Raw genomic sequence first — 57,671 nt, forward strand, 5'->3', positions numbered from 1 at the left:
CCCAGCGGCCGCCGCCACGCGCGGCGCCCCGCCGTCGTCGGCCCGGTGCGCGCACGGGCCGAAGTACCGCCGGCCAGCACGGCCACCGCCAGCGCCACGAAGGCCAGCGCCAGCGCAGGGGCGATCAGCCCGGCCGGGTTGAGCCCCGCCCCTGGCAGGTTCTCGCGGATCATCAGCGCCCAGTCCGGGTCCGGCGGCTGGGCCCCGAAGCCCAGCAGGCCCAGGGCCGTCGCCAGTTGGAGAGCCGTGACGAAGCGGGCCCCGGCGTCCGCGGCGACCAGACCGGCGAGCGCGGGGAGCACCTCGCGGGACAGCAGCGCCGGCGCGCGCTCGCCCCGGCCCCTGGCCGCCTCCACATAGCCGGCGTCGAGGGCGCCGCGGGTGGCGTCCCCGACCACCCGCAGGGTCAGCGGCGCGCCGCCGCACACCGTGGCGGCCACGACGGCGGCGTCGCCCGGCAGGGAGACGGCGAGCACCAGCGCGACGAGCAGCGGCGGGGTGGCGAGCAGCGCGTCCGCCACCCCGGTCAGCAGCCACCCGGACCGGCGTGCCGCCCAGCCGGCGAGAAGACCGGCGGCGACACCGAGCAAGGTGGCGAACGCGGCGGCGAGCAGCGCGACGAGCGTCAGCTCGCGCCCGCCGGCCAGCAGGCGGGACAGCACGTCGCGGCCGAGGGCGTCCGCGCCGAGCGACAGGCCCGGGGCGGCCGGGGCGTAGGGCGTGGCGACCATCGCGGTCGGGTCGTGAGGCGCGGCGAGCGCGCCGAGCAGCACGGCGGCGGGCACGGCGAGCGCCAGACAGCCGCGCAGGACGGCAGGGCTCATGCGGTCGCGTCCCGCCTTCCCCGGTCGGCGAGTCCCGCGGCCACGTCGGCCAGCAGCAGCCCGGCCAGCACGACCCCGGCACCCAGCAGCGCCACGGCCTGCACCGCGGGCACGTCCCGGCCGGCCACCGAGCCGACCAGCAGCTCGCCGAGGCCCCGGTAGCCGAAGACGGTCTCCACCACCGTGGTGGCCGAGAGCAGTCCGCCGCCGACGACCGCCAGGATGCGGAGCGCCGGCGCGAACACGAGGGGCAGCACGTGGCGGACGGCCACCCGCCACCGCGGCACGCCGCGCAGCTCCGCGTCCTCGACGTGCGGCAGCCTGCGGGCGTCGGCGACGGCCCCGGCGAGCAGCGCGGCGGCGAAGGCGGCCGCCGGCAGGGCCAGTGAGAGGGCCGGCAGCACCAGCAGCTCGGGCTGTGCCCAGGCCGGCCGGCCGACGGGCAGGAGCGAGACCTGGGGCAGCCAGCCGAGCAGCCCGGAGAACAGGGCGACCAGCACGCCGGCCACCACCACCTGCGGCACGGCGGCCACCGCGGTGACCACGCCCGCCGCCCAGGGTGCCCCACCGGCCCACCAGGCGACCGTGAGCGCCAGCGGGACGGCGAGCGCCAGGGCGCAGCCGGTCAACACCAGGGTGGCCGGCAGCCGTTCGCCGATCAGCTCGGCCACCGGGCGCCCGCTGACCAGGGAATGGCCCGCGTCGCCACGCAACAGCCCGCCCAGCCACCGGGCATAGCGCGTCCAGAGCGGCTCGTCGAGGCCGAGCGCACGGCGCAGCTCGGCCAGTTGCTCGTCGCTCGCGCGGCCCCCCGTCCTGGTCTGCGCCGCGTCGCCCGGCAGCAGCGTGGTGGCGGCGAACACCAGCAGGGAGACCCCGAGCAGCAGCAGCGTGGCGCGCGTCGTGTGGCGGATGAGAAGCGGGAACATTCAGCCGTCGAATCGTGCCTGGTCGATGAAGAGCCGCTGGAAGCCGGGGCCGGTGGGCAGGCCCGCCACGCCGGGGCCCGCGAGGTCGAGTCCGTCTCCGACGCCCCAGACCAGGTAGCCGCCCTCGTCGCGCAGCGTTTCCTGGAGTGCGCCGAGCGCGGTGGCGCGGCTGGAGTCGTCGGCGGTGGCGAGCGCCTGGTCGAGGTCGCCTTCCCAGTCGGGCCGCTGCCAGGCGGTCTCGTTGGTGGGAGAGTCGGAGCGCAGCGCGACCCGGACGACGTCGAGGAACGGGATGCCGCCGAGGTAGCTGACGTAGCAGTCGGCCTGGGCGTACACCTCGGTCCAGAAGGTCTCCGGCGGCTCGACGGCGACCTGGACGCGGATGTCCACGGCCGCCAGCTGGTCGGCGAGCAGGGTGGCGGCGGTGTCCATGCCGGGGTAGGCGGTGGTGGTGCGCAGCGTGATGTCGAGGCCGTCGGCGTGCCCGGCGGCGCGCAGCAGCCGGCGTGCCTCGTCCAGGTCACGTTCGCGCTGGGGCACGTCGGGCGTGGTGGGGTCGGCGGGCGAGAGCAGGTCGTTGCCCAGGCGGCCCTGGCCGAGGAAGACGGTGTCGAGCAGCTGCTGGCGGTCCACGGCGAGCTTGACGGCCTGCGGGACGCGCGGATCGTCGAACGGCGCCCGGTCGAGGCGCATGACCAGCGGGTAGAGGGTCACCGCCGGGCGGCGGACCACGACGAGCCCGCCGCTCTCGGCCTGGGTGGCGGCGGCGGGGCTGACACTGCCGGCCACGTCGGCCTGGTCGGCGGCGACCGCGTCGGCCCGCGCCTGCGGGTCGGCGACGGCCCGGATCTCGATGCGGCGCAGCGGCGGGCGCGGGCCCCACCAGGCGTCGTTGCGTTCCATGGCGGCGTTGCCCGCGTCGCCGTCCGCCAGCAGGAAGGGTCCTGATCCGACGACGGGCCGGCTGAAGTCGGTGCTGCCCTCGGGGACGATGAAGGTGGCCGACTCCAGGGCGCGGCCGACCTCGGCGTAGGGGCGGTGGGTGACGAGTTCGACGGTGTGCTCGTCGATGACGGTGGCGGCGTCAAGGTCGAACATGCCCATCCGGCCGTAGTTCTCGGCGGCCTTCTCGCCCATCCGGCGCAGCGAGTACAGCACGTCGGCGGCCCGGACGGGGCTGCCGTCGGTGAAGGCGGCGTCGGTCCTGAGCGTGATCCGCCAGCGGGTGAGGTCGGCGTCGGGCTCCCAGGCGGTGGCGAGCCGGGGCTGGGTGGTGCCGTCGGCGCCTGGCACGGTGAGCACGTCGTAGAGCAGCGCGAAGCGCAGCGCGTCTGACTCGTTGCCGAGGCCGCCGTGCGGGTCGTGGCTGGCGGTCGCCGGGGCGCCGACGGCGGCGTAGCGGAGAGTGTCCGTGGCGCGGTCGTTCGCGCCCGAGTCGTCCCCGGTGGTGTCTCTGGCGCAGCCGGCGGCCACGAGCGTGGTGGCCGCGGCGAACAGGAAGCGTCGTCGGTGCATGGTGGTCCTTCGCGAGATGGTGAGCTGAGATGCGGCGGAGTCGGCCTCAGACGGGGCCGATCGCCCGGCGCAGGGCGTCGTTGAGTGCTTCGGCGACACGCGGCAGGGCCGGTGGCCGTAGCAGGGAGTAGTGGTGCGCCGGGACGCCCACCACGTCGAGCGGTCCCGCCAGGTGGCGGCCCCAGCCGAGGTCGGTGGCGCCGGGCGGGGTGTCGTCCACTCCCATGCCGATGCCGGCGTTGCGCGGCGCGGGCTGGTCGGCCCGGATCAGCAGCGTCCTGGTGTCGGGCGCTTCGAGCCGCGTGGGCCGGTGGCCGGCGAGGGCGCGCAGGTGTCTGGCGAAGACCGCGACCCGCCGCCTGGCGCTGTCGCGGCGCCCCAACAGCCCGGCGGCGCGGAGGCGTTCGTCGATCTCCCGCCAGCGTGCCGCGTCCGGCAGGCCGCGGACGGCCGTGATGGTCTCGGAGGCGGCCCGGTCCCGGCCGCCGCCGAGGGCGGCGCCGGTGAACGCCTCGAGCGCTCCGAGGAAGCGCCACGCCACCTCGAGTTCCGTCTCGTTCGCGTCCGGCCGGTCGATGGGGGTGATGTGGACCGGGTCGTTGGAATCGAGCAGCGCCAGCAGTGCGGTGGTCTCGCCCTCCTGGTGGAGCAGGCGGGCCATCTCGTGGGCGAGGTCGCCGCCCATGGACCAGCCGCCGAGCAGGTAGGGGCCGTGCGGCTGGCGGCGGCGCACCACGGCAAGGAAGCGGCGGACCATGCCGTCGATGTCCTCGGCGCCGGTGCCGCCGGCGAGTTCGGGATCGGTGAGTGCGACGACCTCGACGCGGGGGTCGAGCAGCCTGGCCAGCTCGGCGTAGCAGACGATGTCGCCGCCCGACGGATGCATGAGGAAGAGGGTGGGCCCTCCGTTGTGGCCGGGCCGGACGGGCACCGCGATGTCCTCGTCGGCGACATCGGCGGTGCCGGGAGTGTCGGCGGGCACGGCCTCGGGCTCCCAGGCGGCCGGGTCGGTCGCCAGCCGTTCCACCCGGCGTACGTAGTCGGCGAAGGCGCGGTCCACCTCCTCGGGCGGCAGCACCGGCTCCAGCGAGTCCCACTGGAGCAGCAGCCTGCCGCCCTGCTCCAGGGCCTGGTGGTCCAGCCAGGTCTGCGGCGTCTGGCTGAGCGCCGCGACCTGCTCGCCGGCCCACTCGGGGTCGTGGTCGGCACCGATGACGTCGGGCAGCCCGAGGGCGCTGGTGAACACGACGGGCACGGACACCCGTCGGCCCACGCGGGTCGACTTCTCCGCCAGCACTTCGAGCGCCGAGAACTCGCGGTGGTCGAGATCGGCGAAGAGGGTCGCCTGCGCGGCCCTGGCCCGTTCCACGAACGAGCCTGCCCGCGCCCGCTCCACGACGTGTGGGACCAGCGAGGTGAAGTCGCCGACCACGCCCGCCACGTCGGGGTGGATGTCGGGCCGGTCGAACAGGGTCAGGACCAGCGAGAACCGGTCGCCGCCCGACCAGGCGGCCAGCGTTTCCGCGTAGGCGGCGAGCAGCACGGCGGTGGGGGTGACGCGGTGCCGGGTCGCCTCGGCCCTGAGCGCCGCCCATGTCTCGGCTTCGAGCCGGGCGGCGCGGCGGACGAAGCGCGCGGGCCCGGCCGGCTCGGCCACCGGCAGCGGGGGCGGACCTGGCAGGGTGTCGAGCCGCTCCCGCCAATAGGCGGCGGCCCGCTGGCCGGCCGGGCCACGGCGCCGCTCCTCGACGGCCGCGACGCAGGTGGCGAAATCCGCTTTCAGCGGCGGCAGTTGATTGTCGGGCGCGGCGTAGAAGCCGCGGAGTTCGCGATCGATGATCCACCAGCTGGCCGCGTCGCACACCAGCACGTCCACGCCGATGAACAGCCGGACCCGGCCGCCGGGCAGCAGGGCTGCCTGGATCTGGGCCAGGGGCCAGCGGTCGGCGGGGCCTGGTTCCCGGCTGATCCGCTCGCGGAGCCGGGCCAGGCGCTGGCTCCTGCGCTCCTCCGGCAGTGCCGTCAGGTCGTGGACACGGATGCGGTAGGACGGCACGTCGTCGAGGACCCGGAGCCGGCCGGCCGGGGTGACGACGGCCCGCAGCATGGGGTGGCGGGCGAGTACCAGGTTCCAGGCCCGCTCGTAACGGCCGATGTCCAACTGCCGGCAGTCGTACTCCAGGTAGAAGTGGCAGGGCACGTCCCCCCACTCGTAGCCCCCGTCGCGCCCGACCCAGTAGGCGTGTTGCACGCGGGTGAGCGGGAACGTGCCGTCGGACGCGTCCGGTCGCGGGAGACCGGCGGGAAGCAGGGCGGGCGTTCGCGGACCGGCGGCGTCGACGCGGGCGGCGAGTGCCCCGATGGTCGGGGCGTCGAGCAGGTCGCGCAGCCGCAGGTCCGTGCCGAAGTGTTCGCGTACGGCGGCCAGCATGCGGGTGGCCAGCAGCGAGTGTCCGCCGAGCGCGAAGAAGTCGGCGTCGGCCGAGGTCACCTGGGCGCCGAACAGCTCGGCCCACAGGTCGGCGAGCCACCGCGCGGTCGGCTCACCGATGTCGGACCCGCCCGACCCGGCCGATGGCCGGCCGGCGGAGGCCGCCGCGCGGGCCATCCGGTCGGCGAGCGAGGTGGTGGCGACGGCCACCACGGGCGGCGTCGGGCCGGTCAGCAGCCGGTCGAGCGCGGCGAGACCCGTTCCGGTGTCCAGGGCGCCGGCGAGCGCGACGGTGCGCTCGCCGCCTGCCGGCCCCACCCGCCAGCCGTCCCAGACCGCGCTGATCCAGCGGGTCGGACCGGGCTCGGCCGCGTCGGCGAGGGAGTCGAGGAAGCCGTTGGCGGCGGCGTAGGCGCCCATGCCTATCCCCCCCACCAGGGTGGTCGCGGAGGACATCAACACGACGGTGTCCGGCCGGAGTCCGACGGGCAGCGCATCGACGGCGGCGCGCAGCGCCAGGGCGCCGTCGGCCTTGGCCGCGACATGGGCGCGCACCTGCTCCTCCGTGGTCTCGCGGAGGGTGGTGGCGCCGACCGTGGCGACCGCACCGGCCGCGTGCACCACGAGGCCGAGGCCGCCTTCGGCGGCGGCGAGTTCACGCACCAGCGCCGCCGTGCCGGCGGCGTCCGCCGCGTCCAGCGTCCGGACCTCGACGTTCCGGCCCGCCGTGGCGAGCCGCCTGACGTCCTCGGTCCGCCCGCCGGTGCGCGAGGTCAGCACGACGCGCCGGCCGGTCCGGCCGAGGTGGCCGGCGATGGCAAGGCCGACGTCGCCGAGGCCGCCGGTGATCAGCACCGCGCCCCTCGCGGACGGCGCCTCCTCGCTCCTGGCCGGCCGCCAGGGCACCATGTCGCGGGCCCAGCGGACGCCGCCCCGCACCGCGACCTCAAGACCCGGGGCCGCGTCGGGGCCGGTCAGTTCGCCCAGCTCGGCCAACACGGACCGCGCCGCCTCGGCGGCGTTGTCCGCCTTGCCCGCGGGCAGGTCGAGGGTGCGCCAGGCGAGGCCACGGAGCTCCTGGCCGAGGACGCGGGGCAGCGTACGCACCGCGCCCGCCACGGGGTCGGGGCGGTCGTCCCCTTCCACTCGGACGGCGCCCTCGGTGACCTGGAGCAACAGCCGGGGCGGCGTGGCCAGTCGGGCCAGCGCGGCGGCCAGCTCGCCGTGGCGCAGAGCCGCGGCGGCCAGGTCTCCGGTCCGGTCGGTGGCGAGCAGGACGACGCCGTCGAGCGCGTCGCCAGGCTCGGCCGCGGCCACGCACTCCGCGCCGCGCGCCGCCAGCTCCCGGCGTACCGCGTCGGCCAGCGGGTAGTCTTCGGCGCCGGTGACCAGCCAGCGCCACGCCGGGGAACCGGCGGCGTCGGCCGGGGGGAGCTGCCGCCAGCGCGGCAGGTGCAGCGGCTCGTCGCTGTCCGACTCAGGCTCGCCCGGCAGGTCGGTGCCGGCGGCCGGGGGATCGATCCACAACTGCCGCCGCTGGAAGGCGTATCCGGGCGCGGCGATGCGCCGCCTCGGCGTGGTGTCGCCCAGCGAGAGGTCGATGTCGACGCCGTGCGCCCACAGTTGAGCGACGGCCTCGCGGACCGTCGTGGCGGTGTCGGGCTCGTCCTCGACGCAGGTGGTCAGCGTGGCGCGGAGTGCGGGCGGCGCGGTGCGGCGGGCGAGCGAGGCCAGCGCGGCGCCGGGCCCGACCTGCACCAGCAGCGCCGGCCGCTCCGGCGGCAGCGCGGTGCGCAGGGCGTCCGAGTAGCGTACGGGGTCACGCAGTTGCCTGACCCAGTGCCCGGCCGTGCCGAGTTCGGCCCCTGCGTGGTCGCCCGTGACGGTGGTGACCAGGGGTACGGCGAGCGGGCGGGCCCGCAGGCCGGCGGCGGCCGCCCGGACGGCGGGCAGCGCGGGTTCGACCAGGCGCGAGTGCAGCGCCGCGTCCACCCGCAGTTCCGTGGGGCGCACCGATCGGCCGGCGAGCGCGCCGGCCACGGCGTCCACGGCGGCACGTGGCCCGGACACCACGCAGGCGTCCGGCGCGTTGACCGCTGCGAGGTCCACCTCGGGGTGCGCGGCGAGGAGCCGACGGGTCTCGGCCTCGCCCAGCGGGACGGCGAGCATGGCCCCGCCCCTGGCGGCGCGTGCCGCCTCGGTGCAGCGGACAGCCACCAGGCGGGCCGCCGCCGGCAGGGTGAGACCGCCCGCCACCACCGCCGCGGTGTACTCGCCCAGGCTGTGTCCGAGCACCACGTCGGGCCGCACGCCCCAGGACTCCAGCAGCCGCGCCATGCCGAGCGACGCCGCGAACAGGGCGGGCAGCCCATAGCCGGGGTCCTCGACCGGCGGCGCGCCCTCGCCCCGGATCGCCGCGCGCACATCCGCGCCGAGCAGCGGCCGCAGCAGTTCGGCGCACTCGTCCACGGTTTCCCGGAAGACGGGTTCCGCGCCGTAGAGGCCGGCACCCATGCCGGGGTACTGGCTGCCTGCGCCGGGGAAGGCGAACACCACGCGGGGCGGCTCGCCGTGGGCACGCACCGCGCGCCGTCCCGCGAGCGCCGCCCCGGCGTGGCCGGGGCTGGCGGCGACGGCGACGCGGTAGGGCAGTGCGGGCCGCCCGGCACGCAGCGTGTGGGCGAGGTCCTCGGTCTCGAAGGAGTCGGCGACCGTGCCGAGCCGGGCGGCGGTGTCCTCGGCCGCGGCCGCGTCATGGGCCGAGACGGCGAGGATCGCGGGGCGTCGCGGCGCGGGCTCGGGCGCCGGCCGCTCCGGTGCGGGGCCGAGCACCACATGGCAGTTGGTGCCGCCGATGCCGAACGCGCTGACACCGGCCAGCTCGGGTCCACGCCACGGGCGGCTGTCGGTCACCACCTCGAACGGCGAGCCGTCGAGCCCCAGCAGTTCGTTGAGCGGCTCGGCGTGCAGCGAGGCGGGCTGGACCCCGTGCCGCAGGGCGAGCGTGGTCTTGATGAACGAGGCGATGCCGGCGGCGGTGTTGGCGTGGCCGATGTTGCTCTTGACGGAACCGAGACCGCACCAGGCGGGTCCCTTCTCCCCGAAGACCCGCCGCAGCGCGGCGATTTCCACCGGATCGCCGAGCCGGGTGGCGGTGCCGTGTGCCTCCACGTATCCGACGCGGTCGGGCGTCACCCCGGCCACCGCCTGGGCCTCGGCGATCACCCGTGCCTGGCCGCGGAGCGAGGGCGCGGTGAACCCGGCCTTGTCGGCCCCGTCGTTGTTGACGGCGGAACCGTGCAGCACGGCGAGCACCGGATCGCCGTCCGCCAGCGCCTCGTCGAGCCGACGCAGCACCACGGCGCCCACACCCTGCGTGTAGACGATGCCGGAGCCGGTGGCCGAGAACGGGCGCACGCTGCCGTCCGCCGAGTAGATGCCGTCGGCCACGCGCAGGTAGCCGTGCCCCTGCGGCACGATCAGCGAGACGCCGCCCGCGATGGCCGTGTCGCACTCCTCGGCGAGCAGGGACTGCGCCGCGGCGTGCACGGCGACGAGCGAGGTCGAGCAGGTGGTGTTGAGCGCGATGGCCGGTCCTGTCAGGTCGAGCCGGTAGGCGACCTGGAGCGGCAGGTAGTCGGCGTGCGTGGCGATGGCGGTCTGGAGGCTGCCGACCGGGTCGGCGCCGCCGCCGGTCGGGCTCCAGCGGCCGGCGAGGTTGCTGGTCAGGTAGGCGCTGTGGGCGGCACCGGCGAAGACGCCGACCGAGCCGGCCCCGACACCACCGCCGTGGCCGGCCTGTTCGAGCGCCTGCCAGGCCACCTCAAGGAACAGCCGCTGCTGCGGGTCGAGCAGCGCGGCCTCGGCGTCGGTGAGGCCGAAGGGGACCGGGTCGAACTGGTCCTGTCCCTCGATCAGCCCGCCGACCGGCACGTGGTCGGGGTGTTCCCGCAGCCGGCGCGGCACCCCGCGTGCCGCCAGCTCGGCCTCGGTGAAGCGGGTCAGGCCCTCGCGCCCCGTCGTCAGCAGCTCCCAGAAGGCCGCCGCGTCGGGGGCGCCGGGGAACCGGCAGGCGAGGCCGGTGACGGCGATCATCGGGCGAGCTCCGCGGCTCGCGCCCTGGCGGCCCGCCGGCCGGCGACAGGCGGTGCGGGCGGCGTGGCGGCCGGCGGTGGTGACGACGGGGGCCCGGCCGTTCGCGCGGAGATCACCGCCGCGAGGCCACGCACCGTCGGGTGCGAGAGGAGATCGACGACGCTGAGCGCCGGATCGAGTTCCGCGCCGAGCCGACGCTGTGCCTGGACGAGGGTGAGCGAGGTCGCGCCCAGCTGGAAGAACGGTGTGTCGCCTGCCAGTTCGGTCGGGGCCGACTTCAGCAGTTCGCCGAACACCCGCCGGACCGCCGCCTCGACCTCCGGCTGTATCTCCTGCTCGGGCGACACGCGCACGTCGGGCGTGCCGGACGTGCCGCGTCCGGCGGCGGGGGCCGGCCCCCTGTCCGGCGCGCTGTCCTGGCTCGGCACGGCGGCCCCGGCGGAGGCGGCCCGCTCACCGAGCGCGAGCTCGATCAGTCCGCGCCCGGTCAGCCGTTCGGCCGCGCTGAGTCCGGCCGCGGTGGCCGCCGACCGCAGCAGCCGGCTGCACTCCCCCGCCGCGATCAGGGCATCCGCAGGCGGCAGCGAACCGGCGGAGAGCGTGAGGGTCAGGCCGAGGCCACGCTCGCCGACCGCGCGCAGCGCACGGTCCAGAGGGCCGGCACCCGCCTCCGCGCGCTCCTTGGCCACCACAGCCGCCGGCACCGGCACCGGCGGCACGGTCGCCGGCACGGCGCCCGGCCGGTCCGCGCGTCGCCGGTATGGGTTCGGCAGGGCGCGGTAGTCGATCTTGCCGTTGTCGGTGACCGGGAACTCGTCCATGTCCACCAGTCGGCTCGGCACCATGTAGGCGGGCACGTTCTCCCCCAGCCGGCGCCTGATCTCCTCATCCGTCACACGGGCGCCCTCGTGGCGCACCACATAGGCCACCAGACGCGGCCGGTCGTCGGGCCCCGGCACGGACAGCGCGACGGACTTCCGCACCCCGGGCAGCCGGTCGAGAACCGACTCGACCTCACCGAGTTCGATGCGGTGGCCCCTGATCTTCACCTGGCGGTCGAGGCGGCCGAGGAACTCGATGGTGCCGTCGGGGCGCCAGCGGCCGAGATCGCCCGTACGGTAGAGCCGTACGCCGAGCCGGGGGTGGATGACGAAGCGCTCGCGGGTCTGCTCCGGGTCACCGACGTACTCACGGGCCAGTCCCCGGCCGCCTATGTGGAGTTCGCCCGGTGCGCCGACCGGGCGCGGTCGGCCGTCCGCGTCGAGGATGCGGAACGACTGGTCGCGCAACGCCCGGCCGTAGGGGATGCTGCGCCATGTCGGCTCCACCCGGTCGATGGGGTGGCAGATGGACCAGATGGACCCCTCGGTGGCGCCACCCAGGCTGACGATCCGGGCGTCCGGCGCCAGCGCGCGGACGCGCTCGGGCAGGGTGACGGGTATCCAGTCGGCGGAGAGCAGCACCAGGCGGAGCGGGGCGAGGGCGGCCCGCGCCTGCTCCAGGTCCACCTCGGCGTACTCGACCAGCATCTCCATCAGGGCGGGCGCGGTGTTCCAGACGGTCACCCGGTGACGGGCCATCAGGTCGAGCCAGTGCGCCGGGTCGCGCTGCCGTTCCACCTCGGGCAGCACGAGCGCCCCGCCGACGCCGAGCACCGCGAAGATGTCGTAGACCGACAGGTCGAAGCTGAACGCCGACAGGGCGAGCACGCGGTCGTCGGGGCCGATCGGGAAGCGGTCGACGAGGTCGTCCACGGTGGTACGGGCGGCGCGGTGCTCGATGGCAACGCCCTTGGGCCGACCGGTCGATCCCGAGGTGAAGACGACATAGGCCAGCTCGTCCGGCTCGGGGCGACATCGCTCCCCCGCGTTCTCGGGCGCGCTGTCGGCGGCGGGCGTCCCGTCCGGCCGCAGCGGGTGCGCGGTCACGCCGTCCGGCCAGGTCACGGCGGTGCCGTCGCCTGCCAGGGCGTGCCGGACACCGGCCTGGGCGCAGACGGACGCCACGCGGTTGGCCGGCCAGGACGGCTCGACCGGCACGTAGCCTGCGCCGCTCGCGGTCACGCCGAGGATGGCGGCGACCTGCGCGGGGCCTTTCTCGGTCGCCACCGCCACCAGGTCGCCTGTGCCGACTCCGGCGGCGGCGAGCACCGCCGCCGTGCGCTCGGCGCGGGCCGCGAGTTCCTTGTGGCTGACCCGGCCGGCGGAGTCGAGCAGCGCCGGGGCATCGGGACGTGCCTCAGCCGCGGCGCGCGCCGGGTCGCCGAGCAGCGGTCCCGCGTCACCGAAGGGCGTCGCGTCGAGCGTCTCGGCCGGCAGGAAGGAGGGGTCCCAGCCGAGCTCGGGATCGCGCCACGCCTCGTCCTCCCGCGCCAGCCGGCGCAGCAGGCGGGCGTGGGCGTCGAGCATCCCGGAGACGAAGCCGGCCGGGTAGGCGCCGTCCACCGAGTCCCAGCACAGGACCAGCGCGCCGCCCTCGGCGTAGACGATGTGGTCCAGGAGGATCTGCGGGGTCTGGGATATGCCGAAGACCTCCGTGCCGAGCCAGTCGGCCGGATCGGCATCACTGTCCGTGAGGCCGAGGCCGCTGGTGAAGACGACGGGGTGCCTCGGCACGCCTGGTGGCTGCCCGGTCGCCGGCGGCGCCTCCATGCCGGAGACCGCCCGGTGCTCCATGTCCGTCCAGAACCGCTCGTTCACCTGGCTCGCGTAGGCGGCGAAGCCCTCCCAGCGCAGCGGGTCGAGCTCGGGCATCCCGACCAGCAGCGTGGAGGTGAAGTCACCGACCACGTGCTTGAGTTCCGGTACGTCCGGCCGGTCGAACAGGGTGGTGTTCAGGCTGAAGGGCTCGGTGGCGCCCCAGCGGGTCAGCGTGAGCCCGAAGGCGGCGAGCAGCATGCCGGTGGGGCTGAGGCCGTGGCGCGCCGCGCGGTCACGCAGCGCGGACCACTCGTCCGCCGTCAGGTGCGTCCGTACGCGAGTGAAGCGGTGACCGCGCAGTTCCGCGACGTCCGCGGTCAACGGCAGCGCCGGTCCTGGCGGAAGGTCCGGCGCCCGCTCGGCCCAGTACGCGAGGTCGGCCTCGCGGCGCCGCCGCTCGGCCGGATCGTGTCCCCTTCCTCGTACGTAGTCGGCGAACGTCGTGTGCTGTACCGGGAGTCGGGCATCGGGGTCGGCCACCAGAACGCCCCACTCGGCCAGCACCTGGAACCAGCCGGAGAGGTCGAGCGCGAGCACGTCGATGCCCATGCACAGGCGCGTCCTGCCGTCCGGCAGGAGAACGGCCCTGACGTCGAACAGCGGCCACCGGTCCGCGGGGCGCACCTGGTGCGACCACTCCTCCCGCAACCGCGCGGCGGTCCGTTCGGCCGACTCCGCGTCGGCGTCGCGGAGGTCGGTGACGTCGATCCGGTACTCGGGCACGGTGGCGAGCACGCGCTGCCGCGCGTCGGGTCCGACCACCATGCGCAACATCGGGTGACGGGCGACCAGTTGGTTCCAGGCGGTGGTCAGCCGCGCCAGATCGGCCCCGGGCCCCCCGGGGCCCGGCTCGCGGTCGTACTCCCGGTAGAAGAACGTGGCGACACCCCCGAGCGGGAACGCGGCGTCGCGCCCCACCCAGTAGGCCGACTGAATCGGCGTCAGCGGGAACGAGTCGTCTCCACCCGCCACGAGGGAGCGCACGGTCGCCGTGCCGAGGAACGCCGTGAGGGGAAGGTCGAGCCCGAGGTCCTCGCGGATGCGCCGGCGCAGCCGGACGGCCGTGAACGACTCGAGCCCCAGCTCGGTGAGTGGCGTGTCCACCGCGATCTCCGCCACCGGCACGTCCAACACGTCAGCCAGCGCCGCGGCCACCTCGTCGAGCCTCGGGGACCCGTTCATGTTCCTCCTCCGGGCATGCCTCAATCAGACCCATTGATCTGATAACCGTTTTCATTAAGGATCTTCATCCCCTCGCCTGTCAAGCCGCACGCTCGGACAAGTGGCGTGGACCACGCACGAAGGCGACGGAGAGTCACCCGAGCCTGGACAGCGGCCGCATCGCGGTCACCATGACGCGACCGCCGGTTCAGGAATGTCCCCGACTGGGCGGCCATGCCTCCAAGCTGTCGCGCCGGGATGCCGCCGGGGCCCGGCGCGGCTCGACCCGGCCGGCGCCTCCCAGCCGGCGCGCGCCACCGACGGGGAGCGGAGTCCACCGGCCCCAGGACTGCACCGAGCGTCGCCCGAGGTCAGGCATCTGCGACGGCGTGGACCTGACCGTCACTGCGCGGAGCGCCCGGGGGGCAACGGTGGACACCGGCCCGTCCGAGCCGGGAACGCCGGGGCCTTCGGCCCTCGGTGGTGCGTTCTCGCTGGACGGCGCGGCCGGCATCGTGGAGTCGGCGCCCGTCTCGCGGGCCGCCCCGCTGAAGCCCGGGGCCACCGAGGTGCCGATGCCGCGCACGCGTCGCGGACGGATCATCCGGCAGTCACCCGCTGGGTGTTGAGCCGGTCAGAGGTGGGGCAGTGCGTCGGCGGCTGCGAGGACGGAACCACGGAGACGCCCGGCGCGGACGTCTCCGTGGTTCCCGCGCGGCGGCGTCACTGGCGCGGGCAGAAGCCGAACTCGGCGAGGATGTCGAGGACGAGCCTGCGCCGTTCCTCGCGGCTGGGGGCGCCGCCCGGCTCGCCCTGCGGGCCGCGCTGCCCTTCCGGCCCCTGAGGGCCGGCGACTCCCTGGGGTTCCGGCGGCCCGTCCGCGCCCTCAGCCCCGGGCGGGCCCTGCGGGCCGCGCGCCCCGGGCGGCCCCGGAGGGCCGGGAGGACCGGCCGGACCCGGAATACCGCAGGGCGACTCCCGCACCACGACGGGCACGCTTTCCGTACGCGCTCCCGACTCCAGATGACCCGTCACATGCGGCATGATTTCGCCCGGCGGCACCTCGTCACGTACCACGAAATCGCCTGCCCAGAACCGGGAATCCGCCCGGTTCAGCGGATGGGCCTGGCACTCGCCTCCCGGGCAGACGGAGCAGCGGCATTCCATCCGCTGCCACTCACACGCGGTCGGCCGGCAGGCGAACAGCCGCGTCCTGATTCGCGGGACCAGCGGATCGCCGAAGAAAAAGTGGAGTGAGATGCAGGGATCGGTCGGTGTGGCCACAGTGCCTCCCGGAACAGCGCTCTCGTCGGATGAGGAGGTGACGGCCCCGCCACCAGGGGAGCCCGGTCTCCGCGGGACGAACCTGCCACGGGCCTCCCGCGCCGCGACCAGCGGGCCGGGAACGCACCGGAGAAGCCCTCGCGGCGAATTCCCGGGATTCCGCCGGGCGTTCACGCACCGGTGTCGGCCAGGCCGCGGGAACCGGCCAGGGACACGCCACGCACCTCGGTTATCCCCAGCCATCCGCCGCATAGCGGAGAACCACCGGATTTGACCCCGCACGAGTTAATCGCATCCTAGTGGGATCATCACGGGGGATGTCACCACGAATCCCAGAAAGACTCGTTTCCTTTGAGAACTCCGACAGGGAATGGGAAATTGATCCTCCCGGCGACCGGATAGCGCGCGTATTCCACCGTGTGCCGGGGAGGCGCTGAACGGGACCAGCGGCACCACACCCACGCCCCGCCCACCCCGCGGGAACCGGCACCCCCAGAGCGCGGCACCACGGCGACCGGCCACCCGGACGAACCGCCGGAGGGCCGGATTCGGCCGGAGCTCGGGGGACGCGCGGGAGCCGGCCTGTCGGTCCGCGCCGGATGGGGGCGGTTTCACGCCGTGGCGGCGGGGCGGCAGGCGGAATCGGGGTGCGCAGGGGGTGTTGCGGGCGTGTGTCCGGCGGTATCGTCCCGGTAATCCTTGGGAGCGCTCCCATAGCCGGAACAGTCCTGTCCCCCACCACTTCCGGAAGACGGAGAACGCACGCATGTACGCAGACACCCCCACACGCCGCTGGACCCTGCGGCTGCTCACACCCGCGCTGACCGCGATCGTCGGTCTCGTCGCCCTGTTCCTCAGCCCGTGGACCACCCCGGCCAACGCGCACGGCTCGATCGTCGAGCCCGCCGGGCGTGCCTACGGCTGCTGGGAGCGGTGGGGCAGCGACCACATGAACCCGGCCATGCAGCAGCAGGACCCCATGTGCTGGCAGGCCTGGCAGGCGAACCCGAACACCATGTGGAACTGGATGAGCCTCTTCCAGGAGAACCTGGCGGGCAACTGGCAGAGCCGCATCTCCGACGGCAACCTGTGCAGCGCCGGTGACGCGCAGGGCGGCCTGGCCAGCTCGCTCGACAACCCGGGCGCCTGGACCACCACCGACGTCGGCAGCGACTTCAGCGTCCACCTGTACGACACGGCCCGCCACGGCGCCGACTTCTTCGAGGTCTACGTGACCGAGCAGGGCTACGACCCGGCGACCGAGCCGCTCGGCTGGGACGACCTGGAGCTGGTCGAGACGACCGGCAGCTACGCCCCCGCGGCCGACATCGAGTTCGACGTCAGCGCGCCGGGACGCAGCGGCCACCACATCGTGTACACGATCTGGCAGGCCTCGCACCTGGACCAGACGTACTTCATTTGCAGCGACGTGAACTTCACCTGATCCGGAACGGGTGACGAGCCCGCCGGTCCCGGAAGGGGCCGGCGGGCTCGTGCGTTCCCGCTCACCCGTCGGTGATCACCAGGTTGTCGATCCGCGCGTCGAAGGGGCCCGCGGCGCCGGTGCGGTCGTAGCCGATCAGCACCGTCTCGATCGTCGCGCCCGCGAGGTCGGGGCCGAACGCGCTGGTGACGGTGGTCCAGTCGCCGACCGCGCCCTTGGGCGCCGCCGGGTGCATGTCCACGCCGTCCTGGGTGGTCGCCGCGCTGTCGCGCAGGGTGCGCCCGTCGCTGAGGACGAGGTCCACGGAGACGTGCCTGCCGCCCTCGTTCTCCGGCCGGAAGTCGTAGGACAGGCGGGTCGCGTCCGAGACGGGGACGCTGACGTCGAACGCCTGGAGGTACGCGTACGAGTGGCCCGTCCCGGAGGCGAGGCCGCGCACCCGCAGCGCGGAGGCGCCGCCGGCTGCGCCGTCGCCGGTGGCGACGCGGAGGGTGGGGCCGCCGTCGCCCTCGGGTCCGGTGACGTTCGCGGTGCCGCCGGGGCCTGGCGTGTCGGTCCAGGTGGGCTGGGCGTCGATCCCGCGTTCGAGCCCGGTGCGCAGGAAGACCGGGCCCTCGCTGAGCGGGACGGGGATCTCGGGCGTCGGCGGCGCGTCGCCCGTGATGACGCGGCTCGCCCGCGCGGCGAGGCGCAGGTAGAAGTCCGGCGAGGTGAACACGCCGTCCGCGCTGGTGGTCTGGAAGTACTGGTCGGTCGGGATCATCGAGGAGTCGGAGGCGGCCGGGGCGATGCTGGTGGCCTCGTCGTACTCGTCGAACATGGCGATGAACGCCTGGGGGATGCCGAGTTCGCGCACGTCGAGCGCCTGCTGCCAGAGGAACCGGCCGGTGTCGCGCGGGATCTGGTTGCGCTCGCCGCCGTTCCAGTTGGCCCAGGAGAAGCCCGGGTAGACCACGGGGAGGTACGCCTGGCCGCGTGAGGCGAGGTCGTCGCGGTCGGCGCGCATGACGGGCAGCAGGTCGGAGCGGTTGCCGACGAACCAGGGCGAGAGCATGTCGAAGGCGTGGTAGACGCCGCTGAACCCGGGCTTGGTCGACGTCTCGGTGCGCCAGCCCCAGGGCACGGCGCCGATGACGTAGGCGCCCTGGTCCTGGAACCACTCGACGACCCGCTGCGCGGTGGCCGCGTCGCCCGGCCGGTTGGTGAAGCCGAAGCCGAAGATGCCGACGACGGGGCGGCCGTCCTCGTACGCGTACGACGGGGAGTCGGTCAGGCCGAGGGTACCGGTGACGGTCTCGGTCCAGTCGGTCCTGAGCGTCTGTTCGAGGTTGGCGTCGGTGAGGCCGCTGATGTCGTACTCGACGTAGAACCCGACGTCGTGGCGCTCGGCCGCGTCCCTGGCGCGGTCGGTGATGGCGTCGCGCTGCTGCTTGCGCTGCGGGACGGTCATGTCCTGCCCGAAGCGCTGGAGCGCGGCGCCGTCGATGCCGTACTCGGCCATCCAGGCGAAGTGCTGGTCGGTGACCTCGGCGGGGTAGGAGGAGAACAGGGTGGCGGGGTCACCGTTGCCGAGTCCGGCGTAGCCGGTCGGGAAGTGCGCGGACTCGGGGTAGGCCGACATGTCGGGCCACATCTCGAAGGTCTGGTTGCCGGGGGAGGGCGTGCTCCCGTTCCAGTGGCGCCACTGGTCGACCGGGGAGCCGTCGCCCTCGGCGGAGAACCAGCCCTGGTAACCGGCGTAGACCTGGCCGGTGATGTGGTGGCCGCCCGCCCGTGGGGCGGGTTCGGCGTGGGCCCGGGGCAGGGAGACGACCGCGCCGAGGACCAGGAGCAGCGCCAGTCCGATGCGGGCGGGGGTGAGGCGGGGGGACGTGTGGCCGGGGGGCATGGGGCACCCTCTTCTCGGGGGTGGTGGGGGGTGTGGTGCCCGTCATGTAAATCCAATGGATTTCCTTAGTCAACCCTTCTCACAGCCACAGCACGGGATTTCCCGGGACAAGTTCGCTAGTTCGACGGGAAGTGTGAGCCTACGGGAAGACAATCCGACCGACACGGCAGGTCGAATGGCAGATAAGTCTTCGAGAGTGGCGCGCGGCGCCCACGACCCCCCGCCGTCACGGCGGAGGCCGCCGCGTGAAGGTCACGACTGGGACACATGTACTTCACCCGTTCACCCGGAGGTGTCTACTTGACGGAGCCGGTGCGCGCCCGCGCGGCCCGGCCGTGCAGATGCCGTCACAGGAAGGGCCGTTTCCGCCATGCAGCCACGTATCAGAGCACTCGGAGCGCGGCTGCTGCCCGACGGCGTCCGGCAGGCGCGCGCGGAGCGGCGGGAGGCGGCCCAGGCCGAGGAGACCGAGCGCAAGCGCCGCGAACGCGTGGAGGCCAGGCGCCGCGAGCTGCTGGCGTCGGACCCCGCGCTCCGCGCGGTGGAGGCCGGCGGGACGGTCTTCTACGGCAGGACCGTGACCAGTTTCAACTCGGCCGAAGCCGCCGCGCACAACCTGGGGCTGGTCTGCGACGCGCTGGAGAGCGCGGACATCCCGTACTTCCTGGTGCCGGGCCGCTCCCGAACGCGCCACGTCGTCGGCGTGCGTCACGCGGACCGCAAGCGGCTGCTGTCCGTCCTGCGCCGCACCTACGGCGGCAGCGCGCTGTACGCCATGCGGGCGAACGCCGAGACGCTGCCGGCGGACGCCGTGCTCTACGCCGACGGCTCCCTCCCCGCCGCGCTGAAGCGGCAGGACACGATGCGTTTCGGTGAACTCCTCCTCGGCCCCGCCGGGGAGGTGCTCGCCGACTTCGACCACGCCTGCGAGGTCGAGTTCTGGCGCGACGGGAAGCGGTTCCTGGAGGACGCGAAGCTGGTCGAGCGGCGCGGCACGCTGCGCAGCCTCGCCCCGGCCCCGGTGGTCGCCGAATCGCTGGTCGCGCCGCGCTACAACGCCGTGACCGACACCCTGCCGCCCGAGGCCCTCGTCCCGGCGACCCGCACCGTCGCGGGCCGCGCCCACCCCACCTGGGAGGGCTTCTCCCACCCGCTCGCCGACACGGTCGACTTCCCCGTGGACGTCGTCTACACATGGGTGGACGGCGCCGACCCCGAGCTGGCCGCGAAGCGCGACGCCTACCGCGCGCGGGCCGGGGCGCCCCGTATCAACGCGCGCGAGCTGGGCGCGTCGCGGTACGAGAGCCACGACGAACTGCGGTACTCGCTGCGGTCCCTGGAGATGTACGCCCCGTTCGTGCGGACGATCCACATCGTCACCGACGGGCAGACGCCGGACTGGCTGGACACCTCGGCGCCCGGCATCCGGATCGTGGACCACAAGGAGATCTTCGCCGACCCGTCGGTCCTGCCCGTCTTCAACTCCCACGCCATCGAGAGCCAGCTGCACCGCGTCCCCGGCCTGTCCGAGCGCTACCTCTACCTCAACGACGACTTCTTCGTCGGACGGCCGGTCGACGCCGGGTACTTCTTCCACGGCAACGGCATAGCCAAGCTGCCGACGGCGCCGTTCCAGATCGGCCTGGGCGAGCCCCACCCGGACGAGCCCGCGCCCAACTCGTCCGGCAAGAACGCCGCGCGCCTGCTGCTGCGGGAGCACGGGCGGCTGGTCGTCAACAAGTTCAAGCACGCGCCGCAGCCGCAGATCCGGGCGGTGCTGGAGGAGTTGGAGGCGCTCTTCCCCGAGGAGGTCGCCAGGACCGCCGCGAGCCGCTTCCGGTCGCTGACGGACGTCTCGATGACGGCGACGCTGCACCACCACCACGCGTACCTCACCGGCCGCGCCGTGCCCGGCAGGTACACGATGCGCTACGCCGACATCGGCAGGCCCGAGTCCGCCGAGGTCCTCGCCGAGATCGCCGGGACCCGTAAGTACGACTTCTTCTGCCTCAACGACGTGCAGACGCCGGAGGAGGAGAAGGAGAACGCGGCCGCGCGCCTGCGTGGCTTCCTGGCGGCGTACTTCCCGCTGCCGAGCCGCTTCGAGCGCTGACTGAGCGCACCTGGCCCGGCGACCGGCCTGGCCGGGAGCCGCGGTGCCGTGCAGGGCACCGCGGACCGCCCGGCCCGGCCGGTGCCGGACCGTGTCGCGCGGCCGAAAGCGGGCTCCGCTTCCCCCGTGCCGCTTGCCGCGGACGGGCCCGTTCGGCCGCTGCCACCCTCCGCCGCGCCCGGAGGCGGGCGGAGGGCACGGGTGCACGGGCGGACCCCCCTGGTGTTGCCGTCCGCCGTCGGCCGTGGTGCGGACGACCGGCGGCGTCACCGCCCCTGCCCCGCCCACGCTACGGGCGGGCGGCGGCGCCCGGCCACGGTGCACGGCGCCCAATCCGCCGCCCCGGCAGTGCACGGTGCCCAGACGGGGGTCGGGCGAGGGCCGGGCGGGGTCAGGCGGGGGCGATCCGGAACGCGAGGACCAGGTCGTGGACGCCGGAGCCGGTGCTGAGGAAGTCGCGGCCGAGCAGCTGTTCCGCCGTGCGCAGCCTGGCCCTGACGGTGTTCCGGCTGCTGCCGAGGCGTGCCGCGGCCCGCTGGGCGTCGCCGTTCTCCTCCGTCCAGGCCCGCGCGGTGCGCAGCAGTTCCGGCCGCCGCGGCGGGTGCAGGGGCGCCAGCAGGGCGCCGGCCCAGGCGACGGCGGGCGGGGTGGCCAGGAGGTCGGAGAGCGCGGGGGCCGGGCGCCCCGGGGCGCGCAGGACGTCGGCGGTCGGGGTCAGGGCCAGCGCGAGGGCCAGCTCGGCGCGGGACCGGAGGTCGCCGAGGTCGGTCTTCAGCAGTTCCCCGGCTGTGCGGAGCCTGGCCGTCACGGTGTTGCGGCTGATGCCGAGCAGCCTGGCGACGCCCACACGGGGGACGGTGAGGGCGAGGCGGACGACGTCGAGGTGGGTGTCGGGCACCTCGGTGAGAGGCCGGAGGAAGGCGTGGGCCCAGGCCCGTGCGGGGACGTCGGGCAGCAGGCTCTCCAGCGCGGACGGGCCGAGGTACTCGGCCGTGCGGTCGCGGGCCGGGCGTGCCATGGCCAGGGCGTGGCGGGCCTGTTCGTACGCCACCGCCGTGGCGGACTGCGGGTGCGGGGCGCTGATGCCCAGCGCGTAGCGGGGGTTCTCGGCGACGAGCCGGCGCAGCACGGGACCGAGGGACGGGGTGTGTCCCGCGTCCGGCGGGGTGTCCGCGTCGGCGTCGGCGTCGTCCGGAGGCTCGGGGACCAGGCAGATCAGATGGTCGTCGTACACCGGGCAGGGGATCATGAGGCCCTGCCCGTGGTAGCCGACGGCGTCCTCGTACTCGCTCACCAGCGGTTCGCGGTCGCCCGGCGGGCAGCGCAGCAGGTGGACGCGCAGGCGATCGCAGTCCAGCAGGGCCGGGACGGCGCCGGTCGTGATCCGGCGGGCCAGCAGCGGCTTGCCCGACAGCAGCGTCATCAGGACCGCCACCCGGACCTGGCCGGCCTTGCGCCGGTAGGCGCGGGCGGTCTCCTCGGCCCGCGCCGCGCCGCGCAGCAGGGCGAGGACGCTGCCCGTGCGGGACGCCAGCGAACGGGCGGCGGGCGGCAGCGCGCCCGTGTGCAGCACGGCGAGCACCGGCCGGGGGCGGTGGGGGCCGAGCGCTTCGAGCGATATCCGGGCGCCGTCGAACTCGGTGACGGCGGCGGCCATCTCGCCGCGCGTCAGGCGGCGGAGCAGCGGCCTGAACCCGTCCGGCGCCCCGCCGGGGAAGCCGGGCGTGGCGGCCTCCACCGTGCCGCGTTCGCAGATCAGCGCGACCTCGGCGCCGGTCCGCCGTCCCAGCCAGGCGACGACATGGCCGACGTCGGGCCCCGGGCGCAGCGCGGCACCGCCCCTGAGGCCGCGCAGCAGTTCGTCGAGCCCGTCCTCGTCCCTCACGTCCCCCACCGGTACGTCCGGTCTCCCTTCGCGCCCGCGAGGGGGCGCCGAGGCGTCCGCGTGTCCCCGACAAGGCTAATGCGGCGGGCCGGCGGCGCGGTCGCGGCACCGGCCCGCCGCCGTGGTTCAGCGGGCGAGCAGATCCGGCGTCAGCACCTCGGCCGTCCGCTCGTCGATGACACTGACGCGGACCGCCGTGCCGTGCGGCCGGTCCAGGTCGGCGTCCGCCGGGAGCGCGAACAGGACGGAGACCGGGCGGTCGCAGGCGCACGCGGGGTCGTGCCGCGCACCGGTGTAGCGCAGGATGCGCCACCCGTCGTCGTCCCAGTGCTCGACCAGGCCGGAGCGGACGAGCGGGGCGGCCGTCTCCCAGGCGAGGGACCGTTCGAGCAGTTCCACCGTGGCGGCGACCGGGACGGTCCCCGCGCCGCCGGTGAGCGGGTTGCCGAACAGGCGCACCCGGAGGCGGCGCAGGGGCAGTTGCCAGGTCCGCCCGGGTGCGGCCGAGAGGAACGCGAGCAGCGCCGCCGCGCCCGCGAGGACCAGGGCCGCGGCGGCGGGCCGCGCCCGTACGGCCGACCACCAGGGCGTCGCGGACACGGCCGCCAGGACCCCGCCCGCCGCGACGGCGGCCGCGCGGGCGAAGGAGGCCCAGCCGATGGGCGTCTCGTACCGGGCGGTGCAGCCGCAGGACGCCTCGGGCGCGATCCAGCGGGAGACCGCGAGGTAGGCGAGGAATCCGGCGCCGAGCAGCGCCGTGCCGACGCCCGGCAGGGGGTGTCCCGGCACGGCGGCGAGCCCGGCGGCGAGCAGCAGTTCGGCGGCGCCCGTGGCGCGCAGGACGAGGACCGCGCGGTCGGGACCGCCGGCCAGGCGGGGCAGGGCCGTACGGGCCGCCTGCGCGCGGAGCGAGCGCCGGGCGAGCTTTCCGGCGCCGGTCGCGGCGAGCAGGGCGGCGAGGGCGAGCGGGAGGACGCTCGCGGCGAGGGTGGTCGTCGGCATGGCGCCCACCCCGTCAGTGGCCGACCGTGACGCGGACGACGTCGATGCCGCCGTCCGCGGGCCGCCAGGCGCCGAGGATCTGCGCGGGCTGGCCGATGCGCAGCCGCGACAGATCGGTGGTGAGGGCGCTGCCCGCGTAGGAGGCGGCGGTCTCGGGGAGGGTGTGGCCCACGAGTTCGTCGTTGCCGTGGGCGAGGTGGAGCCGCTGCTTCTGGATGCCGCGGATGGTGGTGTAGATGTTCACGATGTTGACCCACACGGCGTCGGCGGCGAGGGTGCCGTCCGGCATGGTGACGCCACGCGCGTAGAGGCCGTCGCCGACGCGGACGTCGTCGAGTGTGACGGCGCGGACCTTCCAGACGCTGGTGGCGTTGGTGATCTGGATGTGGTGCGTCTCGCCGTACGAGCCGGCGACGTGCAGCATGCTGCCGCGGATGGCGCCGACGCGCCCTTCGGCGAAGGTCGTCGTGGTGACGGCCGGGTCGAGGGAGGGAGTGGACGCGGCGAAGGCGGCCTCCGCGTCCGTGGCGCCGAGCGCGGAGGCGCCGACGATGGTGGCGCCGCCGACGGCGGCCGAGGTGAGGAAGCCGCGTCGGTCGACGCGCGATGAGCGGGTCACGGTCATGGGTGGGGTGTCCTCTCACTCACTTCTTCGGGTCACAGGGGTTCTGCGGGCACAGGGGTGCGGTGCGTGCAGGGGTGCGGTGCGTGCGGGGGTGGGGTCACTCGGTGATGAGGACCGGGAGGACGCCTGAGCTGAGGCTGCCGATGGCGGAGAAGGCGGCGGGCGTCAGGTCCAGGACCCGGTTGACGCGGCAGCTGCCGCCGCAGCACGCCTGTTCGCCGCAGAAGCTGCGGGTGCGGGGGCCGCAGTCGGTGATGGTGATGCAGACCGTCGCGCCGGAACACTGGTGGCGGACGTTCATCACGGAGCCGCAGCCGCGGCGGGGCATGCCGCCCTCGCCGCAGAGGTCGGGGCGGGTGATGTCCCAGCAGGCCTGGCTGGCGTTGGGCCAGGCACCGTGGTTCGCGGCGGAGCGGCAGTTGCCGCAGGCGCCGCCGCCCGCGCTGGCGCAGGGGCCCCAGGCGGCGCCGCAGCAGAACCAGGTGGTCTCACCGGCCCAGAGCGAGGTGGTCGAGCAGGCCATCGCGTACTCCCTTTCGTGGCAGGACGCTCCAACTTGACCTGCACATGACATGACACAGGCCACGCGGAGGCACGGGACGAGGGGGTGGCGCGGGGATGGTGACGGTGGGGAGCTTCGTCCTGTGCCGGGCGCGGTGGGGGATCAGGCAGGACAGGCGGAGCGTTCGTCGGACTGGCCCATAATCCCGGTTCTCCCGGACCCGCGCCAGAGGGCACCGGGATCGCGATTGGTCGGACAACTGGCGCATCGCATAGGCATTCTGAACAGAAGTCATCCAAGTCCAACGGAAACCGGTCACCGTCCGTCCCGTTAACGCACATTCACCGCAGGTCGCATGAGAGATCGGGTTACGGGGGAGGTGACCAGTGACCGGCTGACCACCCGGCGACGGTGAGGAGCTCGATCATGGACCACGCGATCGACAACAGGATGGATCACAGGCTCGACCGGCGGACGACGCGGCGTACCCGGGTGCTGTTCGCGGCCGTCTTCGCCGCCGCCGTGCTGCTCTCCCCGCTGCTGGTGATCTACGAGCTGCTGGCGGGGATCGTGGGCCTGGTGCTGACGGGGCTGGTGGCGCGCGCGTCGGACGGCGCGGCGACCATGACGGCCACCGTCGTGTTCGCGGGGCTGCTCGCGGGCAGCCTGCCGTACCTGGCGGCCGCGCCGTTCGTCTCCTGACGGGGACCTCCCGGCGGCTCGCCGGGATGACACACATCCGCGGGGCGGGGCCGCCGTCCGGCCCCGCCCGCTGTACGTTCCGCCCCGCTGTACGTTCCGCGCCGCCGGTGTCCGGGAAGGGGCATCAGGCCGGGCGCAGGCGCACCGACCCGCCCGCCGCCGTCGCGCCACCAGCCGAACCGGGGCGGGAGGCCGCCGAAGAGTGGAGGAAGGTGTGCGCGTGGCGCAGCAACGTGCCGAGGCCGCCGGTGGTCGTCCAGGTCATGCGCCCATCCTGGCCCGGGGCGCCGCGCCGCGCGGCGCGGCGCGGCGGCCCGGTCACAGCACTAGCCTGGGGCGATGTACGAGCGGAGGCGGCGGCGGTACTTCGCGCTGATGGCGGTCTGCCTGGTGCTGTTCGTCGGCGCGGGCGCGGTGGTGCGGCTGTGGTCGGTGCCGCTGGCGATCGCGATGTGCGTGGTGGCGGCCGCCATCCCGCCGCTCGCGGCGATCACGGCGAACCGGCGCGGCCCCGACGACCCGTGGTGGGACGAACGCGACGGGCGCGACCGGGACGACCGGCACGACCGGCACGACGGCCGCTGATCCGCGTCACCAGGGCAGGTCGCGGATCTGCTGCACGCACAGCACGACGAACAGCACGCCGGACCCGGCCAGCATCACGTTGCTCACCGGCCCGTTCCGCCACTCCCCCGCGACCCGGTCGGTGTTCAGCATCCACAGCAGCGTGAGGGCGAGGAAGGGCATGAAGAACGCGCCCAGCACGCCGTACGTGACGATCAGCCCGATCGGCTGGTCGAGCCACAGCAGCCCCATCGGCGGGAACGTCAGCCACAGCAGGTACGCGCGGAACGGCCACGACCGCTCCCGCGCCCGTTCACGCCCCGGGTCGGCACCGCCCTCCGCGCCCTCCGCGCCCGCCGCCTCCGCCGGGAGCGCGCGGGGCCACAGCCGGGCGACGAAGTCGGTGAACAGCAGGCTGACCCCGTGCCAGACGCCGATGACCGAGCTGAACGAGGCGGCGAAGAAGCCGATCAGGAACAGCTTCGCGGTGGCCGCGCCGAAGCGCGCCTCCAGCACGTCGCCGACGTCGAGGAGCCCCCGGTCGCCGCCGGCCAGCGCGATGTCGGCCGCGTGCAGCAGTTCGGCGCCGATCACCAGCATCGCCACGACGAACAGCCCGGTCGTGGCGTACGCGACGCGGTTGTCCAGCCGCATCATCGGTATCCAGCGGGGGCCGGTCCAGCCCTTGGCGGTGACCCAGTAGCCGTACGCGGCGAGGGTGATCGTGCCGCCGACGCCGCCGACGAGGCTGAGGGTGTACAGCGTCGAGCCGTCCGGCAGCGTCGGCCACAGCCCGGCGCCGAGCGCGGGCAGGTCGGGCGAGACACGGACGGCGATGCCGACGACGACCACGAACATGGCACCGACGAAGACCATCATCAGCTTCTCGACGACGGCGTAGCGGTTGAACCACACGCAGACCAGGCCGAGCAGGCCGGTCAGGATGCCCCAGGTGCGCAGCGAGGGCCCCTCGGGGAAGAGCGCGGCCAGGGGGAGCCCGCTCGCGGACATGGCGGTCGCGCCGTACACGAACCCCCAGACCACGATGTAGATCCCGAAGTAGACGACGGTCCAGCGGCCGAGCGTCCGCCAGCCGTCGAAGATCGTCCTGCCGGTGGCCAGGTGCCAGCGGCCGGTCGCCTCGGCGAGCGAGATCTTGATCAGGCAGCCGAGGACCGCCGCCCAGACCAGGGTGTAGCCGAAGCGTTCGCCCGCCACGGCCGTCGCCACCAGGTCGCCCGCGCCGACACCCGTGGCCGCGACCACAAGACCGGGACCTATCAACCGCCAGCGCGCCCTCGGTATTTCGGCGCCGGTCTGCTCGTGCGTCTTTGTCACGCAAGGCATCCTGCCCCGAGATCATGAGCGCGACAACGCGGATGCGAACGTTTTTTCCGGCCGCCGCCCGCGCACGGTGGTGCAATGGGGGCATGACCTTCCATGTCGCCTCGGAGACCGGACGGCTGCGCCGGGTGATCCTCCACCGGCCGGGACTCGAACTCAAGCGCCTCACGCCGAGCAACAAGGACGAACTGCTCTTCGACGACCTGCTGTGGGTGCGGCGGGCCCAGGAAGAGCACGACGTCTTCGCCGCGCTGCTGCGGGAGCGTGGCGTGGAGGTGCTGCTCTTCCAGGACCTGCTGGTGGAGACCCTCGCCGTGCCTCAGGCGCGGGCGCTGGTGCTCGACCGCGTCTTCGACGAGCGCGAGTACGGGCCGCTGGCGACCGGCCGGCTGCGGGCGGCGTTCGACGCGCTGCCGACCGCCGAGCTGGCCGAAGCGCTGATCGGCGGGATGACGAAGCGCGAGTTCCTGGAGGGGCACGCCGAGCCGGTGTCGGTGCGCTTCCATGTGATGGGCATGGACGAGTTCCTGCTCAACCCGCTGCCCAACCACCTTTTCACCCGCGACGCGTCGGCGTGGGTGTACGACGGGGTGGCGATCAACGCGATGCGGTGGCCGGCGCGGCAGCGCGAGAGCGTCCACTTCGAGGCGGTGTACGGGCACCACCCGCTGTTCTCCCGCGCGGCGGGCGCCGGGGGCGGGTTCCGCTACTGGGCGGAGGGGCAGGGCGCGCAGCCGTCCACCATCGAGGGCGGGGACGTGCTGGTGATCGGCGAGGGCGCGGTGCTCGTGGGGATGAGCGAGCGGACGACGCCGCAGGCGGTGGAGCTGCTGGCGCGGCGGCTGTTCGCGGCCGGGTCGGCGCGCCGGATCGTGGCGCTCGACCTGCCGAAGCGGCGGGCGTTCATGCACCTGGACACGGTGCTGACGATGGTGGACGGCGAGACGTTCACCCAGTACGCGGGCCTGGGGATGCTGCGCTCGTACACCATCGAGCCGGGGGAGCCGGAGGGCGGCGGCCCCGGGTTGCGCGTCACCGACCATCCGCCGGGGCACATGCACCGCGCGATCGCCGCCGCGCTCGGCCTCCCGGCGATCCGGGTGGTGACCCCGCGGCAGGACGTGCACGCCGCCGAGCGGGAGCAGTGGGACGACGGGTGCAACGTGCTGGCCGTCGAGCCGGGCGTGGTGATCGCGTACGAGCGGACGGTGACGGCGAACGAGCATCTGCGGGCGCAGGGCTTCGAGGTGCTGGAGATCCCGGGGAGCGAGCTGGGGCGGGGCCGGGGCGGTCCGCGCTGCATGAGCTGCCCGGTGGAACGCGACCCCGCATAACCATGTAGCTTTACGTATATAGTTCCAGTCATTTCCCGCTGTTCCCACCATTCCCACTGTTCGACGTATGGAGCCGTCATGGCGCTGAACCTCACGGGCCGCCACCTCCTCAAGGAGCTGGACTTCTCGGCCGAGGAGTTCCTGTCCCTCGTCTCCCTCGCGGGCGAGCTGAAGGCCGCCAAGCGGGCGGGCACCGAAGAGCGCCGCCTCACCGGCAGGAACATCGCGCTGATCTTCGAGAAGAACTCGACGCGCACCCGCTGTGCGTTCGAGGTCGCGGCGGCCGACCAGGGCGCGTCCACCACCTACCTGGACCCGGCGGGGACGCACCTGGGGCGCAAGGAGTCGCCCCGCGACACCGCCCGCGTGCTGGGCAGGATGTTCGACGCGATCGAGTTCCGCGGGGCGGCGCAGAGCACCGTCGAGGAACTGGCGGCGTACGCGGGCGTGCCGGTCTACAACGGGCTGACCGACGACTGGCACCCGACGCAGATGCTGGCCGACGTCCTGACGATGACCGAGCACTCCGACCGGCCCGTGGGCGAGCTGTCCTTCGCCTACCTGGGCGACGCGCGCAACAACATGGGCAACTCCTACCTCGTCACCGGCGCGCTCCTCGGGATGGACGTGCGGATCGTCGCGCCCCGGGCGCTGTGGCCGGACGAGGCGGTGCAGGGCGAGGCGCGCCGCCTCGCCGGGACGACCGGGGCGCGGATCACGCTGACCGAGGATGTCGCCGAGGGCGTGCGCGGCGTGGATTTCGTCGCCACGGACGTGTGGGTCTCGCTGGGCGAGCCGGCCTCGATGTGGGACGAGCGGATCGCGCTGCTGCGGCCCTACGCCGTCACGATGGAGGTACTGCGGGCCACGGGGAACCCGGACGTGCGGTTCCTGCACTGCCTGCCCGCCTTCCACGACCTCGGCACCGAGGTGGGGCGGCAGGTGCACGAGCGGCACGGCCTCACGTACCTGGAGGTGACCGACGAGGTGTTCGAGTCGGCGCAGTCGGCCGTGTTCGACCAGGCGGAGAACCGGCTGCACACCATCAAGGCCGTGATGGTCGCCACCCTCGCGCCCTGAGCCGACACGCGCGGACACCCCCCCTCGGCGGATACCCCCTAGGGGTAATGTCGCGGGGAGGGTCGCACGCGCGGCCCGTGCGACCAGGGAGACCGGGGGCACCGCATGCGGCACGAAGGACAGGACGGCGGACAGCACGGCGAACGGCACGACCGGCCGCACGGCGGGCAGGCGTCCGCGGGCTGGGGCATGGCGGTCCGGGCGACCCTGCACTGCCTGACGGGCTGCGCGATCGGCGAGGTGCTCGGCCTGGTCGTCGGCACGGCGCTGGGGTGGGGTGTCCTGCCCACCGTGCTGCTGTCCGTCACGCTCGCCTTCGTCTTCGGCTATGCCCTCACCCTCCAAGCGGTCGTCCGCGCGGGGGTCGCCCTGGGCGCGGCGGCCGGCGTGGCCCTGACGGCGGACACGCTGTCGATCGCCGTCATGGAACTGGTGGACAACGGCACGCTGCTCGTGATGCCGGGCGCCATGGACGCGGAGCTGTCGGACGGCCTGTTCTGGGCGTCGCTGGCCCTGGCGCTGGCCCTCGCCTTCCTGGTGACCACGCCGGTGAACCGGTGGATGATCGCGCGCGGCCGGGGCCACGCGGTCGTGCACCGCTACCACCACTGACCGCCGCCGGGCGCGTCACCCGTCGGCCTCGTGGACGAGGATGGCGACCTGCACGCGGTTGTCGCAGCCGAGTTTGCCGAGGATGCGCGACACATAGGTCTTCACCGTGCCGACGCTCATGAACAGCTCGGCGCCGATCTCCGCGTTGGACCGGCCGCCGCCGACCGCCAGGGCCACCTCACGCTCCCGGACGCTGAGGACGGCGAGCGCCTCGCGTGCGCGCGCGGCGCGGCGCGCCCGTTCCGCCTGCTTGCCGTCCCGGTCGCCGAGGCCGTGGCCCCGACCGCTGTCACCCCGGCCCCCATCGCCGCCACTGTCGCGGCCGTCCCGCAGGACGTGGTCGATCAGCCGTGTCGTGACGGCGGGCGAGAGCATCGACTCGCCGCTCGCCGCGACGCGGACGGCCCGCAGGAACTCGGTGGGCGGCACGTCCTTCAGCAGGAAGCCGCTTGCCCCGGCGCGCAGGGCCCGCAGGACGTACTCGTCGGTGTTGAAGGTGGTGAGCACCACGACGACGGGGCCCGTGCCGTCGGCGCGCAGGGCCTCGGTGGCGGCGAGGCCGTCCATCCTGGGCATGCGGATGTCCATCAGCACGACGTCGGGCTTGTGGAGCCTGGCCGCCTCGACGGCGGCGACGCCGTCCGCCGCCTCGGCCACGACCTCGATCCCCGGGTCGGCGCCCAGGATGAGCGAGAGCCCGGTGCGGACGAGGGCGTCGTCGTCGGCGACGACCACCCGGATCAGCTCGGCCACGGCAGACGCGCCTCCAGTCGGAACTCGATCCCGCCGTCCCGGCGGCGGCGTGCGCCGTAGTCGATACGGCCGCCGGTGAGCTGGACCCGCTCGGTCAGGCCGACGAGTCCCGAACGTGCGCCGGGCGCGGCGGGCGCGGCCCCCGGGTCGCCCAGCGGGTTGGTGACCCGCACCAGCAGCTCGCCGTCCTCGGGGAGGTCGAGCAGGACGCGGGCGCACCGGCCGGGCGCGTGCTTGCGGGCGTTGGTCAGGCCCTCCTGGACGACGCGGAAGGCCGTGCGGCTGGTGGAGGACGGCGCGTCTCCCGGGTCGGCCAGCCGGTCGTCCAGCTCGACGGCGGCCCCCGCCCCGGCCGCCTCGGCGGCGAGCCCGGCTATGTCCCCGATGCCGGGCTGGGGCCGCGTCGAACTCTCCCCGCCGGGGCGCAGCACCCCCAGGATCTCCCGCAGGTCCTCCAGTGCCTGGTGGGCGCTGGAGCGGATGGTGCCCGCCGTCGCGGCGATCTGGTCGGCCGCCATGTCGGGCCGGACCTCCAGCGCGCCCGCGTGCAGGCTGAGCAGGGTGATCCGGTGGGCCAGGACGTCGTGCATCTCGCGGGCGATGTGCTCGCGCTCGCGGCTGCGGATCTGCTCGGCGCGCAGCGCGGCCTCCGCCTCCGCGCGCTCGGCGCGGTCCCGCAGCGAGGCCACCACCTCCCGCCGGGCGCGGATCACCATGCCCCAGGCGACGAAGGGCGACATGAGGACGACGCCGAACACCAGGTTGAACACGATCTGCCCCAGGACGCCCGCCCCGGCCGCCGCCACGTCGGGGTCGGGCCAGAGCACCGCGTACGGCACGCCGCTCGCCAGGTAGGCGGCGGACATCAGCAGGGTGGTGCGCCAGGGACGGTGCACGGCGACGGTGAAGAGTGCGACGACCGAGGCCGCGCCGACGTACTCCGCGAGCGCGGCGATCGGGAGGATGAACAGGGCGACGCCCACCGGGTGTTCGCGGCGCCACCACAGTGCCGCGCAGCCTGCGGCGGACGCCGCCAGCGCGGCGGCGAAGGCCGCCGGGTGCCCCTCGCGTCCGCTGTCCACCGCGTCGGCGGCGAACAGCAGGCCGGCGAGCAGCGACAGGACGAGGGCGACGAGGTCGGTGATCCGGTTCTGCCGGTGAGTGCGGGTCATGACCGCACCAGCGGTCGCCAGTACTGGCGGCTGCCCTCGTCCCGCACGGCGAAGCCGGACTTCTCGACCTCGGCGCGCAGTTCGGCCGTGTCGTCGTGCGCCTTCTTGCTCAGGGCGGCCTCCCGCGCCTTCAGCAGCGCGTTGACCGCGCCGGGGAGGTCCGGTGTCTCGGGGACCCAGCGGCGGTAGAGACCGGCGTACGGGTCGGCGGCACACCACGGGTAGCCGTGGGCCGTGAACGCGCGCTCGATCGCGCCGGCCGGCATCTCCGAGGTGTCGCGCAGCAGGTGCCGGGACTCGCGGTCGAGCACCACCAGCCGCTTGCCGTCCAGGAACACGGTCTCGACGTCGTGCCGCCGTATCTCGCGGACGGCCTCGTCCTTCCGCACCGTCAGTGCCGCGTCGGTGACGGTCACCCGCAGGGTGCTCTCGATGGCGGCGAACGCGAGCAGCAGCCCGGCGGCCAGCCCCAGGACGCCGAGGACGAGCGCGACCCAGCCCGCGTCCCACGAGGCGATCAGTTCGAACGGTCCCTGCATCGGCGCCCAGCGCAGGCCGGCGACCCAGTCGGCGACCGGCGGCAGGAAGAATCCGGCCAGCGCCCCCAGCACCGGACCGCCGCACAGCAGCACCGCCTGGTCGGCCCGGGGCATCCCCAGCTCCGTCGCCGTCCTCTGCCGCTCCCCAGCCATGATCCCGTTCCTCCCGGCGCGTCCCTCCCGCCGCGGGCGCTCCGCCGCCCGCGGTGCCGGTCCACCCGGCCACCACGACCGTACGGGCGGCCCGGCACCCGGCGACAGTCATCCAAAGTCGTCGTCCCCGGCGGCGGCGGTCATCCAAAGTCGCCTTCCCCGACGACCGGCGTCGTCCCCGAGACCGTCCCCGCGGCCGTCCCCGCCGCCGTACCCGCCGGGGGATGCGGCTCCGGCAGCCAGTCGCGCGCCGGGTCGTACTCCAGCCACCGGCTCGACCGCGCCTCCGCCGCACAGGCCGCGGCGAGCCGCCGCAGCCCCGGATGCCCGTTCTCGCCGGCCCACAGCAGCGACCAGGCGTACAGCGGCGTCGGCTCCACCAGCGGCACGGACCTGAGCCCGGGGACCGCGGGCAGCGGCACGTCGGCGGGCATCAGCGAGAAGCGGCGCGGGTCCGCCACCAGTTCCGCGAGGAAGTGGTCGAGCCCCAGGTTGGCGCCCTCGGCGCGCCCGGCGATGCCGAAGTGCGCGGCGAAGCGGTGCAGGAAGTCCAGCCGGTCGAGCGCCCCCGGCACCCACAGCACGCCGCCCCGCAGCTGCCCGGGACGGAGCGCGGGCTCGTCCGCGAGCGGATGCCCCGCGCCCAGGACGGCGTCCACCGGCTCCAGCCGCACCAGCCGGTGCGCGAGTCCGGCGGGCAGCGGCGGGTGGACCCGGCCGAACGCGGCGTCGATCTCGCCGTGCAGCAGCGCGGCCGTCACCGACGGCAGGTCGCGCCCGTGCCCCAGCGCGAACGGCGGCTCCCCGGCCCTGTCCGCCGCCCCCTCCGCGGCACGCTCGGCGATCCGGGCCATCGTCCGCATCGGCGCGTACAGATGCCCCCAGACGTCGATCCGCAGGGGCCGCCGCTCCCCCGTGACCGCCACCACCGCGGCCTCCCCCGCGGTGAGCGCGCGCCTGGCGGGCCCGAGGAACCGCTGCCCCGCCTCGCTCAGCCGCACCCCCCGGCCGTCGCGTACGAACAGTTCCGCGCCCAGCAGCGATTCGAGCCTGGCCACGCGCTTGGACAGCGCCTGCTGCGAGATCGACAGCGCTTCCGCCGCGCGCCCGAAGTGCAGCGCGTCGGCCGCCAGCACGAACGCGCGCACCTGTCCGAGGTCCAGGTCCAGGTCTTGGTCCAGGTCGCCGCGCACGCCCCTCACCATAGGCGACAACCGGAAGGTGTCGGCCGCTCCCGCCCGTTGTTGGCCCCCCGGGCCGTGGCCGCTGTTCGATCGGCGGCATGCGACAACTGATCCCCACGGGCGATCCGCGGCGGCCGGTGGCGTTCACCGAAGCCGCCCAGCCCGTCCCCGCGCCCGACGAGGCGCTGGTCCGCGTCGAGGCGTTCGCGCCCAACCGCGGTGAGACCTTCCTGCTCGAACGGCCGGCCCCCGGCGCACGCCCCGGCAAGGACATCGCGGGCCTGGTCGTCCAGCCCGCCGCCGACGGCTCGGGCCCGCGCGCCGGTACGCGCGTGGTCGGCCACCCCCCGCACGGCGGCTGGGCCGAGTACGCCGCCGTCCCCACCCACTCCCTCGCCGCCCTCCCCGACGGCATCGACTCCGTACGGGCCGCCGCCCTCCCCCTCGCCGGGATCACGGCCCTGCGCCTGCTCCGCGCGGCCGGGAACCTGGTGGCGGCCCGCGTGCTGCTCACCGGCGCCTCGGGCGGCGTCGGCCACTACCTGACCGAACTGGCGGCCGCCGCGGGCGCGGAGACCACCGTCGTGACGGCCACCCCCGGGCGCGCCGCCCGGCTGCTGGAACTGGGCGCCGCGGCTGCGGTGCGCGGAGCGGCGGACGCGCGGGGCCCGTTCGACATGGTGCTGGAGTCGACGGGCGGCGCGGCGCTGCCCGCCGCGCTGTCACGGCTGGTGCCGGGCGGCACACTGATCTGGTTCGGCCAGGCGAGCCGTACGCCGGCCACCCTGGACTTCTTCGACCTGCTCGGCGGCCCCGAGGGCGCCACCATCCGGCACTTCCACTACGCGGGCGCCCCGTACGGACCGGACCTGGCCGCGCTGGTGCGGCTGATGGACAACGGGCGGCTCCATCCGGAGATCGGCCGCGTCGCCGACTGGGCCGAGACCGCCGCGACGCTGGCCGACCTGCGCGAGCGCCGCATACGCGGCAAAGCCGTCCTCACCATCGGAGCCGCCACGTGAACGCCCCCGCCTCCGCCGCCGCGGCCGCCGCCGCGTTCGCCGAAGCGTTCGCCGAAGCGCAGTGGACGCGCGCCACCGGCGCGGGACTCGACCCGCACGAGTACCGGCGCGTCACCTCCGGCCTCCGTTCCGTGGACGACTGGTGCCCGGCGTTCACCCGCGCCGCCCGTGAGCACGCCGCACGCGCCGCACAGGCCGCATCCCCCCTGTCCGCCGGTGAGCACTGGCGGACGGCGGCACGGTGGTTCCACGTCGCCACCCTCGCCCCGCACCCGGAGCAGGCACGCGCCGCCGCCGACGCGGACGACGCCCTGGCCCGCGCGCTGCCCCTGCTCGACCCCGGCGCCCGCCGCATCGCGGGCGAGGAGTTCACCGGCTGGCTGCGCGGCCCCGCCGACGCGCCCGCCACCGTGGTCGTCGTGCCCGGCCTCGACTCGGCGAAGGAGGAGTTCCAGGACCTGGTGGACGCGCTGCTGGCCAGGGGCGTCGCGGTGTACGCCATGGACGGCCCGGGGCAGGGCGCGCTCGCCGCCACGACGGCCGTACGGGCGGACTATCACCGGGTGATCGGGCGGGTCGTGGACGCGCTCGGCGTCCCGCGCGTGGGGCTCGTCGGCATGAGCCTGGGCGGCTGGTACGCGGCCGGGAGCGCGGCGTACGAACCGCGTGTGGCGGCCGTCGCCACGGTCAGCGGCCCGTTCCGCCTCGGCTGGGACGCGCTGCCGGGGCCCGTCCGGGACATCCTCGCGCGCCGGGCCCAAGGGGAGGACGCGGCGCGGGAGTTCGCACGGCGGGTCGATCTGTCGGCACTGGTGCCGCGCATCACCGCGCCGGTTCTCGTCGTGGACGGTGGGCAGGATGTCATCCCCGGCGCGGTGAACGGGGAGCCGCTGGCCCGCCTGGCACCGCGGGGCGAGTACCTGCTCGTCCCGCACGGGGACCACCTCCTCGGCAACGCGCGGTCCGACTGGCTGCCCGTGCTCGCCGACCGGCTCACCGCACTGCTCACCGCCCACCCCGAAGGGGAATCCGCATGAACCGCTTCACCGGCAGGACCGTCCTGATCACCGGCGGCACCAGCGGCATGGGCCTCGCCACCGCGCGGCGGCTGATCGCCGAGGGCGGCCGGGTCGTCGTCACCGGCAGGACCGCCGAGCGGGTGGACGCCGCCGTCGCCGCGCTCGGCGAGGCCGCCTCGGGCGTGGTGGCCGACACCGCCGACCTCGCCGCCGTGGACGCGCTGATGGAGACCGTGCGGGAACGCCACGGCCTGCTCGACAGTCTCTTCGTGAACGCCGGGACCCTGCTGCTCAAGCCGTTCGCCGAGATCACGGAGAAGGACTACGACCAGGCGCTCGACGTCAACCTCAAGGGCGTGTTCTTCACGGTGCAGAAGGCGCTGCCGCTGCTCGTGGACGGCGGCTCGGTCGTCCTCAACGCCTCGTGGACCCAGCACCGGGGCAACAGCGCCCTCACCGTCTACTCGGCGACCAAGGCCGGGGTCCACAACCTGGCCCGCACCCTGGCGGCGTCGCTCGGTCCGCGCGGCATACGTGTCAACTCCGTCAGCCCCGGCTACATCGACACCCCCATGTACCCGGTCGAGGCGCTGAGCCCCGAGGACGCGGGGGCCCTGACCGGCCGTGTCCTGGCCGGGCGCTTCGGGCGGCCCGAGGAGGTGGCGGCGGCCGTCGCGTTCCTCGCCTCGTCCGACGCGTCGTACGTCAACGGGCAGGACCTCGTCGTGGACGGCGGCCTGGTCGGCGCCATCCCCGGCTGACCCGCCGCACGGAGAGGGTGGCGGGCCGTCAACTCCCGTCACCCGCCCGTCACGCGCCCGCCAGTTGCTCCGCCATCGCCGCGATCCCGCCGGGGCCGACCCGGCAGCAGCCCCCGATCAGCCGCGCCCCCGCCGCCCGCCACGCGACGGCCGCCTCCGGCGCGAACCGCGACGGCCCGCGCCAGCGGCCGGCCGTCCCGTCCCAGTCCTCCCCGCTGTTGGGGTAGGCGACGGCGGGCTTGCCCGTCACCGCCACGGCGAGCCCGACCGCGGGCAGGACCTCGCGCGGGTCACAGCAGTTGACACCGACCGCGGCCACCTGGTCCTCGCCCGCCGCCAGCGCGAACGCCTCCCGCAACGGCTGCCCGGCCCGCGTCCTGCCGCCCGCGACGGTGTACGACAGCCACACCGGTACGCCGCACCCCTCGGCCGCACGCAGCAGCGCCTCCGCCTCCCGCACGTCGGGCACCGTCTCCAGCGCCAGCACGTCCGGCCCCGCCGCGGCCAGCGCCTCGACCCGCGGCCGGTGGAAACGCGTCAGCTCCGCGACCGAGAGCCCGTACCGCCCCCGGTACTCGCTCCCGTCCGCGAGCACCGCCCCGTAGGGCCCCACCGACGCGGCCACCCACGCCCGCCGCCCCGACTCCGCGACGGCGCGCCGCGCGAGCCGCACGCCGTCCCCGAACAGCCGCTCCGCCGCCGCCCGTCCGGCCCCGCGCCGCGCGAAGCCCTCGAACGACGCCTGGTAGCCGGCCGTCGTCACCACCTCGGCGCCCGCCCGCAGGTACGCCGCGTGCGCCGCGACGAGGGCGTCCGGCGCGTCCAGCAGCAGCCGCGCCGTCCACAGTTCGCCCGAGACGTCCTGGCCCTGGGCGGCGAGCTGGTCCGACAGCCCGCCGTCCAGCACCAGGGCGCGGCCGGACAGGGACAGCGCGGGGAACGCGGGGCTCATCCCAGCTGCGGCGCCACCCGGGAGGCGATCAGCTCCAGGTGGTCCAGGTCGTCGAGGTCGAGGATCTGGAGGTAGATCCGCGACGAGCCGATGGCCGCGAACGCGCCGATGCGCTCGGCCACCTCGTCCGGCGTGCCCGCCAGCCCGTTGGCCTTCAGCTCGGCCACGTCGCGGCCGATCGCCGCGGCGCGGCGCGCCACCTCGGCGTCGTCCCTGCCGACGCAGGCGACCAGCGCGTTGGAGTACACCAGGTCGTCCGCCTTGCGCCCGGCCTTCTCGGCGGCGGCGCGCACGCGCCCGAACTGCGCGTCGCTGTCCTCGACCGAGCCGAAGGGGATGTTGAACTCGTCGGCGTACCGCGCGGCGAGGCGCGGCGTCGTCTCCTTGCCCATGCCGCCGAGCAGCACCGGAATCCGCTCCTGGACAGGCTTGGGCAGCGCGGGCGAGTCGGTCAGCCGGTAGTGCTCGCCCTCGTAGGAGAACGTCTCACCGGCCGGGGTGCCCCACAGCCCGGTGACGATGGCCAGCTGCTCCTCAAGCCGGGGGAACTTGCGCTTCGGGAACGGGATGCCGTACGCCGCGTGCTCCTCCGCGAACCAGCCGGCGCCCAGGCCCAGTTCGACCCGGCCGCCGGACATGGCGTCCACCTGCGCCACCTGGATCGCGAGCACACCGGGCAGCCGGAACGTCGCCGCCGTCATCAGGGTGCCGAGCCGGATGCGGCTGGTCTCCCTGGCGAGCCCGGCGAGGGTCAGCCAGGCGTCGGTCGGCCCCGGCAGGCCGTCCCCGTCGCCCATGCGCAGGTAGTGGTCGGAGCGGAAGAAGGCGTCGAAGCCCAGGTCCTCGGTGGCCTTGGCGACGGACAGGAGGGTGTCGTACGAGGCGCCCTGCTGGGGTTCGGTGAAGATGCGCAGATCCATGCCCCCATCATGCACACCCCCGTCCGTCGCCGGTCAGGCGCGGTTCGGCCTGCCCGGGGTCAGCAGCGCCGTCTCGCCCGGGGAGATGTCGGGCCGCAGCACGTCGCAGCCGCCCGCGCGGTGGAACACCACGATCTCCCCCGGTGTCAACGCCGCTGTCACCTCAGCCGCCCGCTCGCCGAGGATCTGCTGGACCCCCTGCGCGAACTGCGCGTCCAGCGCCAGCACCGCCTCCGCCGCCGTCCAGAACGCGGAACGGCGCGGCGGCGTCCGCGTCACGTGCAGCACCGTCCGCCACGACCCCGCGGCCAGCGCCACGTGCGGCGGGCGCCGCAGGTCGCACACGAGCGCCTGCGGCCCCGCATCCACCGTCGGCGGCGCGGGCGGCTGCGGCGGCCAGGCGCCGGTCTGGCCGGTGAGGACGAGCCGGTCGCCCGCCGCCTGCCGTACGCCCGCCCACTGGTCGGGGCTGCGCGTGGCGGCGGTGACGCGGGCGCCCACGGCCAGCAGCCGCAGCGCGAACAGCCGCCCGAACAGCGACTCCCCGAGCACGGCGACGCGGATGCCGGCCGGTCCCGGCGCGGGCAGCGCGACGGAGCGGCCCGACACGTCGGTGCCGAGGTGCACGCCCGCGTGCGCCGGGTGGAGCAGCGGCCCGGGGGGCGCCGGGTCCTGCCAGGAGGTGGCGGGCAGCGTGGTCAGGTCGGGGGTCGGCAGAGGGGATGTCATCGGGCGCTCACGCCTCCTGTACGGGCGGCCGGCGGCGCGGCGGCGGGGGCGGGGACGGGTGCGGGTGCGGCGGTGCGTCCGGCGCCGAACAGCCCGGTGGCCTCGACCAGCGAACGCGACGGGTACGCCACCGGCAGCGTCGCCAGCAGCCCGGCGGCCTGGTCGGTGGCGGGCGGCCCGACGACGCCGAGCTGGAGCAGCCGGTCGCGTTCGGCCGCCGCGTGCTGCGCGAGTGTGCTGACGATCCGCACGGCGGTCCGCACGCGCAGCTCGCCGTCCTCCCGGGTGAGGGTGGCGGCGGTGACGACGCGGTCGGCGGTGCAGGCGGCGAGGCCGGTGACGAGCCGCCCCCAGTCGGCCTGGCCGCGGATCTCGGCGGTGACGGTGCAGTGGGTGGCGGCGTTCCCCGCCCAGCTGCCGGGGATGGCGCGGCCCTCGCCCGACGCGTCGCCGATCTGCCGCAGCAGGGCGCGCAGCGCGTCGCCGTCCAGCGGGCTGCTGGGCGCGCCGAGCAGGGCGAGCCTGGCGCGCAGCCTGGCGGTCGCGGCGGCGAGCGCGGCCCGCGCCCCTGCCGCGCCGCCGCCGCGCCGCTCGGCGGCCTCGGGGGCGTCGAACGGCTCGTAGCGCAGCACCAGCCAGGACCGTACGGCGATGGGGCGGCCGCCGGTGGGCAGCTGCCGGTAGGCGACGGTCGGCTGGTAGCGGTAGTGGAAGTCCCAGGGCGGCAGGCCGAACTGCTCGACGACGAGCTGGGCCGCCGCCGGGCGCGCCGGGTCCTCGTCCAGCCAGCGGGCGATCTCCCCGGCGGGCAGCGCGGGCAGCGCGCCGCCGGGGAAGGCGACCACGGCCGCGTAGCCGCGTCCGTCGGCGAGGACGCCGAGGCCCTGCGGGCGGCCGGGCGCGGCGCGGGTGCCGCCCTCGGCCGCGCCGCCGCCCGCCGCCGCGTTGCGGTCGGCGACCTCGGTGACGTCCAGGGCGGGCAGCAGGGTGTGGACGACGCCGAGGTCGTCCTCGCCCGCGGGCCGCGCGGGCGGCGACGCGGCGGCGAGGGCACGGCGGCGCTGCTGGTCGACGAGCTGCTGGTCGGCCCAGTCGCCGCGGACACGCAGCAGCGCGCCCGCCGCCAGCAGGCCGCCGGCGCCCGCCAGGACGTACCCCCAGGTGCTCTGGAACGCGACGCCTGCCGCGACGCTCCCGGCCCCCGCCTCCAGGGCGACCACCCGGCCGCGCGTGAACCGCACCGGGCGCCGGGTCCTCGGCGTGCCGGACGTCTGTCCGGGCGCCGCGGCACCGCCGCGGCGTCCGCCTCCTCGGGCCATCACTCTCCCTCTCCGCTCTCGTCGCCTGAACCCCCGCCGTCCGCTTCCCCGCCGTCCCGGGGCACCGCCACGTCCCGCTGCTCGACGCCCGCCGCCTCGGGGTCGAGCACCGGGCCGCGCGGCAGCAGGCGCACGAAGCTCTGCGGCAGCGACGGCGCGTCCGCCGGGACGTACCGCAGCCGCTGCACGGCGTCGGGCGAGGAGAACGGGTACGCCGTGCCGCTGTCGGTCACCAGCGTGTACGTGCCGCCCGAGCCCGCCGACGCGGTGGCCCGTACGACGACGCCCTTGCCAGCCGGGACCCAGATCTGGTCGAGCTGGCCGAGCCGGGTGCCGTCCAGGGTGACGACGGGTTTCATGCCCTCCGGTTCCGGCATGGCGCCCGGCAGGTGGACGGTCGCCTGCCAGGGCGTGTCGCCCGGCCGGCCGCCCGGCGGGGTGCTGATGCAGACGGGCTGGTCGCGGCCCGGGTCCTGGGCGCGGGGAAGCCGCTCCGGCCAGAACTCGTCGCCGGGCGGGCTGTCCTGGGACGACGCCGCGCGGGCGGCGTCCGCGCCGGTGATCGCGTGGTCGTCCGGGGCGTCGACGCTGAGCAGCCGGTAGACGACCTCGGAGATGCTGAGCAGGCCGTCCGGGCGGACGGCGAAGTACTGCGGGTTGGGCCCGCTCATCTCGGTGTGGGCGAGGTCGCCGACGGCCGCCTCGAAGGGCAGCGCTCCGGCCGCCGGGGTGCCGCCGGTGCCGTCGCCCGCCTCGGGCAGCGTGATCTCGGGCCCCTCGGGGACGGTCGCGAGGATCGCCGAGGGCAGCTGCTGGACCTCGGCGCGCTGGAGGTCGAGCGCGCCGAGGAGCGACTCGGCGATGGCGTACCTGCGGCCCTCGGTGAGCAGCCACAGCCGCCCGTCCTCGGACTCGGCGAGCACGGTCGCGCTCTCCGCGCCCTCGGGCGGGGCGACGCCGGGCGCGGAGATGTACAGCGCCGTCCTGGTCGGCTCGCCGCCCGTCTCCGAGGGCACGGCGCACAGCGTCCAGTCGCCGGTCACGAGGTCGCCCTCGCCCGGCAGCGCGTCCGGGGCGCCGTCGATGCCGACCGGCAGGCCGCGCGGCGCGTCGTTGAGCACGCCCTGGCGCACCTCGGTCAGCTGTCCGCCGCCGACGAGCAGCGCCGAGGCGAGGTTGAGCGCAGGGTGGACGACGCCTTCCGAGACGACGTACCGGTCACCCTCGCCGGTGATGACGGCCCCGCTGTCGGGCAGCCCCGGGCCCTTGCCGCCGCCGAGCCAGCCGGCGATGCCGAAGCCGGCCATGATGAGGATGCCGATGGCGATGCCGCCGCCCACGCCGCGGTTGAGCCTGCGGCGCGGGTCGTTCCTGGCCTCGTCGGCGCCCCGGATGAGGCTGGTGGTCCTGCGGCGGTTCTCGTAGGCGTACGCCTCCGCCTGCTCGCGTGTGCTGGCCATCTATCGTGTCCGGTTCCGGGGGGCGGTGGTCTTGGGGTCGTCGGGTGACGGCACGTCGCTGCCGTCGAGCCAGGCGAGGCGGGGGCGCGGCGCGCTCGGCGGTCCGGCCGCCGGGGGCGCCGTGTGTTCGCCGGTGTCCGGCCGGCCCGGCTCGGGTCCGGCGCGCCAGCCGCGGCCCGCCGCGCGGCGGACGGCGGGCGCGCTCGCCAGGCCGAGGACGACGGCGAGCAGCAGGCAGCCGCTCCAGGCGAGGGCGGTGGCGGCGGTGTCGGACAGCAGGGGCTCGTCCTCGGGGACGTCGGCGGCGGTGACGCGCCCGCCCGTTCCCGCTTCTCTGGCGTCCTCGCCCGGCAGCCAGGTGAGCGCGCGGTAGGGGTCCACGATGCCCGCGCCCGTCCTGTCGTTGCGCCCGCCGCCGACCGGGGTGGCCGAGCCGAGGAGGCGCTCGGCGACCTCGGCGGCGGACAGGGCGGGGTGGAGGGAGCGGACGAGGGCGGCGGCGCCGGAGACCTCGGCGGCTGCGTAGCTGTTGCCGGAGTCCGCGCGATAGCCGGAGCCGCCGGGGGCGACGAGGGTGAGGTTCTCGCCGTAGCCCGCGAGGTCGATCCACGAGCCGCGGTTGGAGTTCTCCAGGGGCTGGCCGTCCGCGTCGACCGAGCCGACGGCGAGCACGCCGTCGTAGGCGGCCGGGTACATGCGGCCGTCGTCGACGGTGTTGTTGGCCTCGTTGCCCGCCGCGGCGACGACCACCACGTCGGCGGCCACCGCCCGTCCGACGGCCTCGCGCAGGGCGTCGTGGTCGACGGGGAAGGCGAAGGACAGGTTGAGGACGCCGGCTCCGGCGTCCACCGCGTCGTCGATGGCGGCGGCGAGGAGGGTGACGTCCACCTGGTCCACGCCGTCCGCGATGCGCACGGGGTAGACGGTCGCGCCGGGGGCAACGCCGGTCATGCGGTCGCCCTCGGTGCGGCGGCCGGCTATCAGTCCGGCGAGCGCGGTGCCGTGGCCCTCGCAGTCCTGCTCGGGCTGCGGGCTGGTGCGGTCGAAGCCGCGCTCCTCGTTCACCGTCGTGTACTCGCTGCCCCGGTGCACGGCGCCTTCGAGGTCGGGGTGCCGCGCGTCCACGCCGGAGTCGACGATGCCGACGGTGACGCCCGTGCCGGTGGACAGGTCCCAGGCGTTGGGCAGGGCGAGCTGCTGGATGAGGGGGTACGGGCCGAGGCCGTCGGGGAGTTCGTCGCCGGTGACGGGGTTGCGGCAGGGCTCGGCGGCCGCCGCGGGCGTCGCGAGGCCGGGCACGGCGAACTGCCCGGCGCACAGGGCGGCGGTCAGGACGGTGAGCGCCCAGGCCGGCCGGCACCGGCGGCGGGGGTGACGGCCCGGGTGACGGGAGGAGACGGGAGGACGGTGCACGCGCTGGCTCCTCACGCCCGCAGGTCGAGCAGGGCGGTGTAGACGTCCCAGACGGCGAGGACGAGGGGGACGACGGCGAGCAGGATCGTCGTCTCCAGCATGTCGAGGCCCCGCGAGACGCGCGGGTTGAGCCGGTAGCGCCCGGCGGCGAGGCCGACGGAGCCGGCGACCAGGGCGATCAGCAGGGCCAGGGGGAAGATGACGCCGAGCAGCGCCATCTTCTCGCCGGCCCTGTCGGTGACGAGGACGGCAGCCGCGCCGACGGCGGTGACCAGCGCGGTGAGCAGCGGCACGGCGGTCTGGCTCTTCTCCTTGAACAGCCGGGAGCGCAGCAGCGTCAGCACGATCAGGACGCCCGCCAGTATCCGCGCCCAGCGGTCGCCGCCGCCGAGGAGGACGAGGGTGCCGGTGCCCGCGACGACGTGGCTGCCGACGAGCATGCCGGTGAGGAGCTGCCTGGCCCGTTCGACGCGCGAGGTGAGGCGGTCGTGTTCGAGCTGGCTGGGCAGGGCCTCCAGCTCCTCGACGGTCGCGGCGACCTGCGGCGCGGGGATGCGGGCGATGCGCAGCGCGACGGTGGGCCACAGCGTGGTCAGCGCGAGCGCGAGGGGCGCGGCGACGGACGCGGCGCGTACGGCGGAGACGTCCCAGACGGCGCACTGGAGCGCGCCGACGGCGGCGAGCGGCCCGGCGACGACGAGGGCGGCGAACGTGCCGTCGCCGCCGCCGACGAGCACGGGTCCGACCGCGCCGACGGCGGCCAGGACGGCGCAGGCGAGCAGCAGGTGGCCGGCGGTGAAGCCGCCGACGGTGCCCTCGTCCGTGCCGAGGAGCCGTACGGCGCCGAGCATCGCGGGGGGCGCGGCGAGGACGCCCGCCCAGGTGCCCGCGCGGAGGTCGGCGAACGCGCGGGACATCAGCGCGCCGACGGCGAGGCAGAACAGGGCGGTGGCCAGGCCGAGCCAGCCGGGGAGGCGGCCGGGGGCGGCGGCGAGGGCGGCGCAGGTGGCGAGGAGGCCGACCGCCGCGAGTGCCCCGGCGGTGCCGCGGGTGGCGGCGGTGGCCCAGGAGCCGCGTACGCCGTGCTCGCCGATGATCTCCACGACGTCGTCGTACAGCGGCGGGGTCGCGTCGTCCGTGCCGTGGGTGAGGAAGAGGAGTTCGCCCTCGGCGACGCCCTGGGCGGCCAGGGAGGCGGCGGGGTCGAGGCGGGTGCCGTCGGTGCGGCGCATGATCCAGCCGCCGTGCCGGACGCCGCCGTCCGTGCCGGGGTCCTCCCCGGCGTGGCCGAGGAGGGCGGGCATCAGCCGGGCCAGCGGCACGGCGGCGGGGACGGCGAGGTCGGCGCGGCTGCGCGGCCCGGCGAGTCCGATGCGGACGAAGTCGGCGCCGCTGGGCGCCGCGGGCTGCGAGGTGGTGCTGGCGCTCATGGGTGGGTCCTGGAGGTGGTCTGGTCGGCGGACGCGGGCTCGGCCGCGCTGAGGGGGGAGTCGGTGCGGAGGAGCTGGACGGGCACGTTGCCGAGGCGGCGGTGCAGCAGCAGGCCGCGGCCCTTCTTGCGCTGGGCGGGCTTGATGCCCCACAGCGGTACCTCGTCCTTGGGGAAGCTCATCAGGACGGCGGGGGTGTTGAGTTCCTTCATGCGGCTGATGACCTGGTCGCCCAGGCTCCGGGAGGCGCCGCCCGCCTGGCGGGTGAGGTAGATGTGGAAGCCCATGCCGCGGGCCTGGGGCAGGTAGTCGAGGAGGTAGCGCAGCGGGTTGCCGCTCGATGTGGCGACGAGGTCGTAGTCGTCGACGAGGACGAAGATCTCGGGGCCGCTCCACCAGGAGCGGTCGCGGAGCTGCTCGGGTGTCACGTCGCTGGTGGGCACGCGCTTCTTCAGGCCCTCGGCGAGCCCGGCGAGGATCTCCATGGACCGTTTGTGCTCGGTCGCGTAGCCGAGCAGGCTGGGGCCGTCGAACTCGCGGAGCATCGACATACGCGGGTCGAGGATGATCATCTTTGCGCGCTCGGGCGGGTAGGCGGCGGTGATCTGGTGCGCGATGGAGCGCAGCAGGGCCGTCTTGCCGCTCTCGGTGTCGCCGATGGCGATGAGGCCGGCCTCCTCGCCCGGAGTGAAGACGACGGGTTCGAGGCGGTTGCCCTCGATGCCGATGGTGAGGCCGGGCACGCCCGTGGGGGCGGGCAGTTCGGGGAGGGTGACCGACAGGGGCAGCAGGCGGACGCGGGGGGCGCGCGGTCCGGTCCACGCGCTGTCCACGCGCTTGATGAGGTCGGCGACGCCGTCGGACAGCCCGTCGGCGGAGCGTACGCCGTCCACGCGCGGCACGGCGGAGAGGAAGTGCAGCTTGTCGGCGGTGATGCCGCGTCCTGGGCGTCCGGCCGGGATGGTGCGCTGCGCCTTGCGGTCCACCTCGGAGTCGAGCGCGTCGCCGAGGCGCAGCTCGACCTTGGTGCCGACGAGGTCGCGCATGCCCATCCGCATGTCGAGCCAGCGGTTGCCGGTGATGACGAGGTGGATGCCGTAGGTGAGCATCCGGCCCGCCACGTTCATCAGGATCGTCTCCAGCTCGGGGTAGCTCTGCCGGAGCACCGCCCAGCCGTCCACGACGAGGAAGATGTCGCCGAACGGGTCGTCCGTGACGCGTCCGGCGGCGCGGGCGGCGCGGTAGTCGGCCATGGAGTCGATGCCGAGGTCGCGGAAGCGCGTCTCGCGGGTCTCCATGACGTGCAGGACCTCGGCGACGGTCCGGTTGACGACCTCGGCGTCCAGGCGGCTCGCGACGCCGCCGACGTGCGGCAGCTTGGCGAAGGGGAAGAGCGTGCCGGAGAAGTCCAGGCAGTAGAACTGCACTTCCACCGGGGTGTGGCGCAGCGCCAGCGAGGCGATGAGGCTGCGGACGACGGTGGACTTGCCGCCGTGCGGCCCGCCGACGACGGCGACATGGCCGCCGGCGCCCGTCAGGTCCAGCTCCAGCGGGTCGCGCCGCTGGTGGTAGGGCTTGTCCACGATGCCGATGACCGGCGTCAGTTCCCGCATGGCGGGCGAGGCGCCGAAGCCGCGTCCTGGGCGTTCGCGCAGGTCGGAGTGGAGGGCGTCGAGCGTCTCCGGCTCCTCCAGCGGGGGCAGCCAGACCTGGTGGGCCTGCGTGCCCTGGCCGGTCATCTGCTCGACCATGACGCTGAGGACGGTGGTGCCCAGTTCCTCGCCGTCGCCGAAGTCGTCCGGCTCCGGCTCGGGTTCGGGCTCGGACGGCAGCTGCTCGGCCGGTACGGGGACGTAGCGGGCGGAGAACGGGCGGACGTTCATCGTGCCGCCGAGCGACAGGCTCCCGTTCTCCTCGCCGGTGCGGTAGGGACCGGACACGTAGGCGGCGCGGAAGCGCTTGAGCGTGGTGGTGTCGGTGCGCAGGTAGCCGTGGCCGGGGGCGCTCGGCAGGTGGTTGGCGTCGACGACGCCGATGGCGGTGCGGCTCTCCGACTCGGAGAACGTCCGCAGGCCGACGCGGTACGAGAGGTGGGCCTCCAGGCCGCGCAGCTTGCCCTCGTCCAGGCGTTGCGAGGCGAGCAGCAGGTGCAGGCCGAGGGAGCGGCCGAGGCGGCCTATCTGGACGAAGAGGTCGGCGAAGTCCGGCTTCTGGGCGAGCAGTTCGGAGAACTCGTCCACGACGATGAAGAGGCTGGGCAGCGGCGGGAGGTTCGCGCCGCGCTGCCTGGCGCGCTCGTAGTCGCGGACGGAGACGAGGTTGCCCGCGTCGCGCAGGACCTCCTGGCGGCGGTTCATCTCGCCGGACAGGGCCTCCCGCATGCGGTCCACGAGGGTGAGGTCGTCCTCCAGGTTGGTGATGACGGCGGCGACGTGCGGGAGTTCCGACATGCCGGCGAACGTCGCGCCGCCCTTGAAGTCGACCAGTACCAGGTTGAGCTGGTCGCTGGAGTGGGTGACGGCCATACCGAGGACGAGGGTGCGCAGCAGCTCGGACTTGCCGGAGCCGGTGGCGCCGACGAGCAGGCCGTGCGGGCCCATGCCGTTCTGCGCGGACTCCTTGATGTCCAGGTCGAGCAGGCTGCCCTCCGCGGTGACGCCGATGGGCACCTGGAGGCGGTCGCGCATGGGGCGCGGCCGCCACAGGACTTCGAGGTCGAGGTGGCCGGGGTCCTGGATGTTCAGCAGGGCGGGCAGGGTGTTGACGGCGGTGGTCAGGTCCTCGCTGTCACCGACGGCCGCGGCGGCGTCGGCGCGGAAGTGCGCGAGCTGCCCGGCGAGCGCGTCGGCCTCGGCGACGGACAGGGCGTCGGCCGAGCCGAGTGAGTCGGTCGTCTCGGCGGCCCGTACGGTCAGCGCGCCGTCGGCGGCGACCTCAAGGTGGACGCCGTGCGCCTCGGTGAGGGCGGTGGCGCGGCCGTCCACGTCCAGGACGGTCACGCCCTGGAGGCCGTTGGGGTCGAGCAGTGCCTCGCCGCCGGTGACCAGGCCGCCGTCGAGGACGACGAGGAGCTGCGGCAGGTCGGGGTCGGGCTCGGCGTGCCGGTTGAAGCGCGTGCGGCGGGTCAGCTCGGCGCCGAGCCAGTCCTCCAGGACGGCGAGGCTGGCGTGCATCATGCGGACCGGTCCTACGTGGTCCACCTCGTCGGGGTGGTGCGTGTGCGGCAGCCACTTGAGCCAGCCCCAGCGCGGGCCCTCGATGTCGGTGGTGCAGACGACGACCCGCAGGTCGCGCGGCGAGTGGAACGTGACGGCCTGGGCGAGCACGGCCCGGAACAGGGCGCGCGCGCCGTCCGGGTCGTCGCCCGCGTTCGTCACGGACATGGCGGCGAAGCGGCGCAGCGCGACCTGCACGGGCAGGTCGGGGACGATCGAGTACGCCTCGATGAAGCGCTTGAGCGCGACGGCGCACAGCGGGTCGAGGTCCTCGACGGGCGCGGAGTCGCCGGGGATCAGCGGGGTGGCGAGGTAGCGGGGTCCCGTGCCGACGCGGACGACGCCGAAGTCCGCGTCGTTCGAGCGGCGCTCCCACAGGCGGCGGCTGGCGGCGACGGACCACAGGGCGCCGGGGGGCGGCGAGTTCCACTGGAGCGCCTGGCGCTGCGCGGCGGCCGTGCGGCGGACGTCGGTGCGCGTGCGCTCCAGGTACCTGAGGTACTCGCGGCGTTCCTGGCGGGCCTGGGTCTTCGTGGAGCCGCGCTGGCGTATGACCGAGCCGATGACCATGGCGAGGCAGGAGACCAGGAACATGCTGCCGACGATGTAGCCGATCGGGCCGCGCCCCATCGTCAGCATGTAGAGGACGGAGCCGAGGCCGCTGAGCGCGGGCAGGGCGGTCATCCAGATGTTGCCGTCCTCGGGCTGCGGCAGTTCCGGTGGTGCCTTGAGGACGAGGTCCTGCTCCGGCACCGTCGGGCCCTGCGCGCGGGCGGGGCGCCGGAAGACGGTGGTCGGCGTCGTGACTGTCATACGGTCCTGGCTCTCCTGCTGGTGCAGCTATTGAGTACGGCGGCTGTAGACCTCGCCCCGGTAGGCGTTCTGCATCGCGTCCCGGTAGGAGTCGTACTCGTGCTCGATGCGTTCGATCGAACGGATCATGTCCGTCTCGTTGAGGTGGTCGTCGGTCGGGTCGGTCAGTGCGGTGCCGCCGAGGCCGTGGTGGTCGGCCTGTACGGCGGCCTCGGCGATGAGACGCCTCGGAATGGTGTCACCGTTCCTGAAGGCGGCGTTCTCCCCCTGCCAGTCGAGCGACGGCATGGTGGGCGGCAGCGAGTAGCGGAACCCGGTGGCCAGGCCGTACGTGCCGAGGACCACGCCCACCTTGCCGGGGAACGACGGGACCGCGTCCTTGATGATCGTACCGGCCGCCGCCATGCCCGCGACCAGCGCGGACTGGTTGCGGGCGCTGCTCCCCGGCTTGATGTCCTGGTCGAGTTCGGCGCGGTGCACGGCGCCCTCGACGCGGCCGATCGCGGCGAACGCGTCGTCCTGCCCCCGGCCCGTGGCGCCGTCCCTGACGAACGCGTTGTACGCCGTCTTCTCCTGCCAGGCGGCCACGCCCGTGCTGAACTCGTCCCTGACCGGCTTCTCCATGTCGGCGAGCAGCGCGTACAGGGCGGAGCTGTCGTCGTGGGACAGGTCGAACGAGTAGCGGTAGTCGTTGCCCAGCAGGTCGGGGTCGGTGACGTCGCCGGGGAAGTCGCCCGCGGCGAAGGCGCTGTGCTCGGACTCCGGCTTGGAGATCTGGTCCAGGTAGCGCAGCGCCGCGTCGGACACGGCGCTCTGGAGGGCGGTGTGGTCGGACGGGTGGCCGTTCGCCTTGCCGAGGATGTCGGCGGAGTGGTCGGGGGCGTCGGTGAACAGGTGGTAGGCGGCCTCGACGTAGGCGCGCGCCGCGTTGTCGTGGTGGTCGAGGTCCGGCGGGACGGTGGTGCCGCTGGTGATGAGGTCGGCCGCGCCGTCGCTGTCCTGCCAGGTGACACCGAGGAGGCCGCGGCGGAACGTGTCGTCGTTCAGCAGGTCGGCGGACAGGCCGCTGTTCAGGGACGCGTTGTGCAGCAGGTCGCTGCTGAACGTGTTGTGCACGCCCTCGGTGGCGCCCAGCGCGTACTGCACGTCGGTGCGCTGCCCGACGTCCAGCGCGGCCTGGGCGAGCGTGCGGCCGAACTCGTCGCCCGGCGGGACGGTGGCGGCGCCCATGAGGTCGCCGAAGGCGTTGAACCGCCGCAGCTCGTCGTCGAACGCGACGGGATACGACGGGTCGAACAGCACGCTGTCCTTGTGGTCCAGGACGAACGGGCGCAGCGCCTCGGGGATCGCGCCGGGCTCGGTCGCGGGGTTGTGGCCGCCGACGCGCCAGTCGAGCAGCATGTTCAGCCCGTTGGCGACGCGCTGGGCGGCGGAGTGCCCGGGGGTGGGGTGGTCGCCGTCGTCGTTCTGGCCCGCGAGGGCGCCGAGTGCGGCGAGGTCGTCGGCGGAGAGGCGGCTGTAGAACGCGTCGAGGTAGGCGCGTTCGGCCTCGGTCAGGGGGCGCGTCGAGTGCGGCGGGTCGTCGTAGACGCCGATGCCGATGGAGTCGAGCGTCTCGGTCCAGCGCAGCAGGGCGTCCGGGTCGGGCGGCTCGTGGCCCAGTGCGCCGGAGAGCTGGTCGGCGGCCCAGAGTGCCTGCTTCTCGCTGGTGAACAGGTCGAGGGGGCCGTCGGACAGGTCGTAGCCGAGGTCGCCCAGTTCGAGGCCGTAGTCGGCGAGCCGGTTGCGGTAGGCGCCGATGGCGTCGTGGATGCCGGCGTCCGTGTCGCGGGCGCTGTCGGCGCAGTCGGCGAGGTGCCGCTTCCTGATGTCGGCGGCGAGGCTGCCGGGCAGCTCGTAGACGTTCTGGAAGGCGGACCTGGAGACGGGGGCGAGGTGGAGCGTGGTGCCCTCGTGGGTCACGTCGAGCGTACCGACGCGGTTGTCCGTCACCAGCCCGGTCAGCGGCTTTCCGACGGCCGCGCGGAGGGCGGCCTCCCAGCCCTCCCATTCGTGGATCGCCGCGCTGATGTGGCGGGAGCGCGCCTCCTCCAGGCCGCCGTCGCCGAGGACCAGCTGCGTGACCTCCTCCTCGGCGCCGATGGCGTCGTTCATGGCGCGCACGACGTAGCCGACGACGCGGTCCATGTCCCGGCCGTTGCCCTGGAGTCCGCGCGCCGTCCCGTCGATGCGGCCGTCCGCGTCCACGAGGGAGGAGCCGTCGAGCGTGCCCGCGTCGGCGGCGACCTCGGTGGCGTGCCGGGCGAGGTCGCCCGCGCCGTCGGCCTCACCGGCGGCGCGCGCGTACACGAGGGCGGTGTCCGCCATCTCGTCCGGCTTGATCTCGGCGGAGAACTCCCGCTGCCGAGTCCACGGCTTCTTCTGCGCCACTTCCTCGACCTCGTCGCTGCTGAAGGAGAAGTCCGGCATCTCCGCCACCCCCATGGGGCACTGTCGCCCCTGTCGTCCGCGCGGTGCTGTGCGTGGATGATCTTGAGGGGGCCAGATGTGGCGGTTCCGGACTGGAAGTTAACCCGGACTGAAGGAAACTGGAAGGTCGCGGCGACCTTCCTGGCAGAACGGAAACCCCGGGTTCACCGGTGGTCACGGAACTGTGGCGCTGGGCGGTGCGCGCCGCGTACGGCGTACCGCCCGGCGGGAGACAGCGGTCCCCCGCCGGGCGGCGCGTCAGATGGCGTTGGCGACGGACGAGTCCACGGAGACCTCGTTCACGGAGACGCCCCTGGCCGTGGCCTGGGCCTCGATCTCCATCTCGTCACCCGTGTCGGCGACGTAGTGGTCGGACTCGGCCATGTTCTCCCGGCCCTCCGCCGCCTGGCCGGTGCCGCGGATGTGCTTCTCGCGCACGGAGAGCACCGCCGCGGGGAACTCGGTCGCCCCGGCGTAGCTGGCCGGGTTGACCTCGGCCAGGCGGAGGTAGCGCTGGCTGCTCTCCGCCGCGTCGGCGCTCTCCAAGCTGCCCCGGCCGCCTTCGCGGAAGCCGTCCGAGTCATAGCCCAGCGATTCAAAGCCGTTCACTGCTGTCTCCTCTTGCTATTCACCGAGCACACCCTTGGTGGCGGTCTTGTCCGTGGCCCAGACCGCGGGGTCCTCGATCAGCTCGGTGGGCTTGCCGTTCCGGGACTTCTCGTCCCTGTCGCGCTGCGTCTTGGTGTGGGCTCCGGCGGGGGGTGCCGTGGCACCGGCCCGTGCGCCCGCTCCGGCGGCACCGGCCCGTCCGGCCGCCGCCGACGACGCGCCCGCCGTACCGGCCGCTCCGGTCCGCGCCGCCGCCTGGGCCGCCGCGGCACCGGGCCGCCCGGCCAGACGGCTGCCCGCCGTCGCGTCACGGACACCGCTGCGCCACGTCGCCGCGGACTCGCGCAGGGCGGTGGCCCGCCCCGCCAGTCCTCCGCCGCGCCCGGCACCGCGTCCGCCGGCGCCGCGCCCGCCGCCACCGTGGGCCGCCGCTCCCGGCGGCATCATGCCGCCGCGTGCACCGCCCATGCCGACGGCACCGGCACGGCCGCCGCCCGCTCCGACGGCGCCGCCGCCGGGGAACCGGCCGGCGCCCGCCATACCGGGACGGGTCATCCCCGGACGGGTGCCCGAGCGGCCCGCCGCCGCCGCGCCGGGCGGCGGGGTGTACGGGCGGCCGCCCTGGGCGGCCTGGTGCATGGCGATCGAGTTGGCGACCCGCGCCTGCCGCCCCATGTTCTGGAGGGCCTGCTGGGTCATCTGCTGGCGGGCGGGACCGGAGTTGGCGATGCTCGGCGGCATCAGGCCCCCGTACCCGGCACTGATGCCACCGCCGTTGCCGATGACCACGGGGACCAGCGCGCCCGCGCCCACGAGCCCGGGGATGATCCCCCCGCTGCCCGCGACCGCGCCGGGACCGTTGCCCAGACCTTCGTAGCGGCCCGAGTAGTCGGTCTCGTCGCCCCAGCCCTTGCCGGTGATCGGGTCGATCCACTGGCCGGTGGAAGGGTCGAACTCCCGGCCGGTCGCCGGATCGACGAGGTGGCCGGTGCTGGGGCTCTGCACCCAGCCCGCGAAGTCACCGCCCTCGGGACCGACGACGCTGGAGCCGGGGTAGTCGCCCGGCCCGATCGTCGAGCCGTTCGGGGCGACGTACCCCGCCCGGCCCCCGCCGGACGCGCGCCCCGACCGGCCGCCACCGGCTGCTCCGCCGACGAAACCGGCCGCCGCGGCACCGGCGATCACGCCACCACCGCCACCGCCGCCACCACCACCGGCGGTCGGCGCGACCCCGTCACCCGCGCCGCCCTCGGGCGCGGGCGGCGGCTCCTCGCCGATGACCCGGCCGAACTCGTCGCTGAGGTTGTCGAGAACGGTGAGCGCCTGGTTCTTCAGCTGGGTCTTCTGTATCTCGGCGGCCTCGGCGGCGCGGATGACCCCCATGCCGACGTCGATCACACGGACGCGTTCCTCAAGGTTCTGCTCGACCTCGAAGAACTCGTCGTCGAGCTGGAGCGCCTTCTCCGCGGCGCGCGCGGAGTGGTCCGCCGCCTGCTGGAGCTGGTCGGCGATCCGCTGCGCGGCCTGGCCCGCGCCCTCTGCCCAGCCGCTCGCCGCGGAGATGCGGTCGGAGAGTTCGAGCAGGCCGACACCCTCCTCGGCGGCGGTGTCGCCGGCGGTGCCGGCGAGGGCACCGCCCTCCCTGCCCGCCGCCGCCGCGAGGGCGCGCCAGGCACCCGCGGCCGCCTGCATGTGGATGTAGCGGGCGCTCAGGATCTTGTTGATCGCGTCGTTGAACGCTGCATCAGGCGATGCCATGTCAGCCCGCTCCCCAGTACTCGCCGCCCGGCGGGTAGTACGGCACCGGCGGCAGGTCCTCCAGCACGGAGGGGTGTGCCGCCTCCATGCTCCAGTCGAATTCGTTGAGATCGCGCACATCGACCTTGGACAAGGTCTGGCGCGACGCCTCGTCCGTGTCGAGGCCGATCCGCGCCGCGTTGGCGGCGCTCGTCTTGATGTCCTCCACGGTGACGCCGGCCCGCTCCAGCTCGCGGAGCATGGAGAGGGCCGCCGTCTCCAGCGCCGCGGCCGCCCGTTCGGCGTTCGGCACCGAACCGAACATCTCGCGGGCGGACGCGATCTGGGCAAAGCTCTGTTTCATGGACGCGAGACCATCGCGTCTGCCCGTGCCGTCCTCGGCGCCGTTGAAGCCGCCGATGTTCAACGTACCCATGGTCAGCGCTTCCCCTCGTGGGTATCAGGCGCCGCCCGCGGCAGCGCGTCGCATCCGGCCGCCGCCTTCCTGGCCGATGCTGGCGACGCGGTTCATGGCGTTCTGCTGATCGACGACGCTCTCGTCGAAGAGCCCGGCCTTCTGGCGGAACTCGGCGTCACGGGCTTGCAGCAGCGGGCCGACCTGCGGGTCGACCGAGCCGTTGTCCACGAGATGCTGGATGCCGCTGCGGACGCTCTCCCAGATGCGCTCCGACTCCTCGCGCTGGGCCCTCGCCATGTTGCCGAGTCCGTCGAAGCCCGACGTCTTGTACTCGATCACGGTTTCACCTTTCTTGGGCATGTGCGGCCGCGTCGGGGCGCGGCACGCGTGCTCGGGGTCAGATACCGGCGACGACGCCGGCGTCGGGGGAGATCGCGTTGATGTTGACGCCGTTCACGACGCCCTGGGACTGGAGGTCGGTCTCCTCGGCCTCCGTGATGACGATGCCGAAGTCGGTTTCCAGCTGCTCCAGGATGGCCTTCAGCGCGTCACCGGACTTGCCGAGGTCCCCGTAGTTCTCCACGGCCTGACCGGTGCCGGAGCCCCGGTAGGCTTCGTGGACCATGCTGCCCATGCCGGCGATCTGGCGGGCCGCCGTACCCATGTCGCGGTAGGCGGTCTGGAGGATGCCCTTGATCACCCGTGCGTCATCCGGATCGAGCTTGATCGTCTCGAACTCCATGCCTGTGCCTCACAGTCTCACTCGGCTTCCGGCGGCGGTCCACCCAGACATACGCCGCCGTATGTTGCTGACATGATTCACCACTTTCGGCGTCCGCGCAGCGGCCGGTGTGTATCAGTTCGGTAAGAAAACCGGGAACAGGAGGTCGGAATGGATCGGAAGGGACCTAGACCCGCGCGTACTTCTCGTCGATGCGGACGCGAAGGTGGCTGTTCTCCCTCGTGTTGAGGTTCTCCAGGATCGCCCGCGCCTGCATCTCCTGTGCTCGGGCGGCCTCCTCCCGTCCCAGACCGCGCAACGCGGTGGCGAGCCATGTGCGTTGCGTTGCGACCACGAACGGATCGAACGGTTGCTCCGCCGCGTGGCTCAACGCCCGTCCGGCCCAGCGGGCCGCTTCCTCGAATTCCCGCATCTCCAGGTGGTATTCGGCCAGCACGCCCGCCGCGATGGTCATTTCGTAAGGCAGCGTGAGCGAACCGTAGTTGTTCATCAATAAACGGTATGCCTCCGCGTGGTGCCCGAGGTGCAGGTGGCAGCGCGCGAGGTTGTTGACCACCTGCGGGCGCAGTCCCGGCAGCCCGGCCGCCCGCGCCTCGGCCAGGGCGCGTTCGGCCGCGTCCACGGCCTCGTCGAGACGGCCCGCCGACCCCAGGCAGGGCACCAGGTTGGTCATCACCGCGATGGCGTCGGCCCGTTCGCCGCACTCCTGGAAGAGCGCGATGCTGCGCCGCAGCAGCTCGGCGCCCTTCAGCCCCTCGCCGCGCTGCCCGGCGGCCTTGCCGAGCTGCCCGTACGCGACGGCCCGCGCGTACGTGTCGCCGCGCCGCGCGGCCACCCGCAGCACCACCTCGCACAGCCGCCGCTGCGCCCGCCAGCTCAGCCGCATGCCGAAGTACGTCTCCAGTGCGGACACCGCCTCCAGCGCGAAGTCCGACAGCGGGCGCCCGCTCAGCGCCGTCCCCTCGTCGTACTCCGGCTCCGACAGCTGCTCGGCCAGCGACAGGACATCCTCCAGCACCGCGTCGGCCCAGGGCAGCGACTCGTCCACGTCGGTGAAGAGCTGCCCGCTCGGGAACCGCCCCGCCCCGGCGCGGTAGCGCGCCCGGTAGCGGTCGGACAGGGCGAGCGGCGTGTTGACGCGGTGGAGCGAGCCGAGGTACCAGCGGGCCAGGCCGGTGAGTCCGGCGAGGGCGCGTTCCGCGGGGAGCCCGGCGGCCTGCCAGACGGACGCGGAGCGCACGAGGTCGTGCAGCGTGTACGCGCCGGGGCGCGGGCTGCTCGCTATCCGCGCGTCGGTCAGGCGGTCGAGCGCCTCCCTGGCCTCGCGCGCCGTGCTGCCGGTGAGCGCGGCGACCGAGCCGGGGCAGAACGTGCGGATGGCGGTGGCGCCCAGCAGCGGGAAGATGGCGGCGGCACGGCGGTCCTGCGGCTCGCGGCCCGAGGCGAGCTGCTCGATGCTGACCATCAGGCTGGCGCGGAGGTCCACGTCGTCGGCGGTCAGTTCGTCGGTGCGGCGGCGTTCGTCGCGCAGCAGGGCCGTCCAGTCGGCGACGCGCCAGTCGGGGCGGGCGGACATGCGGCCCGCGATGATGCGCAGGGCGAGCGGCAGGTGGCCGCAGAGGGCGGCGAGCGCGGCCCACTCGGCGTCGTCGCCCCGGTCGGCGGGCACTCCGGCGGCGGCCTGGAGGAACGTGACGGCGTCGGCCGTGGTCAGCGTGTCCAGGTGGACGTGGTGGCCGCCGCCGAGGCCGGTGAGCGTGGTCCTGCTGGTGACGACGGCGGCGCTGCCCGCCTCGGCGGGGAGGAGGGGCGCGACCTGGGCGGCGTCCAGGGCGTTGTCCAGCAGCAGGAGGACGCGGCGGCCTGCGAGGCGTTCGCGGTAGTACGCCCCGGCCGCGCGCGGGTCCTGCGGCATGTCCTTGCCGGGCGCGCCGAGCGAGGCGAGGAGGAGGCGGTGTGCCTCGGTGACGTCGAGCGGCGGGTTGCGCGGGTCGGCGCCGCGCAGGTCGATGTAGACGAGGCCGTCGGGGAAGTGTCCGGCGACCTCGCGCGCGGCGCGGACGGCGAAGGTCGACTTGCCGACTCCGCCGGGTCCGTCGACCAGGCAGACGGCGGGTGCGTCGAGTGCCTCGGTCAGCAGGCGGCGCGCCCGCGCCAGTTCCCCGGCGCGGGCGACGAAGGTGGCGATGCCGGGCGGGAATCCGGCGGTGGCGGTGGCTCTGCGGCGGCCGGCGGCCCGTGCCTTCTCGCGCTGCTCGACGGCGGCGAGGCGCAGTCCGTGCAGGGTGGCGCGGTCGTGGTCGTGGGCGGCCCGGTCGGGCAGGCCGCCCAGGGGTGTGCCGCGCCACAGGCCGAGGGCGCGGTCCACGGCCGCCGCCGCGCGGTCCGGGTCCTCGGCGGCGAGGGCGCGGGCGTGTGCCAGGGCGTCGCGGAGGCGGCCTATGTCGGTCTCGCGCGGCTCGGCGCGCAGGGCGTAGCCGCCGGGGACGGTGACGACGCGGCCCGGGGGCAGGGCGCGCCTGAGGCGGGCGACGGCGCCGCGTACGGCCGCCGCGGCGGTGCGCGGGGGACGTTCCGCCCAGAGGCGTGCGGCGAGTTCGCCGACGCTCACGGGCGCGCCCGGCCGCAGCGCGAGCGCGGCGAGCACGGTGCGTTGCGCGGGGGCGGTCAGGGCCACGGGGGAGCCGTCGTCGCCGAACACCTCGACCGGACCGAGCAGCCGTACGTCCAAGGGGGACCCCTCACCGACGCGGGACACAGAACGGGACCGGACGCGGGCACGCCCCACCCCGGGACCCGCGTTCACCGC

The 57,671-nt window shown here is 74.8% G+C and carries 42 protein-coding genes (1 of these 42 running past the window's edge); 10 read left to right on the plus strand and 32 right to left on the minus strand.

Annotated elements, in window-relative coordinates; translation table 11 throughout:
* The 6 genes from ACL02R_RS02335 to ACL02R_RS02360 form a co-directional block, all read right to left on the minus strand.
* A protein-coding gene (locus ACL02R_RS02335) for an ATP-binding cassette domain-containing protein (protein ID WP_412795106.1) crosses the window boundary here: on the minus strand, positions 1–824 show its 5' end (the start). The gene continues 1,582 nt to the left of window position 1, outside the view; the window shows 824 of its 2,406 coding nt (coding positions 1–824); it begins with the start codon at positions 822–824; its stop codon lies beyond the left edge, outside the window.
* Complete coding sequence (locus ACL02R_RS02340) at positions 821–1,753, minus strand: ABC transporter permease (protein ID WP_412795107.1); 933 nt, start codon at positions 1,751–1,753, stop codon at positions 821–823. The genes ACL02R_RS02335 and ACL02R_RS02340 overlap by 4 nt, the downstream gene beginning before the upstream one ends.
* Entirely contained in the window at positions 1,754–3,268 is a 1,515-nt protein-coding gene (locus ACL02R_RS02345; RefSeq protein ID WP_412795108.1) for an ABC transporter substrate-binding protein, read from the minus strand. It abuts the gene before it with no gap.
* Between the two features lie 46 nt (positions 3,269–3,314).
* Positions 3,315–9,794 (minus strand): SDR family NAD(P)-dependent oxidoreductase, encoded by a 6,480-nt coding sequence (locus tag ACL02R_RS02350; protein ID WP_412795109.1) that lies wholly within the window; start codon positions 9,792–9,794, stop codon positions 3,315–3,317.
* Entirely contained in the window at positions 9,791–13,675 is a 3,885-nt protein-coding gene (locus ACL02R_RS02355; protein WP_412795110.1) for an amino acid adenylation domain-containing protein, read from the minus strand. The genes ACL02R_RS02350 and ACL02R_RS02355 overlap by 4 nt, the downstream gene beginning before the upstream one ends.
* Before the next feature lie 702 nt (positions 13,676–14,377).
* Positions 14,378–14,938 (minus strand): hypothetical protein, encoded by a 561-nt coding sequence (locus tag ACL02R_RS02360; protein WP_412795111.1) that lies wholly within the window; start codon positions 14,936–14,938, stop codon positions 14,378–14,380.
* 766 nt (positions 14,939–15,704) lie between these two features.
* Between ACL02R_RS02360 and ACL02R_RS02365 the strand changes: the two genes are divergently transcribed.
* Positions 15,705–16,382 (plus strand): lytic polysaccharide monooxygenase, encoded by a 678-nt coding sequence (locus tag ACL02R_RS02365; RefSeq protein WP_412795112.1) that lies wholly within the window; start codon positions 15,705–15,707, stop codon positions 16,380–16,382.
* 61 nt (positions 16,383–16,443) lie between these two features.
* On the opposite strand, the gene ACL02R_RS02370 is transcribed toward ACL02R_RS02365, so the two are convergent.
* The gene (locus ACL02R_RS02370; protein ID WP_412795113.1) at positions 16,444–18,270 is read right to left on the minus strand and encodes a glycoside hydrolase family 71/99-like protein; all 1,827 of its coding nucleotides are present in this window, start codon (positions 18,268–18,270) and stop codon (positions 16,444–16,446) included.
* Positions 18,271–18,640: 370 nt separating this feature from the next.
* Here ACL02R_RS02370 and ACL02R_RS02375 point away from each other — a divergent pair, with 370 nt between their 5' ends.
* Positions 18,641–20,383, plus strand: coding sequence for a stealth family protein (locus ACL02R_RS02375; RefSeq protein WP_412795114.1), 1,743 nt, complete (start codon positions 18,641–18,643; stop codon positions 20,381–20,383).
* Between the two features lie 391 nt (positions 20,384–20,774).
* Here ACL02R_RS02375 and ACL02R_RS02380 read toward each other — a convergent pair whose 3' ends face one another.
* The 4 genes from ACL02R_RS02380 to ACL02R_RS02395 form a co-directional block, all read right to left on the minus strand.
* Positions 20,775–22,277, minus strand: coding sequence for a helix-turn-helix domain-containing protein (locus tag ACL02R_RS02380; protein WP_412795115.1), 1,503 nt, complete (start codon positions 22,275–22,277; stop codon positions 20,775–20,777).
* A 117-nt stretch (positions 22,278–22,394) separates the two neighbouring features.
* Positions 22,395–23,270, minus strand: coding sequence for a MauE/DoxX family redox-associated membrane protein (locus ACL02R_RS02385; RefSeq protein WP_412795116.1), 876 nt, complete (start codon positions 23,268–23,270; stop codon positions 22,395–22,397).
* 13 nt (positions 23,271–23,283) lie between these two features.
* On the minus strand, positions 23,284–23,895 hold the full coding sequence (locus ACL02R_RS02390; protein WP_412795117.1) for a cell wall protein: 612 nt from the start codon (positions 23,893–23,895) through the stop codon (positions 23,284–23,286).
* A gap of 97 nt (positions 23,896–23,992) precedes the next feature.
* Positions 23,993–24,418, minus strand: coding sequence for a hypothetical protein (locus ACL02R_RS02395; RefSeq protein WP_362960134.1), 426 nt, complete (start codon positions 24,416–24,418; stop codon positions 23,993–23,995).
* A 405-nt stretch (positions 24,419–24,823) separates the two neighbouring features.
* Between ACL02R_RS02395 and ACL02R_RS02400 the strand changes: the two genes are divergently transcribed.
* Positions 24,824–25,099 (plus strand): hypothetical protein, encoded by a 276-nt coding sequence (locus tag ACL02R_RS02400; RefSeq protein WP_412795118.1) that lies wholly within the window; start codon positions 24,824–24,826, stop codon positions 25,097–25,099.
* Between the two features lie 124 nt (positions 25,100–25,223).
* Here the strand turns inward: ACL02R_RS02400 and ACL02R_RS02405 are convergent, their stop codons facing one another.
* Positions 25,224–25,364: a hypothetical protein gene (locus ACL02R_RS02405; RefSeq protein WP_412795119.1), complete on the minus strand. Its 141-nt coding sequence runs from the start codon at positions 25,362–25,364 to the stop codon at positions 25,224–25,226.
* Positions 25,365–25,438: 74 nt separating this feature from the next.
* Between ACL02R_RS02405 and ACL02R_RS02410 the strand changes: the two genes are divergently transcribed.
* Positions 25,439–25,684, plus strand: a complete 246-nt coding sequence (locus ACL02R_RS02410; RefSeq protein ID WP_412795120.1) for a DUF3099 domain-containing protein — start codon at positions 25,439–25,441, stop codon at positions 25,682–25,684.
* Positions 25,685–25,690: 6 nt separating this feature from the next.
* Here the strand turns inward: ACL02R_RS02410 and ACL02R_RS02415 are convergent, their stop codons facing one another.
* Positions 25,691–27,010 (minus strand): Nramp family divalent metal transporter, encoded by a 1,320-nt coding sequence (locus tag ACL02R_RS02415; protein ID WP_412795121.1) that lies wholly within the window; start codon positions 27,008–27,010, stop codon positions 25,691–25,693.
* An 83-nt stretch (positions 27,011–27,093) separates the two neighbouring features.
* On the opposite strand from ACL02R_RS02415, the gene ACL02R_RS02420 reads away from it, so the two are divergent.
* From ACL02R_RS02420 to ACL02R_RS02430, 3 genes are all read left to right on the plus strand, one after another.
* Positions 27,094–28,341: an arginine deiminase gene (locus ACL02R_RS02420; RefSeq protein WP_412795122.1), complete on the plus strand. Its 1,248-nt coding sequence runs from the start codon at positions 27,094–27,096 to the stop codon at positions 28,339–28,341.
* Between the two features lie 78 nt (positions 28,342–28,419).
* Complete coding sequence (argF, locus tag ACL02R_RS02425) at positions 28,420–29,421, plus strand: ornithine carbamoyltransferase (RefSeq protein ID WP_412795123.1); 1,002 nt, start codon at positions 28,420–28,422, stop codon at positions 29,419–29,421.
* Positions 29,422–29,526: 105 nt separating this feature from the next.
* On the plus strand, positions 29,527–30,033 hold the full coding sequence (locus tag ACL02R_RS02430; protein WP_412795124.1) for a DUF4396 domain-containing protein: 507 nt from the start codon (positions 29,527–29,529) through the stop codon (positions 30,031–30,033).
* Positions 30,034–30,048: 15 nt separating this feature from the next.
* Here ACL02R_RS02430 and ACL02R_RS02435 read toward each other — a convergent pair whose 3' ends face one another.
* The 4 genes from ACL02R_RS02435 to ACL02R_RS02450 form a co-directional block, all read right to left on the minus strand.
* Complete coding sequence (locus ACL02R_RS02435) at positions 30,049–30,786, minus strand: response regulator (RefSeq protein ID WP_412795125.1); 738 nt, start codon at positions 30,784–30,786, stop codon at positions 30,049–30,051.
* Entirely contained in the window at positions 30,774–31,958 is a 1,185-nt protein-coding gene (locus ACL02R_RS02440; RefSeq protein WP_412795126.1) for a sensor histidine kinase, read from the minus strand. The genes ACL02R_RS02435 and ACL02R_RS02440 overlap by 13 nt, the downstream gene beginning before the upstream one ends.
* Entirely contained in the window at positions 31,955–32,650 is a 696-nt protein-coding gene (locus tag ACL02R_RS02445; protein WP_412795127.1) for a hypothetical protein, read from the minus strand. The genes ACL02R_RS02440 and ACL02R_RS02445 overlap by 4 nt, the downstream gene beginning before the upstream one ends.
* Before the next feature lie 140 nt (positions 32,651–32,790).
* Positions 32,791–33,819 carry a LysR family transcriptional regulator gene (locus tag ACL02R_RS02450; RefSeq protein WP_412795168.1) on the minus strand — a complete coding sequence of 343 codons (1,029 nt, stop codon included), beginning with the start codon at positions 33,817–33,819 and terminating at the stop codon, positions 32,791–32,793.
* A gap of 113 nt (positions 33,820–33,932) precedes the next feature.
* Here ACL02R_RS02450 and ACL02R_RS02455 point away from each other — a divergent pair, with 113 nt between their 5' ends.
* From ACL02R_RS02455 to ACL02R_RS02465, 3 genes are read left to right on the plus strand one after another with little or no spacing between them, the layout of a single operon-like run.
* Positions 33,933–34,856, plus strand: coding sequence for a zinc-binding dehydrogenase (locus ACL02R_RS02455; protein ID WP_412795128.1), 924 nt, complete (start codon positions 33,933–33,935; stop codon positions 34,854–34,856).
* Positions 34,853–35,893: an alpha/beta hydrolase gene (locus ACL02R_RS02460; protein ID WP_412795129.1), complete on the plus strand. Its 1,041-nt coding sequence runs from the start codon at positions 34,853–34,855 to the stop codon at positions 35,891–35,893. Before ACL02R_RS02455 ends, ACL02R_RS02460 begins: the two co-directional genes overlap by 4 nt.
* Positions 35,890–36,636 (plus strand): SDR family NAD(P)-dependent oxidoreductase, encoded by a 747-nt coding sequence (locus ACL02R_RS02465; RefSeq protein WP_412795130.1) that lies wholly within the window; start codon positions 35,890–35,892, stop codon positions 36,634–36,636. The genes ACL02R_RS02460 and ACL02R_RS02465 overlap by 4 nt, the downstream gene beginning before the upstream one ends.
* A 49-nt stretch (positions 36,637–36,685) precedes the next feature.
* Here the strand turns inward: ACL02R_RS02465 and mmuM are convergent, their stop codons facing one another.
* The 15 genes from mmuM to ACL02R_RS02540 all read right to left on the minus strand — a co-directional run bounded on the left by mmuM (position 36,686) and on the right by ACL02R_RS02540 (position 57,593).
* On the minus strand, positions 36,686–37,588 hold the full coding sequence (gene mmuM / locus ACL02R_RS02470) for a homocysteine S-methyltransferase (RefSeq protein ID WP_412795131.1): 903 nt from the start codon (positions 37,586–37,588) through the stop codon (positions 36,686–36,688).
* A complete protein-coding gene (locus ACL02R_RS02475) occupies positions 37,585–38,508 on the minus strand; it encodes an LLM class F420-dependent oxidoreductase (protein WP_412795132.1) in 924 nt (307 codons plus the stop codon). Before ACL02R_RS02475 ends, mmuM begins: the two co-directional genes overlap by 4 nt.
* A gap of 33 nt (positions 38,509–38,541) precedes the next feature.
* Positions 38,542–39,237 (minus strand): hypothetical protein, encoded by a 696-nt coding sequence (locus ACL02R_RS02480; RefSeq protein WP_412795133.1) that lies wholly within the window; start codon positions 39,235–39,237, stop codon positions 38,542–38,544.
* On the minus strand, positions 39,234–40,478 hold the full coding sequence (locus ACL02R_RS02485) for a type VII secretion protein EccE (RefSeq protein WP_412795134.1): 1,245 nt from the start codon (positions 40,476–40,478) through the stop codon (positions 39,234–39,236). Before ACL02R_RS02485 ends, ACL02R_RS02480 begins: the two co-directional genes overlap by 4 nt.
* A 77-nt stretch (positions 40,479–40,555) precedes the next feature.
* Positions 40,556–42,016 carry a type VII secretion protein EccB gene (eccB, locus tag ACL02R_RS02490; protein ID WP_412795135.1) on the minus strand — a complete coding sequence of 487 codons (1,461 nt, stop codon included), beginning with the start codon at positions 42,014–42,016 and terminating at the stop codon, positions 40,556–40,558.
* Positions 42,017–43,429 (minus strand): S8 family serine peptidase, encoded by a 1,413-nt coding sequence (locus ACL02R_RS02495; RefSeq protein WP_412795136.1) that lies wholly within the window; start codon positions 43,427–43,429, stop codon positions 42,017–42,019. It lies immediately after the preceding gene.
* Positions 43,430–43,440: 11 nt separating this feature from the next.
* Entirely contained in the window at positions 43,441–44,859 is a 1,419-nt protein-coding gene (gene eccD, locus ACL02R_RS02500) for a type VII secretion integral membrane protein EccD (RefSeq protein WP_412795137.1), read from the minus strand.
* Complete coding sequence (gene eccCa, locus ACL02R_RS02505) at positions 44,856–48,887, minus strand: type VII secretion protein EccCa (RefSeq protein ID WP_412795138.1); 4,032 nt, start codon at positions 48,885–48,887, stop codon at positions 44,856–44,858. Before eccCa ends, eccD begins: the two co-directional genes overlap by 4 nt.
* 27 nt (positions 48,888–48,914) lie before the next feature.
* The gene (locus tag ACL02R_RS02510) at positions 48,915–51,356 is read right to left on the minus strand and encodes a hypothetical protein (RefSeq protein ID WP_412795139.1); all 2,442 of its coding nucleotides are present in this window, start codon (positions 51,354–51,356) and stop codon (positions 48,915–48,917) included.
* 258 nt (positions 51,357–51,614) lie between these two features.
* A complete protein-coding gene (locus ACL02R_RS02515; RefSeq protein ID WP_412795140.1) occupies positions 51,615–51,965 on the minus strand; it encodes a hypothetical protein in 351 nt (116 codons plus the stop codon).
* A 15-nt stretch (positions 51,966–51,980) separates the two neighbouring features.
* Positions 51,981–53,723 (minus strand): hypothetical protein, encoded by a 1,743-nt coding sequence (locus ACL02R_RS02520; protein WP_412795141.1) that lies wholly within the window; start codon positions 53,721–53,723, stop codon positions 51,981–51,983.
* 1 nt (position 53,724) lies between these two features.
* Complete coding sequence (locus tag ACL02R_RS02525) at positions 53,725–54,138, minus strand: hypothetical protein (protein ID WP_412795142.1); 414 nt, start codon at positions 54,136–54,138, stop codon at positions 53,725–53,727.
* 24 nt (positions 54,139–54,162) lie between these two features.
* Positions 54,163–54,459, minus strand: coding sequence for a hypothetical protein (locus ACL02R_RS02530; protein ID WP_412795143.1), 297 nt, complete (start codon positions 54,457–54,459; stop codon positions 54,163–54,165).
* Between the two features lie 58 nt (positions 54,460–54,517).
* Positions 54,518–54,862 carry a hypothetical protein gene (locus ACL02R_RS02535; RefSeq protein ID WP_412795144.1) on the minus strand — a complete coding sequence of 115 codons (345 nt, stop codon included), beginning with the start codon at positions 54,860–54,862 and terminating at the stop codon, positions 54,518–54,520.
* A 166-nt stretch (positions 54,863–55,028) separates the two neighbouring features.
* Positions 55,029–57,593, minus strand: coding sequence for a BTAD domain-containing putative transcriptional regulator (locus ACL02R_RS02540; RefSeq protein WP_412795145.1), 2,565 nt, complete (start codon positions 57,591–57,593; stop codon positions 55,029–55,031).
* Between the last annotated feature and the right edge of the window lie 78 nt (positions 57,594–57,671).

The sequence above is a fragment of the Streptomyces sp. MS19 genome (assembly GCF_047200595.1).
Lineage (GTDB): Bacteria > Actinomycetota > Actinomycetes > Streptomycetales > Streptomycetaceae > Streptomyces.

Excerpts from the sequence above, each read along its gene's own strand:
- ACL02R_RS02340 (WP_412795107.1), bottom strand. The coding sequence starts at position 1,753 with ATGTTCCCGCTTCTCATCCGCCACACGACGCGCGCCACGCTGCTGCTG.
- ACL02R_RS02345 (WP_412795108.1), bottom strand. The coding sequence starts at position 3,268 with ATGCACCGACGACGCTTCCTGTTCGCCGCGGCCACCACGCTCGTGGCC.
- ACL02R_RS02350 (WP_412795109.1), bottom strand. The coding sequence starts at position 9,794 with ATGATCGCCGTCACCGGCCTCGCCTGCCGGTTCCCCGGCGCCCCCGAC.
- ACL02R_RS02355 (WP_412795110.1), bottom strand. The coding sequence starts at position 13,675 with ATGAACGGGTCCCCGAGGCTCGACGAGGTGGCCGCGGCGCTGGCTGAC.
- ACL02R_RS02365 (WP_412795112.1), top strand. The coding sequence starts at position 15,705 with ATGTACGCAGACACCCCCACACGCCGCTGGACCCTGCGGCTGCTCACA.
- ACL02R_RS02370 (WP_412795113.1), bottom strand. The coding sequence starts at position 18,270 with ATGCCCCCCGGCCACACGTCCCCCCGCCTCACCCCCGCCCGCATCGGA.
- ACL02R_RS02375 (WP_412795114.1), top strand. The coding sequence starts at position 18,641 with ATGCAGCCACGTATCAGAGCACTCGGAGCGCGGCTGCTGCCCGACGGC.
- ACL02R_RS02385 (WP_412795116.1), bottom strand. The coding sequence starts at position 23,270 with ATGCCGACGACCACCCTCGCCGCGAGCGTCCTCCCGCTCGCCCTCGCC.
- ACL02R_RS02390 (WP_412795117.1), bottom strand. The coding sequence starts at position 23,895 with ATGACCGTGACCCGCTCATCGCGCGTCGACCGACGCGGCTTCCTCACC.
- ACL02R_RS02395 (WP_362960134.1), bottom strand. The coding sequence starts at position 24,418 with ATGGCCTGCTCGACCACCTCGCTCTGGGCCGGTGAGACCACCTGGTTC.
- ACL02R_RS02400 (WP_412795118.1), top strand. The coding sequence starts at position 24,824 with ATGGACCACGCGATCGACAACAGGATGGATCACAGGCTCGACCGGCGG.
- ACL02R_RS02405 (WP_412795119.1), bottom strand. The coding sequence starts at position 25,364 with ATGACCTGGACGACCACCGGCGGCCTCGGCACGTTGCTGCGCCACGCG.
- ACL02R_RS02410 (WP_412795120.1), top strand. The coding sequence starts at position 25,439 with ATGTACGAGCGGAGGCGGCGGCGGTACTTCGCGCTGATGGCGGTCTGC.
- ACL02R_RS02415 (WP_412795121.1), bottom strand. The coding sequence starts at position 27,010 with ATGCCTTGCGTGACAAAGACGCACGAGCAGACCGGCGCCGAAATACCG.
- ACL02R_RS02420 (WP_412795122.1), top strand. The coding sequence starts at position 27,094 with ATGACCTTCCATGTCGCCTCGGAGACCGGACGGCTGCGCCGGGTGATC.
- argF (WP_412795123.1), top strand. The coding sequence starts at position 28,420 with ATGGCGCTGAACCTCACGGGCCGCCACCTCCTCAAGGAGCTGGACTTC.
- ACL02R_RS02430 (WP_412795124.1), top strand. The coding sequence starts at position 29,527 with ATGCGGCACGAAGGACAGGACGGCGGACAGCACGGCGAACGGCACGAC.
- ACL02R_RS02440 (WP_412795126.1), bottom strand. The coding sequence starts at position 31,958 with ATGACCCGCACTCACCGGCAGAACCGGATCACCGACCTCGTCGCCCTC.
- ACL02R_RS02445 (WP_412795127.1), bottom strand. The coding sequence starts at position 32,650 with ATGGCTGGGGAGCGGCAGAGGACGGCGACGGAGCTGGGGATGCCCCGG.
- ACL02R_RS02455 (WP_412795128.1), top strand. The coding sequence starts at position 33,933 with ATGCGACAACTGATCCCCACGGGCGATCCGCGGCGGCCGGTGGCGTTC.
- ACL02R_RS02465 (WP_412795130.1), top strand. The coding sequence starts at position 35,890 with ATGAACCGCTTCACCGGCAGGACCGTCCTGATCACCGGCGGCACCAGC.
- mmuM (WP_412795131.1), bottom strand. The coding sequence starts at position 37,588 with ATGAGCCCCGCGTTCCCCGCGCTGTCCCTGTCCGGCCGCGCCCTGGTG.
- ACL02R_RS02475 (WP_412795132.1), bottom strand. The coding sequence starts at position 38,508 with ATGGATCTGCGCATCTTCACCGAACCCCAGCAGGGCGCCTCGTACGAC.
- ACL02R_RS02480 (WP_412795133.1), bottom strand. The coding sequence starts at position 39,237 with ATGACATCCCCTCTGCCGACCCCCGACCTGACCACGCTGCCCGCCACC.
- eccB (WP_412795135.1), bottom strand. The coding sequence starts at position 42,016 with ATGGCCAGCACACGCGAGCAGGCGGAGGCGTACGCCTACGAGAACCGC.
- eccD (WP_412795137.1), bottom strand. The coding sequence starts at position 44,859 with ATGAGCGCCAGCACCACCTCGCAGCCCGCGGCGCCCAGCGGCGCCGAC.
- eccCa (WP_412795138.1), bottom strand. The coding sequence starts at position 48,887 with ATGACAGTCACGACGCCGACCACCGTCTTCCGGCGCCCCGCCCGCGCG.
- ACL02R_RS02510 (WP_412795139.1), bottom strand. The coding sequence starts at position 51,356 with ATGCCGGACTTCTCCTTCAGCAGCGACGAGGTCGAGGAAGTGGCGCAG.
- ACL02R_RS02520 (WP_412795141.1), bottom strand. The coding sequence starts at position 53,723 with ATGGCATCGCCTGATGCAGCGTTCAACGACGCGATCAACAAGATCCTG.
- ACL02R_RS02525 (WP_412795142.1), bottom strand. The coding sequence starts at position 54,138 with ATGGGTACGTTGAACATCGGCGGCTTCAACGGCGCCGAGGACGGCACG.
- ACL02R_RS02535 (WP_412795144.1), bottom strand. The coding sequence starts at position 54,862 with ATGGAGTTCGAGACGATCAAGCTCGATCCGGATGACGCACGGGTGATC.